This window comes from Acidovorax sp. GW821-FHT11A03, assembly GCF_058809075.1.
Genome location: NZ_JBXASG010000002.1, coordinates 1 through 53,971 on the forward strand (window position 1 = coordinate 1; position 53,971 = coordinate 53,971).

The 53,971-nt window shown below is 65.2% G+C and carries 58 protein-coding genes and 2 tRNA genes (1 of these 60 cut by a window edge); 12 read left to right on the forward strand and 48 right to left on the reverse strand.

Features of this window, described 5'->3' with window-relative positions; translation table 11 throughout:
* Positions 1-163: 163 nt before the first annotated feature.
* The 4 genes from proB to rplU form a co-directional block, all read right to left on the reverse strand.
* Entirely contained in the window at positions 164-1,306 is a 1,143-nt protein-coding gene (gene proB / locus AC1RVY_RS03740; protein ID WP_218293476.1) for a glutamate 5-kinase, read from the reverse strand.
* 92 nt (positions 1,307-1,398) lie between these two features.
* Positions 1,399-2,469 (reverse strand): Obg family GTPase CgtA, encoded by a 1,071-nt coding sequence (gene cgtA / locus AC1RVY_RS03745; protein WP_492805385.1) that lies wholly within the window; start codon positions 2,467-2,469, stop codon positions 1,399-1,401.
* A gap of 172 nt (positions 2,470-2,641) precedes the next feature.
* A complete protein-coding gene (gene rpmA, locus AC1RVY_RS03750) occupies positions 2,642-2,899 on the reverse strand; it encodes a 50S ribosomal protein L27 (protein WP_008905145.1) in 258 nt (85 codons plus the stop codon).
* A gap of 15 nt (positions 2,900-2,914) precedes the next feature.
* The gene (rplU, locus tag AC1RVY_RS03755) at positions 2,915-3,226 is read right to left on the reverse strand and encodes a 50S ribosomal protein L21 (RefSeq protein ID WP_010462012.1); all 312 of its coding nucleotides are present in this window, start codon (positions 3,224-3,226) and stop codon (positions 2,915-2,917) included.
* Between the two features lie 225 nt (positions 3,227-3,451).
* Between rplU and AC1RVY_RS03760 the strand changes: the two genes are divergently transcribed.
* From AC1RVY_RS03760 to AC1RVY_RS03795, 8 genes are all read left to right on the forward strand, one after another.
* Positions 3,452-4,381, forward strand: coding sequence for a polyprenyl synthetase family protein (locus tag AC1RVY_RS03760; RefSeq protein ID WP_218294407.1), 930 nt, complete (start codon positions 3,452-3,454; stop codon positions 4,379-4,381).
* Positions 4,382-4,422: 41 nt separating this feature from the next.
* Positions 4,423-4,499, forward strand: a tRNA-Pro gene (locus AC1RVY_RS03765).
* Positions 4,500-4,627: 128 nt separating this feature from the next.
* Positions 4,628-6,367 (forward strand): type IV-A pilus assembly ATPase PilB, encoded by a 1,740-nt coding sequence (gene pilB / locus AC1RVY_RS03770; RefSeq protein ID WP_492805388.1) that lies wholly within the window; start codon positions 4,628-4,630, stop codon positions 6,365-6,367.
* Between the two features lie 18 nt (positions 6,368-6,385).
* The gene (locus tag AC1RVY_RS03775) at positions 6,386-7,606 is read left to right on the forward strand and encodes a type II secretion system F family protein (protein WP_492805390.1); all 1,221 of its coding nucleotides are present in this window, start codon (positions 6,386-6,388) and stop codon (positions 7,604-7,606) included.
* Positions 7,606-8,484: a prepilin peptidase gene (locus AC1RVY_RS03780; protein ID WP_492805392.1), complete on the forward strand. Its 879-nt coding sequence runs from the start codon at positions 7,606-7,608 to the stop codon at positions 8,482-8,484. Before AC1RVY_RS03775 ends, AC1RVY_RS03780 begins: the two co-directional genes overlap by 1 nt.
* Before the next feature lie 3 nt (positions 8,485-8,487).
* Positions 8,488-9,108, forward strand: a complete 621-nt coding sequence (coaE, locus tag AC1RVY_RS03785; protein WP_492805394.1) for a dephospho-CoA kinase — start codon at positions 8,488-8,490, stop codon at positions 9,106-9,108.
* An 85-nt stretch (positions 9,109-9,193) separates the two neighbouring features.
* Positions 9,194-9,949 (forward strand): cell division protein ZapD, encoded by a 756-nt coding sequence (zapD, locus tag AC1RVY_RS03790; RefSeq protein ID WP_218340321.1) that lies wholly within the window; start codon positions 9,194-9,196, stop codon positions 9,947-9,949.
* 40 nt (positions 9,950-9,989) lie between these two features.
* Entirely contained in the window at positions 9,990-10,217 is a 228-nt protein-coding gene (locus AC1RVY_RS03795; protein WP_492805396.1) for a DNA gyrase inhibitor YacG, read from the forward strand.
* A 90-nt stretch (positions 10,218-10,307) separates the two neighbouring features.
* Here AC1RVY_RS03795 and AC1RVY_RS03800 read toward each other — a convergent pair whose 3' ends face one another.
* The 5 genes from AC1RVY_RS03800 to AC1RVY_RS03820 all read right to left on the reverse strand — a co-directional run bounded on the left by AC1RVY_RS03800 (position 10,308) and on the right by AC1RVY_RS03820 (position 16,945).
* On the reverse strand, positions 10,308-10,787 hold the full coding sequence (locus AC1RVY_RS03800; protein ID WP_255591193.1) for an NUDIX domain-containing protein: 480 nt from the start codon (positions 10,785-10,787) through the stop codon (positions 10,308-10,310).
* Positions 10,765-11,637, reverse strand: a complete 873-nt coding sequence (locus AC1RVY_RS03805) for an ATP-binding protein (RefSeq protein ID WP_492244179.1) — start codon at positions 11,635-11,637, stop codon at positions 10,765-10,767. The genes AC1RVY_RS03800 and AC1RVY_RS03805 overlap by 23 nt, the downstream gene beginning before the upstream one ends.
* Positions 11,638-11,692: 55 nt before the next feature.
* Positions 11,693-12,922, reverse strand: a complete 1,230-nt coding sequence (gene argJ / locus AC1RVY_RS03810; protein ID WP_218293467.1) for a bifunctional glutamate N-acetyltransferase/amino-acid acetyltransferase ArgJ — start codon at positions 12,920-12,922, stop codon at positions 11,693-11,695.
* 145 nt (positions 12,923-13,067) lie between these two features.
* Positions 13,068-15,824 (reverse strand): preprotein translocase subunit SecA, encoded by a 2,757-nt coding sequence (gene secA, locus AC1RVY_RS03815; protein ID WP_218340323.1) that lies wholly within the window; start codon positions 15,822-15,824, stop codon positions 13,068-13,070.
* A 137-nt stretch (positions 15,825-15,961) separates the two neighbouring features.
* On the reverse strand, positions 15,962-16,945 hold the full coding sequence (locus tag AC1RVY_RS03820) for a M23 family metallopeptidase (RefSeq protein WP_492805399.1): 984 nt from the start codon (positions 16,943-16,945) through the stop codon (positions 15,962-15,964).
* 31 nt (positions 16,946-16,976) lie between these two features.
* Here AC1RVY_RS03820 and AC1RVY_RS03825 point away from each other — a divergent pair, with 31 nt between their 5' ends.
* On the forward strand, positions 16,977-17,276 hold the full coding sequence (locus tag AC1RVY_RS03825; RefSeq protein WP_218293464.1) for a hypothetical protein: 300 nt from the start codon (positions 16,977-16,979) through the stop codon (positions 17,274-17,276).
* Positions 17,277-17,321: 45 nt separating this feature from the next.
* On the opposite strand, the gene AC1RVY_RS03830 is transcribed toward AC1RVY_RS03825, so the two are convergent.
* The 6 genes from AC1RVY_RS03830 to petA form a co-directional block, all read right to left on the reverse strand.
* Positions 17,322-17,397 (reverse strand) — tRNA-Thr (locus AC1RVY_RS03830).
* A 52-nt stretch (positions 17,398-17,449) separates the two neighbouring features.
* On the reverse strand, positions 17,450-17,998 hold the full coding sequence (locus AC1RVY_RS03835) for a ClpXP protease specificity-enhancing factor (RefSeq protein WP_218340325.1): 549 nt from the start codon (positions 17,996-17,998) through the stop codon (positions 17,450-17,452).
* A 51-nt stretch (positions 17,999-18,049) separates the two neighbouring features.
* On the reverse strand, positions 18,050-18,661 hold the full coding sequence (locus AC1RVY_RS03840) for a glutathione S-transferase N-terminal domain-containing protein (protein WP_007854512.1): 612 nt from the start codon (positions 18,659-18,661) through the stop codon (positions 18,050-18,052).
* 111 nt (positions 18,662-18,772) lie between these two features.
* Positions 18,773-19,534: a cytochrome c1 gene (locus tag AC1RVY_RS03845; RefSeq protein ID WP_218293462.1), complete on the reverse strand. Its 762-nt coding sequence runs from the start codon at positions 19,532-19,534 to the stop codon at positions 18,773-18,775.
* Between the two features lie 17 nt (positions 19,535-19,551).
* Complete coding sequence (locus AC1RVY_RS03850; RefSeq protein ID WP_218293461.1) at positions 19,552-20,964, reverse strand: cytochrome b; 1,413 nt, start codon at positions 20,962-20,964, stop codon at positions 19,552-19,554.
* 14 nt (positions 20,965-20,978) lie between these two features.
* The gene (gene petA / locus AC1RVY_RS03855; protein WP_218293460.1) at positions 20,979-21,578 is read right to left on the reverse strand and encodes a ubiquinol-cytochrome c reductase iron-sulfur subunit; all 600 of its coding nucleotides are present in this window, start codon (positions 21,576-21,578) and stop codon (positions 20,979-20,981) included.
* 145 nt (positions 21,579-21,723) lie between these two features.
* On the opposite strand from petA, the gene mscL reads away from it, so the two are divergent.
* Entirely contained in the window at positions 21,724-22,152 is a 429-nt protein-coding gene (gene mscL / locus AC1RVY_RS03860) for a large conductance mechanosensitive channel protein MscL (RefSeq protein ID WP_218293459.1), read from the forward strand.
* A 183-nt stretch (positions 22,153-22,335) separates the two neighbouring features.
* Here mscL and pdxA read toward each other — a convergent pair whose 3' ends face one another.
* Complete coding sequence (gene pdxA / locus AC1RVY_RS03865) at positions 22,336-23,364, reverse strand: 4-hydroxythreonine-4-phosphate dehydrogenase PdxA (RefSeq protein WP_218293458.1); 1,029 nt, start codon at positions 23,362-23,364, stop codon at positions 22,336-22,338.
* Between the two features lie 98 nt (positions 23,365-23,462).
* The gene (locus AC1RVY_RS03870) at positions 23,463-24,230 is read right to left on the reverse strand and encodes a Nif3-like dinuclear metal center hexameric protein (protein ID WP_369641655.1); all 768 of its coding nucleotides are present in this window, start codon (positions 24,228-24,230) and stop codon (positions 23,463-23,465) included.
* Positions 24,231-24,369: 139 nt separating this feature from the next.
* On the opposite strand from AC1RVY_RS03870, the gene AC1RVY_RS03875 reads away from it, so the two are divergent.
* Complete coding sequence (locus tag AC1RVY_RS03875; protein WP_218293456.1) at positions 24,370-25,512, forward strand: S1C family serine protease; 1,143 nt, start codon at positions 24,370-24,372, stop codon at positions 25,510-25,512.
* A 276-nt stretch (positions 25,513-25,788) separates the two neighbouring features.
* On the opposite strand, the gene tatC is transcribed toward AC1RVY_RS03875, so the two are convergent.
* The 16 genes from tatC to AC1RVY_RS03955 form a co-directional block, all read right to left on the reverse strand.
* A complete protein-coding gene (tatC, locus tag AC1RVY_RS03880; protein ID WP_218293455.1) occupies positions 25,789-26,586 on the reverse strand; it encodes a twin-arginine translocase subunit TatC in 798 nt (265 codons plus the stop codon).
* A gap of 68 nt (positions 26,587-26,654) precedes the next feature.
* A complete protein-coding gene (tatB, locus tag AC1RVY_RS03885) occupies positions 26,655-27,119 on the reverse strand; it encodes a Sec-independent protein translocase protein TatB (RefSeq protein ID WP_218293454.1) in 465 nt (154 codons plus the stop codon).
* Positions 27,120-27,163: 44 nt separating this feature from the next.
* A complete protein-coding gene (tatA, locus tag AC1RVY_RS03890; RefSeq protein ID WP_218293453.1) occupies positions 27,164-27,400 on the reverse strand; it encodes a Sec-independent protein translocase subunit TatA in 237 nt (78 codons plus the stop codon).
* 106 nt (positions 27,401-27,506) lie between these two features.
* A complete protein-coding gene (locus tag AC1RVY_RS03895) occupies positions 27,507-27,863 on the reverse strand; it encodes a histidine triad nucleotide-binding protein (RefSeq protein ID WP_218293452.1) in 357 nt (118 codons plus the stop codon).
* A 162-nt stretch (positions 27,864-28,025) separates the two neighbouring features.
* A complete protein-coding gene (locus AC1RVY_RS03900; RefSeq protein ID WP_492244184.1) occupies positions 28,026-29,072 on the reverse strand; it encodes a patatin-like phospholipase family protein in 1,047 nt (348 codons plus the stop codon).
* Positions 29,065-29,451 carry a DUF4870 family protein gene (locus AC1RVY_RS03905; protein ID WP_218293450.1) on the reverse strand — a complete coding sequence of 129 codons (387 nt, stop codon included), beginning with the start codon at positions 29,449-29,451 and terminating at the stop codon, positions 29,065-29,067. Before AC1RVY_RS03905 ends, AC1RVY_RS03900 begins: the two co-directional genes overlap by 8 nt.
* Positions 29,448-29,822: a phosphoribosyl-ATP diphosphatase gene (locus tag AC1RVY_RS03910; RefSeq protein WP_218293449.1), complete on the reverse strand. Its 375-nt coding sequence runs from the start codon at positions 29,820-29,822 to the stop codon at positions 29,448-29,450. The genes AC1RVY_RS03905 and AC1RVY_RS03910 overlap by 4 nt, the downstream gene beginning before the upstream one ends.
* Positions 29,823-29,827: 5 nt before the next feature.
* Positions 29,828-30,226, reverse strand: a complete 399-nt coding sequence (hisI, locus tag AC1RVY_RS03915) for a phosphoribosyl-AMP cyclohydrolase (protein ID WP_218294405.1) — start codon at positions 30,224-30,226, stop codon at positions 29,828-29,830.
* 113 nt (positions 30,227-30,339) lie between these two features.
* Positions 30,340-31,140 carry an imidazole glycerol phosphate synthase subunit HisF gene (gene hisF, locus AC1RVY_RS03920; RefSeq protein ID WP_492244185.1) on the reverse strand — a complete coding sequence of 267 codons (801 nt, stop codon included), beginning with the start codon at positions 31,138-31,140 and terminating at the stop codon, positions 30,340-30,342.
* A gap of 117 nt (positions 31,141-31,257) precedes the next feature.
* The gene (gene hisA, locus AC1RVY_RS03925) at positions 31,258-31,998 is read right to left on the reverse strand and encodes a 1-(5-phosphoribosyl)-5-[(5-phosphoribosylamino)methylideneamino]imidazole-4-carboxamide isomerase (RefSeq protein WP_218340329.1); all 741 of its coding nucleotides are present in this window, start codon (positions 31,996-31,998) and stop codon (positions 31,258-31,260) included.
* Positions 31,999-32,054: 56 nt separating this feature from the next.
* On the reverse strand, positions 32,055-32,732 hold the full coding sequence (hisH, locus tag AC1RVY_RS03930; protein ID WP_492805404.1) for an imidazole glycerol phosphate synthase subunit HisH: 678 nt from the start codon (positions 32,730-32,732) through the stop codon (positions 32,055-32,057).
* A gap of 52 nt (positions 32,733-32,784) precedes the next feature.
* On the reverse strand, positions 32,785-33,420 hold the full coding sequence (gene hisB / locus AC1RVY_RS03935; RefSeq protein WP_218293446.1) for an imidazoleglycerol-phosphate dehydratase HisB: 636 nt from the start codon (positions 33,418-33,420) through the stop codon (positions 32,785-32,787).
* A complete protein-coding gene (locus tag AC1RVY_RS03940) occupies positions 33,417-34,538 on the reverse strand; it encodes a pyridoxal phosphate-dependent aminotransferase (RefSeq protein ID WP_218340331.1) in 1,122 nt (373 codons plus the stop codon). The genes hisB and AC1RVY_RS03940 overlap by 4 nt, the downstream gene beginning before the upstream one ends.
* Positions 34,535-34,987 (reverse strand): PIN domain-containing protein, encoded by a 453-nt coding sequence (locus AC1RVY_RS03945; protein ID WP_124510373.1) that lies wholly within the window; start codon positions 34,985-34,987, stop codon positions 34,535-34,537. Before AC1RVY_RS03945 ends, AC1RVY_RS03940 begins: the two co-directional genes overlap by 4 nt.
* A gap of 14 nt (positions 34,988-35,001) precedes the next feature.
* Entirely contained in the window at positions 35,002-35,226 is a 225-nt protein-coding gene (locus tag AC1RVY_RS03950) for a hypothetical protein (protein WP_008905190.1), read from the reverse strand.
* Positions 35,227-35,283: 57 nt separating this feature from the next.
* Positions 35,284-36,738, reverse strand: coding sequence for an aminotransferase-like domain-containing protein (locus tag AC1RVY_RS03955; RefSeq protein ID WP_492805407.1), 1,455 nt, complete (start codon positions 36,736-36,738; stop codon positions 35,284-35,286).
* Between the two features lie 151 nt (positions 36,739-36,889).
* On the opposite strand from AC1RVY_RS03955, the gene AC1RVY_RS03960 reads away from it, so the two are divergent.
* Positions 36,890-37,303, forward strand: coding sequence for a DUF2917 domain-containing protein (locus AC1RVY_RS03960; RefSeq protein ID WP_492805409.1), 414 nt, complete (start codon positions 36,890-36,892; stop codon positions 37,301-37,303).
* Here AC1RVY_RS03960 and hisD read toward each other — a convergent pair.
* The 15 genes from hisD to AC1RVY_RS04035 form a co-directional block, all read right to left on the reverse strand.
* Positions 37,290-38,675 carry a histidinol dehydrogenase gene (hisD, locus tag AC1RVY_RS03965; RefSeq protein WP_218293440.1) on the reverse strand — a complete coding sequence of 462 codons (1,386 nt, stop codon included), beginning with the start codon at positions 38,673-38,675 and terminating at the stop codon, positions 37,290-37,292. The genes AC1RVY_RS03960 and hisD overlap by 14 nt on opposite strands.
* A 22-nt stretch (positions 38,676-38,697) precedes the next feature.
* Complete coding sequence (hisG, locus tag AC1RVY_RS03970; protein ID WP_370627805.1) at positions 38,698-39,357, reverse strand: ATP phosphoribosyltransferase; 660 nt, start codon at positions 39,355-39,357, stop codon at positions 38,698-38,700.
* Positions 39,354-40,628, reverse strand: coding sequence for a UDP-N-acetylglucosamine 1-carboxyvinyltransferase (gene murA, locus AC1RVY_RS03975; RefSeq protein ID WP_492805411.1), 1,275 nt, complete (start codon positions 40,626-40,628; stop codon positions 39,354-39,356). Before murA ends, hisG begins: the two co-directional genes overlap by 4 nt.
* 86 nt (positions 40,629-40,714) lie before the next feature.
* Complete coding sequence (locus AC1RVY_RS03980; protein WP_218293438.1) at positions 40,715-40,957, reverse strand: BolA family protein; 243 nt, start codon at positions 40,955-40,957, stop codon at positions 40,715-40,717.
* Position 40,958: 1 nt separating this feature from the next.
* On the reverse strand, positions 40,959-41,714 hold the full coding sequence (locus tag AC1RVY_RS03985; RefSeq protein ID WP_218293437.1) for an ABC transporter permease: 756 nt from the start codon (positions 41,712-41,714) through the stop codon (positions 40,959-40,961).
* Positions 41,711-42,736, reverse strand: a complete 1,026-nt coding sequence (locus AC1RVY_RS03990) for an ABC transporter ATP-binding protein (RefSeq protein ID WP_218293436.1) — start codon at positions 42,734-42,736, stop codon at positions 41,711-41,713. Before AC1RVY_RS03990 ends, AC1RVY_RS03985 begins: the two co-directional genes overlap by 4 nt.
* A gap of 92 nt (positions 42,737-42,828) precedes the next feature.
* Positions 42,829-43,140, reverse strand: a complete 312-nt coding sequence (locus tag AC1RVY_RS03995; RefSeq protein WP_492805413.1) for an STAS domain-containing protein — start codon at positions 43,138-43,140, stop codon at positions 42,829-42,831.
* A 17-nt stretch (positions 43,141-43,157) separates the two neighbouring features.
* Positions 43,158-43,808 (reverse strand): MlaC/ttg2D family ABC transporter substrate-binding protein, encoded by a 651-nt coding sequence (locus tag AC1RVY_RS04000; RefSeq protein WP_218340335.1) that lies wholly within the window; start codon positions 43,806-43,808, stop codon positions 43,158-43,160.
* A gap of 161 nt (positions 43,809-43,969) precedes the next feature.
* Positions 43,970-44,740 carry an MlaA family lipoprotein gene (locus AC1RVY_RS04005; RefSeq protein ID WP_370627806.1) on the reverse strand — a complete coding sequence of 257 codons (771 nt, stop codon included), beginning with the start codon at positions 44,738-44,740 and terminating at the stop codon, positions 43,970-43,972.
* A 5-nt stretch (positions 44,741-44,745) separates the two neighbouring features.
* Positions 44,746-45,240, reverse strand: coding sequence for an outer membrane lipid asymmetry maintenance protein MlaD (gene mlaD / locus AC1RVY_RS04010; protein ID WP_218293432.1), 495 nt, complete (start codon positions 45,238-45,240; stop codon positions 44,746-44,748).
* Positions 45,241-45,279: 39 nt separating this feature from the next.
* Positions 45,280-46,062 (reverse strand): lipid asymmetry maintenance ABC transporter permease subunit MlaE, encoded by a 783-nt coding sequence (mlaE, locus tag AC1RVY_RS04015; protein WP_492244425.1) that lies wholly within the window; start codon positions 46,060-46,062, stop codon positions 45,280-45,282.
* The gene (locus AC1RVY_RS04020; RefSeq protein ID WP_492805415.1) at positions 46,059-46,877 is read right to left on the reverse strand and encodes an ABC transporter ATP-binding protein; all 819 of its coding nucleotides are present in this window, start codon (positions 46,875-46,877) and stop codon (positions 46,059-46,061) included. The genes mlaE and AC1RVY_RS04020 overlap by 4 nt, the downstream gene beginning before the upstream one ends.
* Positions 46,878-47,206: 329 nt before the next feature.
* Entirely contained in the window at positions 47,207-48,700 is a 1,494-nt protein-coding gene (locus AC1RVY_RS04025; RefSeq protein ID WP_218293429.1) for a glutamate synthase subunit beta, read from the reverse strand.
* A 48-nt stretch (positions 48,701-48,748) separates the two neighbouring features.
* Positions 48,749-53,479 carry a glutamate synthase-related protein gene (locus AC1RVY_RS04030; RefSeq protein WP_492805416.1) on the reverse strand — a complete coding sequence of 1,577 codons (4,731 nt, stop codon included), beginning with the start codon at positions 53,477-53,479 and terminating at the stop codon, positions 48,749-48,751.
* A gap of 181 nt (positions 53,480-53,660) precedes the next feature.
* A protein-coding gene (locus AC1RVY_RS04035; RefSeq protein WP_492805418.1) for a transposase crosses the window boundary here: on the reverse strand, positions 53,661-53,971 show its end. Its footprint extends 388 nt past the window's final position; 311 of the gene's 699 nt are visible here — the last part of the coding sequence; its start codon lies beyond the right edge, outside the window — the gene reads right to left on this strand; its stop codon occupies positions 53,661-53,663.

Below are 53,971 nucleotides of genomic sequence, written 5' to 3' on the forward strand. Positions count from 1 at the left end.
TCGACCACACTCCGCTCTCAACCATCAGCCGCCCATGAGCCGCATTCCGGCCATGAACAACCTCCTGAGAATCAACAGCTAGCCCTTCAGTGGCCAGCCACCATGAAAAACGCCTGCACAGAGCAGGCGTTTGACTGCGTGCGAGTGGCCTGGGACTTGGCCATCAGCTGGTGGCAGCCAGCACCAGATTGTCGCGGTGCACCATCTCCGGCTCCGCAACATACCCCAGCAGCCTTTCGAACTCCGTCGAGGGCTTGCGGCACAGCATCCGCGCCTCGGCCGCCGCATAGTTGGCCAGGCCGCGGGCAATTTCAGCGCCGGAGGCGTCGCGCACGGCAATCACGTCACCACGGGAGAAGTCGCCCTCCACCGCCGTCATCCCGATGGGAAGCAGGCTCTTGCCTTCATCCCGCACCTTGGCGGCCGCCCCGGCGTCCACCACCACCGAACCCCGCAGTTGCAGGTGGTCGGCCATCCACTGCTTGCGGGCCTGCTTCTTCTGCGTCTGGGCCACGAGCAAGGTGCCCAGCGCCTCGCCCCGCACGAGGCGGACCAGTACGTCGGATTCACGCCCCCAGGCAATCACGGTGGACGCCCCCGAGCCGGCAGCCCGTTTGGCCGCCAGGATCTTGGTGATCATGCCGCCCTTGCCGATGCTGGAACCCGCGCCGCCGGCCATGGCCTCCAGTGCCGGGTCGCCCGCCTTGGCTTCGTGGACAAACTGCGCCGATGCATCACGGCGCGGATCGGCCGTGTACAGCCCCTTCTGGTCGGTCAGGATAATCAGCGCATCGGCCTCCACCAGATTGGCCACCAGGGCACCCAGCGTGTCGTTGTCGCCGAACTTGATCTCGTCGTTCACGACGGTGTCGTTCTCATTGATCACCGGCACCACGCCAAGGCGCAGCAGCGTGAGCAAGGTCGAGCGCGCGTTCAGGTAGCGCTCGCGGTCAGCCAGGTCCGCATGGGTGAGCAACACCTGCGCGCTGCCCATGCCCTGCTCGCGCAGTTTGGTTTCGTACATCTGCGCCAGTCCCATCTGTCCGACGGCGGCAGCGGCCTGCAACTCGTGGACTTCGTGCGGCCGCGTGGTCCAGCCCAGGCGCTTCATGCCTTCGGCAATGGCACCACTGGACACCATCACGACCTCGCGGGGTACGCCGCCGTCGCCACGCACCAGGGCCGCCAGCTGGCGGCTCCATTCACCAATGGCGGTTTCGTCGAGGCCACGCCCCTCATTGGTCACAAGACTGGAACCCACCTTGACCACGATGCGGCGGGCATCACGCAATACGCTGGAAACCATTTTTTTAGTGTTTTTGGCCACTAGCGCCTGTCCATCAAGCGCCGATAGCTATTAAAAATATAGCACTCAAACCAGAAAGGCTTTGCGGCGGATCAGGCCGGAGCATCTCCGGCAAAGCGGGGATCCACCTCCACCGGCTCGTTCTCCACCCGCTGCTCGGACTGCACGCGGCGGAAGATGGCATGGATCAGCGGCTCGCAGCCTTCGCGCGTGAGTGCAGAAATCTCGAAGACGGGCCCTTTCCACTTGAAGCGCTTGACGAAGTCCTTCACCCGCGTTTCCCTCTCTTCGGTGGGCACCATGTCCAGCTTGTTCAACACCAGCCAGCGCGGCTTGTTGTACAGCTGCTGGTCGTATTTCTTGAGCTCGTTCACGATGGCCTTGGCCTGGGCCACCGGATCCACCGCATCATCGAAGGGCGCCAGATCGACAATGTGCAGCAGCAGGCGGGTGCGCTGCAGGTGGCGCAGGAACTGGTGCCCGAGGCCTGCACCTTCCGAAGCGCCTTCGATCAGCCCGGGAATATCGGCCACCACAAAACTCTGCTCAGGGCCCACGCGCACGACGCCCAGGTTGGGGTGCAGCGTGGTGAACGGGTAGTCCGCGATCTTGGGGCGGGCGTTGGACACCGCCGTGATGAAGGTCGATTTGCCCGCATTGGGCATACCCAGCAGGCCCACGTCGGCCAGCACCTTCAGTTCCAGTTTCAGGTTCTTCTTCTCGCCGGGCCAGCCCGGTGTCTTCTGGCGGGGCGCGCGGTTGATGGCGCTCTTGAAGCGCATGTTGCCAAAACCACCATCCCCGCCCTTGGCGATGGTGATGACCTCGCCCGGGTTGAGCAGCTCGTACAGCACTTCGCCTGTTTCAGCGTCGGTGATGATGGTGCCCACGGGCATCTTGAGGGTGATGTCGGTGCCAGCGGCACCGAACATGTCCGATCCCATGCCATGCTCCCCGCGCTTGGCCTCATGGCGCCGAGAGTAGCGAAAATCCACCAGGGTGTTCAGATTCGGATCCGCCACCGCGAACACATGCCCGCCGCGCCCACCGTCGCCCCCGTTGGGACCGCCGAACTCCTTGTACTTTTCATGCCGGAAAGACACGCAGCCATTGCCACCATCGCCTGCGGCAATGTCAATAAAGGCTTCATCGACGAACTTCATGGGATATCCAGTTTACAAAAGGGCGCGGCACCGACGGCAGGTTACCCGGCAGGTCGGAGCAGCGGAACGCCTCGGAGGCGCTGTCTGCGAATGGCTTGAACGCGCCATCGTACAGACCAAACAACAAAGCCCCGGCAAAGCGGGGCTTCGATGGCTACCGGAGGAATGAACCTCAGGCAGGAGTCACATTGACCGTGGACTTGGACAACGCACCCTTGGTGCCGAACGACACGTGGCCGTCCACCAGGGCGAACAAGGTGTGATCCTTGCCCACGCCGACATTGTTGCCGGGGTGGAAACGCGTGCCGCGTTGGCGCACGATGATCGAGCCAGCGCTGATCAGTTCACCACCGAACGCCTTGACACCCAGCATCTTTGGCTTGGAGTCGCGCCCGTTTCGCGTAGAGCCGCCGCCTTTTTTCTGTGCCATGACTAGCTCCTTCGATTAAGCAGCAATCGCACCGATTTGCAGCTCAGTGAACTGCTGGCGATGGCCTTGGCGTTTTTGATAGTGCTTGCGACGGCGCATCTTGAAGATGTGCACCTTGTCGTGCTTGCCGTGGGCCACGACAGTGGCTTTCACGGTTGCGCCGGACACCAGGGGCGTACCGATCTTGAGTTCAGCGCCGTTGCCGACTGCCAAAACCTGATCGATCACAATTTCCTGGCCTACGTCCGCAGCAATCTGTTCTACTTTAATTTTTTCGCCGGAAGCAACGCGATACTGCTTGCCGCCGGTTTTTATGACCGCGTACATGTTGACCTCTTGATATGAGTTCTGCAGACGAATTTCCGCAGAGCCCAAGAGTATAGCGCATCGCTCCGAGCAGCGCCAGCCCCCGCATGCCGGCCGAGCGGCAGCCTCGCGCAACGCGCCGGGGCGCCTTCAGGGCTTCCTATAATCCGGTCTCTTTCTGCGACCACCATCTTGACTGACCACACCGCCCCCGCCGCATCGCCCCTCCTGCTCGTTGCACAAGACATGCACGAGGTCGACAAGGTCATCGGTCAGCGCCTGACTTCCAGCGTTCCCCTGGTCGCGCAGATATCCCAATACATCATTGCCGCCGGCGGCAAGCGCCTGCGGCCCGCGCTTTTGCTCATGGTGTGCGGAGCCCTGGACTACCGAGGCGCGCAGCGCCACAGTCTCGCGGCCGTCGTGGAGCTGATCCACACCGCCACCCTGCTGCACGACGATGTGGTGGATGCCTCCACCCTGCGCCGCGGCCGCCCCACTGCCAACGAAACTTTTGGCAATCCTGCCAGCGTGCTCGTCGGCGATTTCCTGCACACCCGCTCCTTCCAGATGATGGTCGAGGCGGGCAGCATGCGCATCATGGAAATACTCTCGGAAGCCACCAATGTGATCGCCGAGGGGGAAGTGCTGCAGCTCATGAATATGCACGATGCATCGCTGGACGAAGCGGGCTACCTGCGTGTCATCCGGTCCAAGACCGCCAAGCTGTTTGAAGCCAGTGCCCGCCTCGGCGCGGTGCTGGCGGGCAGCCCGCCCGATGTCGAAGAGGCCTGCGCAACCTACGGGCAGGCACTGGGAACCGCCTTCCAGATCATTGACGACGTTCTCGACTACGACGGCGACGCAGTGGAAATGGGTAAAAATCTGGGAGACGATCTTCGGGAAGGCAAGTCCACCCTGCCCCTGATCGCCGCCATGGAACGCGGAACGCAAAGCCAGGCGCAAACCGTGCGCCACGCCATTGAACAGGGCTCCACCGACCAACTGGCCGAGATCGTGCAGATTGTCCGCGACACCGGGGCACTGGACATCACCCGGGCAGCGGCCTTCGGCGAGGCCCGCCGCGCCATGGCCGCGGCCGAGCAATTACCCGCCAATGCCTATTCAGCAGGTTTGCTAGAATTGGCCGCGCAATTGCTTGCACGACGCAACTGAGATGCCCCATTGCATCCACTTTCGAGTGCAATCGCACACAACGGGGTGTAGCTTAGCCTGGTAGAGCGCTACGTTCGGGACGTAGAGGCCGGAGGTTCGAATCCTCTCACCCCGACCACAAGACCGCATTTTCAACAAAAGCGCCGGTTCTGTGGTGCTGTTGCCAATATCGACGGCTGTACAGCTTGTGGCTGATCGGTGATGATAGGATGGATTCTTTTCCACACCTAACACATTACCGGTTACATGGCCGCTGTTGATACTGCCCCCAAAGAAGCCTCTGCAGTGGCCCTTCCCGGATTGGGCAGGGCGTTGATGTCCGCCGGCAAGTTGACCCAAAAGTCGGCAGAGGACATTTACAAAAAATCACAAATCAGCCGCACCAGTTTTATTGCGGAATTGACGGGATCTGGTGCCGTGTCGGCTGCCGATTTGGCGCACACCGTTTCAGCCGTGTTTGGTGCGCCCTTGCTGGATCTGGAAGCGATTGATCCGCTTCGACTGCCCAAAGAGCTTCTCGATCCCAAAATATGCCAGGCGTACCGGGTCGTTGTCCTCAGCAAACGCAATAATCGCCTTATCGTCGCGACTGCCGACCCCACTGATCAAGAGGCCGCCGAGAAAATCAAATTCACGACCCAGATGGGGGTGGATTGGATTATCGCCGAATATGACAAGCTCAGCCGGCTGGTAGAGTCCACCACGAAATCCACCAGCGAGTCGATGGACACCTTGGTGAGTGGTGGGGGCGACTTTGATTTCGACGATGTAGCCATCGAAGAAGCACCCGACAACAACGATACCGGTGCCGGCGATGTGGAAGATGCACCCATCGTCAAGTTCCTGCACAAGATGCTGCTTGACGCATTCAATATGCGGGCCTCGGACCTGCATTTTGAACCCTACGAACACCAGTATCGGGTGAGATTCCGGATCGATGGAGAACTCCGGGAAATCGCATCCCCGCCCATTGCTATCAAGGACAAACTCGCATCCCGCATCAAGGTGATCTCCCGGCTGGATATTTCTGAAAAGCGAGTCCCGCAAGACGGACGCATGAAATTGAAGGTGGGCCCGGACAGGGTGATCGATTTTCGTGTAAGTACCCTCCCCACCCTGTTTGGGGAAAAAATCGTTATCCGTATCCTGGACCCGAGCAGCGCCAAGCTTGGGATCGATGCGTTGGGCTACGAACCTCAGGAAAAAGAGCGGCTGCTGGAGGCCATAGGGCGCCCCTATGGGATGATTCTGGTCACGGGCCCGACGGGGTCCGGCAAAACCGTGTCGCTATATACCTGCCTGAACCTGCTGAACAAGCCAGGCGTGAACATTGCCACCGCGGAAGACCCTTCGGAAATCAACCTGCCCGGGGTCAATCAGGTCAACGTCAATGAAAAAGCGGGGTTGACTTTTGCCGTGGCCCTGAAATCCTTTCTGCGGCAGGATCCCGACATCATCATGGTTGGTGAAATTCGCGATCTGGAGACCGCAGATATTTCCATCAAGGCAGCGCAGACGGGTCACCTGGTTTTGTCGACCCTGCACACCAACGATGCCCCCACGACCCTGACCCGGATGCGCAATATGGGGATTGCCCCATTCAATATCGCGTCCAGCGTGATTCTTATTACCGCGCAACGCCTTGCGCGCAGGCTGTGCCCCGTGTGCAAGGTGCCGGCCGATATACCGCACGAATCCCTTCTCGAAGCGGGATACAGGGAGGAGGACATCGACGGAAGCTGGGTGACCTACCGCCCTGTAGGCTGCTCGGCCTGCAACAACGGCTACAAGGGCCGGGTCGGCATATACCAAGTATTGCCAATCTCGGAAGACATCCAGCGCATCATATTGCGAGATGGAAGCGCGCTTGAGATCGCCGAGCAGGCACGCGCGGAAGGTGTTCGCTCACTGCGCGAATCTGGCCTGCACAAAGCAAGATTGGGTTTCACTTCGCTGGAAGAAGTGCTTGCCGTCACCAACGAATAACGAGCTAGAGGGACCAGCATGGCAACTGCTGCATCATCACGGGATATCAAGGAATTTGTTTTCGAATGGGAAGGCAAGGACCGACACGGGAAAATCGTGCGCGGCGAGGTGCGCGCTTCCGGGGAAAACCAAGTGCAAGCCACCCTGCGCCGCCAGGGCGTTTTCCCGACGAGGATCAAGAAAAGGCGCATGCGGTCGGGCAAGAAGATCAAGCCCAAGGACATTGCTCTGTTCACACGGCAGCTTGCAACCATGATGAAAGCTGGGGTGCCTCTCCTCCAATCATTTGACATTGTGGGGCGAGGCAATACCAATGCAAGCGTTACCAAGCTGCTGAATGACATCCGCTCTGATGTGGAAACAGGCACATCGCTGAATGCGGCGTTCCGCAAACATCCAATGTATTTCGACAGCCTTTATTGCAATTTGGTAGAGGCAGGGGAGGCGGCAGGCATTCTGGAGGCCTTACTCGACCGATTGGCGACTTACATGGAAAAGACTGAAGCCATCAAATCAAAAATTAAGTCAGCTTTAATGTATCCCGCATCGGTGGTCATAGTAGCTTTTGTGGTTGTCACTGTAATCATGATTTTTGTTATTCCTGCATTCAAAGAAGTTTTTACTTCCTTTGGCGCAGATTTGCCTGCCCCTACCTTGTTTGTGATGGCTATCAGCGAGATTTTTGTGAAATGGTGGTGGTTGATTTTTGGCGTAATAGGCGGAGGATTTTTCTTCTTCATGCAAGCTTGGAGAAGAAATGAAAAAATGCAAATGTTCATGGATAGGATATTATTAAAAATACCAATTTTTGGCGTTCTGATAGAAAAATCCTGTGTTGCACGCTGGACACGCACATTAGCTACCATGTTTGCCGCTGGAGTACCCTTGGTGGAAGCACTGGACTCTGTTGGCGGCGCATCCGGTAATTCCGTCTATCTTCTTGCGACCGAAAAAATCCAACAGGAAGTCTCCACCGGCACGAGCCTTACCGCAGCCATGGGCAATGCCAATATTTTCCCGTCCATGGTGCTTCAGATGTGTGCCATTGGTGAGGAATCCGGCTCCATCGACCATATGCTGGGCAAGGCTGCCGATTTTTACGAGGCAGAAGTGGATGAAATGGTGGCAGGCCTGTCGAGCCTCATGGAACCCATCATCATTGTCTTCCTGGGAACGTTGATTGGCGGGATCGTGGTCTCGATGTACCTCCCCATCTTCAAGCTTGGCCAAGTCGTGTGATGGAGATGGAGACTTGGTGGAATGCGAGTTGGGGTGCGGTATTGGGACTTCTGATCGGCAGTTTTCTCAATGTGGTCATTTACCGGCTGCCCAAGATGATGGAGCGCCGGTGGACTGAAGAGGTTCAGGCGATGCAGGCACCGGCCGCACAAGCTGATACCAGCCCGGCGCATCCCGAGCCAGAACGGTTCAATCTCATGGTCCCCCGCTCTCGCTGCCCGTCTTGCGGGCACTTGGTGCAGTGGTACGAGAACATTCCTGTCGTCAGCTATCTCTTTCTACGGGGCCGCTGCTCGGCCTGCAAGGCGCGGATCTCGGTCCGATACCCTCTGATCGAGATGGCGACCGGTGCCCTGTTCTTCTTTTGCATCCAGCGCTGGGGTGTCACGGCCACGGGGATTGCATGGTGTGGTTTCTCGGCGGCCCTGGTGGCACTGGCATTCATCGACTGGGACACCACCCTCCTGCCCGACGACATCACCCTGCCGCTGCTGTGGGCCGGCCTTTTGTCGTCTGCCCTGCAGTGGATCGCAGTACCGCTGCACGCCTCGGTGTTCGGCGCCGTGGCGGGCTATCTTTCGCTTTGGCTGGTCTACTGGGGGTTCAAGCTCGCCACCGGCAAGGAAGGCATGGGGTATGGGGATTTCAAGCTGTTTGCCGCGCTGGGGGCCTGGTTCGGCTGGCAGGCCCTCGTACCCATCATTCTGATGTCCTCGGTGATCGGCGCCGTCATCGGCATCGCGATGAAAATCTTCAGCAGCCTGCGTGAAGGCGGCTACATCCCCTTCGGCCCCTTTCTTGTCGGGGCGGGATTCACGGCGATGGTGTTCGGGCCCCACGCCATTCTGGACACGGTGCTGAAACTCCTGGGCCTTTGAACGATGAATCCACGCAAGCATCCCTTGCGTCTGGGCCTGACTGGTGGCATTGGCAGCGGCAAGAGCACGGTGGGCCATGTGCTGGCCTCTCTGGGCGCCAGCCTGATCGACGCGGACCAGATCGCCCGCGAGGTCACAGGCCCGCACGGAGCGGCCATGGAGGCCATCCGCGCGACTTTCGGCAGCGACTTCGTGGATACCACCGGGGCGCTGGACCGGGGCCGCATGCGTGCATTGGCCTTCAGCCGGCCGGAGGCACGGACCCAGCTCGAAGGGATCGTGCACCCGCTCGTCACCCTTCACGGCAATTTGAAGGCCGAGCAGGCGGCGCACGAGGGCCATGTGCTGATCGTGTTCGATATTCCGCTGCTGGCGGAATCCGGTCGTTGGGCCCGCAGGCTGGACGCGGTGCTGGTGGTCGATTGCTCTGCTGAAACGCAGATCGAACGCGTCATGCAGCGCAACGGCCTGACGCGGGAGGTGGTGCTGGGCATCATTGCGTCCCAAGCCAGCCGCCCGGCCCGGCGGGCCGTCGCAGATGCCGTGATTGCCAACGACAGGGATTGCACGCTGGAGAACCTGCACGCGCAAACCCGGCAGGCAGCGGCGCTGTTCGGGCTATGATGCGAACGAAACCGTTTGTGCTTTCACTCCATGCCGTGCGCCACCGGCGTCAGAATACCCCCTGAGCCCCCAGGAACCCGCCAGCGTGATCCTTTACGAATATCCCTTTAACGAGCGTCTCAGAACCTATCTGCGGCTTGAGCAGTTGTTTCGCCGGTTGGGGGAATTGATACCCCGCTCCCACGCGCTCGATCATCACTTCGCGCTGGTCACGATCTTCGAGATCATGGACGTCGCAGCGCGGGCCGACCTGAAGTCGGACGTGCTCAAGGACATCGAGAAGCACAAGCACCAGCTCGACAGCTACCGGGGCAACCCCTCGATCTCCGAAGCGGCGCTGGATGCGATCATCGCCCAGTTGGACCGTTGTTTCACCGCGCTGAATACCCAGTCCGGCAAGTCGGGCCACTCGCTCACGGAAAACGACTGGCTGATGAGCATCCGCAGCCGGGTCGGCATTCCAGGGGGTACCTGCGGCTTTGACCTGCCCGCGTACTACGCATGGCAGCACCATGCGCCCGCCGTGCGGCAGCAAGCGCTCGAGGAATGGGCGTCCACACTGGCCCCCCTCGCTGAATCCATCTACGTGCTGCTCAAGCTGCTGCGCGATTCCGGCGTGCCCCAGAAGGTGGCTGCCGAGCGCGGCCAGTTCCAGCAGAATCTGCCGCAGGGCCGCACGTTCCAGTTGCTGCGCCTGCGCATCGATCCTGCCCTGGACCTGATTCCCGAAATCAGCGGCAACCGCCTCATCGTCTCGGTGCGGCTCATGCGGCTGGAGGGCGATGGACGCCTGCACGCCTGCAGCGAGGACGCTGCGTTTGAACTGACCCTGTGCGCCTGAGGCTCGGCGCTGGATCGTGATTTGAGGACGACGACGAGACATGGCCGCTCCCGCCCCCCGCCCCGATGCGGCAACCGCCGCCCGCACCGTGACCTGCCCCACCTGCGGTGGAGACAGCGTCTACAGCCCTGCCAATGCTTACCGCCCGTTCTGCAGCGAGCGCTGCAAGCAGGTCGACCTCGGTGCCTGGGCAAGCGAGGATTTCCGGATGCCCGCAGAGGCCCCGCCCGCCGATGCGCAGTACGGCGATCCACGCCTGCAACACTGACCCCGGCTGGCAGGCCAGCCCGCATCTTCAGGGAAATCGCCGCCCAGCGCCCGATCTGCAAGCGCAAATAGCTATTAATTCAATAGCAGTCTACGGAGGTGGCGGCGAAAACTCCACGCCCCGCTCCTGCGCAAGCCACTGCAGAACCGGGTAGGCACCTGGCAAGACAGGCGATACCGTCAGCGGAATCTGCTGCCATTGCATGGCCTGCCCTTCACGCATCTCGAACTGTCCCGACCATTCCCACACCTTGCACCAGTGCAGGCGCACCAGGGCATGCGGGTAGTCGTGCTCCGTGACTTTCCATACGCTGGCCGCCCCAATGGTCACGCCCAGCTCCTCGATCAATTCGCGGCGCAGTGCCTGCTCCACGGTTTCGCCCGCCTCCAGCTTGCCGCCCGGAAACTCCCAGTACCCGGCATAGGGCTTGCCCGGCGGACGGGTGGACAACAGCATGGCGCCATCAGCGCGCAGCAGGATGCCCACTGCGACCTCCGTGTGCTTTCGGCTGGCTTGCGGGGCGGGAACCAGGGGCGTGGTTGCGGAATCAGCCACTGTGCCGTCCCGCATAGTCGCGCGCGAACTGGTAGGCCACGCGGCCGCTGCGCGAGCCGCGCTCCAGCGCCCAGACGAGTGCCTCGGGCCGCGCGGCCGTGATCGCGGCCCCGGACACCCCCAGGGAGGACAGCCATTGGGCCACGATGGTCAGGTACTCCTCCTGGCTGAAGGGGTAGAAGCTCACCCACAGGCCGAACCGCTCCGACAGCGAAATCTTCTCTTCCACCACTTCGCCGGGGTGCACTTCGCCATCCTCGGTGTGGGTGTAGGTGAGGTTTTCCGCCATGTACTCAGGCAGCAGGTGGCGCCGGTTGCTCGTCGCGTAGATCAGCACATTCGGCGTGGCCGCCGCCACCGAACCGTCGAGGATCGACTTCAGGGCCTTGTAGCCCGGCTCGCCCTCCTCAAAGCTCAGGTCGTCGCAGAACACGACGAATTTCTCTGGCCGGTCGGACACCACGTCCACGATGTCGGGCAGGTCGACAAGGTCGGCCTTGTCCACTTCGATCAGGCGCAGGCCCCGCCCCGCATAGGCATTGAGGCAGGCCTTGATGAGCGAGGACTTGCCGGTGCCGCGGGCTCCGGTCAGCAGCACGTTGTTGGCGGGCTTGCCCTGCACGAACTGCTCCGTGTTGCGCGCGATCTTCTCCTTCTGCCCGTCGATTTCCTTGAGGTCCGACAGCTGCATGCCGGCGACATGGCGCACGGGTTCCAGGGTGCCGTGGCCACTGCTGCGCTTGCGGTAGCGCCAGGCAATCGAGCCCGACCAGTCGGGCGCGCCCAGCGGCTGGGGCAGCACGGATTCAATGCGGGCGATCAGTTGCTCGGCCCGCTCGATCAGGTGTTCAAATTTTTCGTTCATTTTCGCATTCAGCGCTTGTGAATAAAGCGCTAGCAGCTATCAAATCAGGAGTTACTCACGAACGGTAGTCCGCATTGATGGTCACGTACTCGTGGCTGAAATCACAGGTCCAGACCGTGTCGGACACGCTGCCCCGGCCCAGCAGGACACGCACGGTGATCTCGCTTTGCTTCATCACGCGCTGCCCATCCTCCTCGCGGTAGGCCGGATTGCGGCCGCCCTTGACCGCCACATGCACATCGTCCAGGTACAGGTCGATGCCGGTCTGGTCCAGATCATCGATGCCGGCATACCCCACGGCCGCGAGGATACGGCCCAGGTTCGGGTCGCTGGCATAGAACGCTGTCTTGACCAGGGGCGAGTGGGCGATGGCGTACGCCACCTTGCGGCATTCGTCCCCCGTCTTGCCACCTTCCACCCGGACGGTGATGAACTTGGTGGCTCCCTCGCCGTCGCGCACGATGGCCTGGGCGAGCTTTTGCGACACCGCCAGCATGGCTGCCTTCAGGGCCTGGCCCTCGGCGCTGGCCAGGGAAGCGATGGGCGCATGCGCGGCCTTGTTGGTGGCCACCACCACGAACGAGTCGTTGGTCGATGTGTCGCCGTCGATCGTGACCCGGTTGAAAGAGCCATCGGCCAGTTCGCGGGCCAGCTGCTGCATCACGGCCGGGGCCACACAGGCGTCCGTGGCCATGAAGCCGAGCATGGTGGCCATATTGGGCCGGATCATGCCGGCGCCCTTGCTGATGCCGGTGATGGACACCGTGGCGCCGCCAATCTGCACCTGCGCGGAGAACGCCTTGGGCAGCGTGTCGGTGGTCATGATGCCTTCCGCCGCACGGGCCCAATGGCCGGGCTGCGCGTCGGCAATCGCGGCGGGCAGGCCGGCCTCGATGCGGTCGCTGGGCAGGGGTTCCATGATCACGCCGGTGGAGAACGGCAGGATCTGCTCGGGCGCCACGCCGAGCTGGCGCGCGAGCGCGCCGCAAGTGGCCCGAGCACGCGCCAGGCCATCGGCTCCCGTGCCCGCATTGGCATTGCCGGTGTTGACCACCATCGCACGGATCGCCTGGCCGGCGGCAAGGTGGTCGCGGCTGATCTGCACCGGTGCGGCGCAAAAACGGTTCTGCGTGAACACGCCCGCCACGCTGGCGCCCTCGTCCAGCAGGAACACGGTGAGGTCCTTGCGATGGGCCTTGCGAACACCGGCTTCGGCAACACCAATGCGGACGCCGGCGATCGGGTGCAGATCGGCGGCCACGGGGGCGACAAGATTGACAGGCATGGGAGACAGGGCCTTTCTGATAAAAACTGCGGCCGATTATCCGGAAAACCGTGGCCTGCCAATGAAAACACGGGCCGAAGCCCGTGTCATGTAAATCCACAGGCGTGGTTTCAACGCCTGCACGCGGGGGCGGTGCCCCGGGGCCTCAGGCCAGCTTGCCGTGGCACTGCTTGTACTTCTTGCCGCTGCCACAAGGGCAGGGGTCGTTGCGGCCCACGCGCATGCCTTCGGGCAGGTTCAGGCCGTCGCCGGGCTGCGCGCCCGCGGTGGTCTCCACCTCCCCCGTTTCGGTGGGGGCGGTATAGGTTACGTTGGCAATGCTCTCGCCGCGGCTTTCCATGTCCTGCGCAGCCTGGTCGAGCTGGGCCTGCGACTGCACCTGCACGGTCATGAGGATCTTGGTGACCTCGTTCTTGACCTGGTCGATCAGCTGGCGGAACAGCTCGAACGCCTCCCGCTTGTACTCCTGCTTGGGCTGCTTTTGCGCGTACCCGCGCAGGTGGATGCCCTGGCGCAGGTAGTCCAGCGCGCTCAGATGGTCGCGCCAGTTGGAGTCAAAGCTCTGCAGCAGCACCATGCGCTCGAACTGGGTGAAGTTCTCGCGCCCGACCTGCTCCACCTTGCCGTCAAAGGAGGCATGGGCGGCCGCCAGAACCTTGTCCAGGATCTCGTCGTCGGTGATGGCGCTGGCACCCTGCACCTGCTGCTGCAGGGCAATGGACACCTGCCATTCGTCCACCAGCGCCTTCTCCAGCGCCGCGAGGTCCCATTGTTCTTCCACCGACTCGGCCGGCACGTACTGGCGCACCAGGTCGGTCATGCAGTCTTCGCGCATCGCGGCGATCACGTCCGACAGGTCGGATGCGTCCAGGATGTCATTGCGCTGCTGGTAGATCACCTTGCGCTGGTCATTGGCCACGTCGTCGTATTCCAGCAATTGCTTGCGGATGTCGAAGTTGCGGGCCTCGACCTTGCGCTGGGCCGATTCGATGCTGCGCGTCACGATGCCGGCCTCGATGGCCTCGCCATCGGGCATCTTCAGACGGTCCATGATCGCCTTGACGCGGTCGCCCGCGAAGATGCGCATCAGCGAATCGTCCAGGCTCAGGTAAAAGCGCGAGGAACCAGGGTCGCCCTGGCGGCCCGAGCGGCCACGCAGCTGGTTGTCGATGCGGCGTGATTCGTGGCGCTCGGTGGCGATGATGCGCAGGCCGCCCAGTGCCTTGACCTTCTCGTGGTCGATCTTCCACTGCTCGCGCAAGGCGCTGACCTTGGCGGCGCGGTCGGCTTCGGACAGGCTTTCATCGGCTTCGATGGCCGCCACGTCCTTTTCGATGTTGCCGCCCAGCACGATGTCGGTACCACGGCCCGCCATGTTGGTGGCGATGGTGATCATGCCCTCGCGGCCGGCCTGGGCCACGATATCGGCCTCACGGGCGTGCTGCTTGGCGTTGAGCACCTGGTGCGGCAGGCCTTCCTTGTTCAGGAGCTGGTCGATGATCTCGGAGTTCTCGATCGACGTGGTGCCCACCAGCACCGGCTGGCCGCGCTCATGGCATTCGCGGATGTCCTTGATGGCCGCTTCGTACTTCTCGCGCGTGGTCTTGTACACGCGGTCGAGCTGGTCGTCCCGGCGGCTCGGGCGGTTCGGCGGGATCACGGTCGTTTCCAGGCCGTAGATCTCCTGGAACTCGTAGGCCTCGGTGTCGGCCGTGCCGGTCATGCCCGCGAGCTTGTTGTACAGGCGGAAGTAGTTCTGGAACGTGATGGAGGCCAGCGTCTGGTTCTCGGCCTGGATGTTCACGCCTTCCTTGGCCTCGACGGCCTGGTGCAGGCCTTCGCTCCAGCGGCGGCCCGACATCAGGCGGCCGGTGAACTCATCCACGATCACGATCTCGCCGTTCTGCACCACGTAGTGCTGGTCGCGGTGGTACAGGTGGTTGGCCCGGAGCGCCGCATACAGGTGGTGCATCAGCGTGATGTTGGCCGGGTCGTACACCGAGGCGCCCTCGGCGATCAGGCCGTGGCTGGCCAGGATGCGCTCGGCGCTCTCGTGACCCTGCTCGGTCAGGAACACCTGGTGGGTCTTTTCGTCCAGCGTGAAGTCGCCCGGCTTGGTCACGCCCTCGCCCGTGCGCGGATCGGCTTCGCCTTCCTGGCGCACCAGCAGCGGCACCACCTTGTTCATGGCGATATACATGGCCGTGTGGTCTTCGGCCTGGCCACTGATGATCAGGGGCGTGCGCGCCTCGTCGATCAGGATCGAGTCCACCTCGTCGACGATGGCGAAGTTCAGGCCCTGCTGCACGCGGTCCTGTGCTTCATAGACCATGTTGTCGCGCAGGTAGTCAAAGCCGTATTCGTTGTTCGTGCCGTAGGTGATGTCGGCGCGGTAGGCTTCCTGCTTTTGCTCGCGCGGCATGTTGGGCAGGTTGATGCCCACCGTGAGGCCCAGGAAGTTGTACAGCCGGCCCATCCATTGCGCGTCGCGGTTGGCCAGGTAGTCGTTCACGGTCACCACATGCACGCCCTTGCCCGACAAGGCATTGAGGTACACCGGCAAGGTCGCGGTGAGGGTCTTGCCCTCACCCGTGCGCATTTCGGAAATCTTGCCAAAGTGCAGCGCCATGCCGCCCAGCAATTGCACATCGAAGTGGCGCATCTTCATGATGCGCTTGGAGCCCTCGCGGACCACCGCGAAAGCCTCCGGGAGGATATCGTCCAGCGACTCGCCCTTGGCTACACGGTCCTTGAACTCCTGCGTCTTGGCGCGAAGCTGCTCGTCCGACAGCTTTTCGTAGTCGGGCTCCATCGCATTGATGCGGGTCACCGTCTTGCGGTACTGCTTGAGGAGCCGGTCATTGCGGCTGCCGAATAGTTTGGTGAGGAAGTTGGTGGCCATGCGAACAGGACCGCTTGCCCGCTGCAATCAGCGCGCCAAGCGACCGAAATCCCTAAGATGAATTGAGTTCAGGTGGGTCCATCGCCATGGATTGCAAGCTGCTTGCAATCCCGGGCCTGAACACCGGACCCGCGATTTTACCTGCCCGCTGCGGGCACGGCCGGCTGGCCGGGCGATGCGCGGGGCTGGACCGCCGCAACCTGCGCCGCGGGGCCCGCGCCGCCCGCGCTCAGAAACTTCTGCGGGTCCTGGAAAACACCCTGCACCAGCACCTCGAAATGCAGATGGGGGCCCGTGGAACGCCCCGTGGTCCCCACCTCCGCAATCTTCTGGCCACGGCGCACGATGTCCCCCTGCTTGACCAAGGTGCGCGATGCGTGGGCGTAGCGCGTGACCAGCTGGTTGCCGTGGTCCACCTCGATCATGTTGCCGTAGGCGGGGTGGTATTCCTGGGTCACCACCACGCCACCGGCAGCGGCCAGGATGGGCGTACCCGTATCGGCCTGGAAGTCGAGCCCCGTGTGCAGCGCCGACTGGCCCGTGATCGGGTCCACCCGCCAGCCAAAGGACGAGCCGGGCACGCGGCCGGTCACCGGCGCATGGGTGGGAATCATCTTCTTTCGGATGTGCTGGTCGAATAGGCGCGATTCGAGCACCGTCATCAGGTCCACCCGCTGGTTGGTCAGGCGCTCCAGCTCATCGAGCGTGGACTGCAGCTCCTCCATCGACAGATTGCGCGCGCTCACGAGCACGCCCCCCCGGACATCCGATTTCTGGATATCGGAGGGCGCCATGCCCGCCAGGCCCAGCACGCGGTCGCCCAGCGATTCCAGCTGCACCATGCGGGCCTGCATCTCGCCGACACGGCGGGCCATCGCATCCAGGTTGGCGCGCATGAACCGGTCCCGCTCGGCAAACTCGTCCTTCACGACCAGCCGGACCAGCGAGCCCACGATCGGCCAGCCTTCGCGCGCGCCCTTGAGGAAAACCCAGTGGTAGAGCGTCGCAGCCACCAGCATGAGGCACAGCGACACCGCCAGCCCGGCCAGGAGCAGGCGCGTGCCAGACAGGTGAATGGCCCGGCTGCGCGCCAGCCTGGCGTCCGTGATAATCAGATGCACTACGAATTCTCCACGCCCGAAGACGCACACCATGAACCGCCGCCACTACGCCGTCAGCCTGCAGCAGGCCAGCGAGGACTCTCCCACGCTGGCCAAGCTCACAGCGTTGACACGCGATTCCAGTGATCGGCTCAAGGCCATTGAAATGCTGATTCCTGCGGCGCTGCGTCCCACGGTCCAGGCGGGGCCCATCGATGGGGACTCCTGGTGCCTGCTCGTCAAGAGCAATGCCGCAGCGGCAAAAATACGCCAGCTGCTGCCTGCTCTGCAGGCGCATTTGCGCAGCCGGGGGTGGGAGGTTAACGCGATTCGCCTGAAAGTTCAAACCTGACGGCCTGCGCCAGGATCGGGGAATGCGTGGGAGACACCAGGGACATGGTGCCGGTTGTCGGAATCGAACTGACGACCTACCGCTTACAAGGCGGGTGCTCTACCAACTGAGCTAAACCGGCGAAGGCTGCATTTTATAGTGGAAAAAGCAGCCTCAAAAAAATGCTGGGGCCGTTATTTGACCCGCTTGAGAGAAGGCCGGGCACCACCCGCTGCCGGGGGAGGCCGCGGCGCGTCACCGCCGTCGCCGTCCTTCTTGCCATCGTCGGAGGGCACCAGTTGGACCACGCGGTCCTCGGGAGCAGGCACAGCCCCGGCCGCCACCACATCCTGCGCCGATGGCAATGCCTCCGGCAGCGCTGGCGCCGCCGGGCCCGCACCGCTGCTACCAGCGAGCACATCCACCGGGGGAGGAAACGCCATGCCCTGGCCGTTTTCACGGGCATAGATGGCGATGACCCGGCCCACGGGCACCAGGATCTCGCGCGGCTTGCCGCCGAAGCGGGCCTTGAACTCGATGAAATCGTTGCCCAGCTGCAAGGCGCTCGTCGCGTCAAAGCTGATGTTCAGGACGATCTCGCCATCCTTCACGTACTCGCGCGGCACTTGCACGGAATCGTCCACGCGCACGGCCACATAGGGCGTGAGCCCGTTGTCGGTGCACCACTCGTACAGGGCACGAATGAGGTACGGGCGCGTGGAGGTGGATTCCTGTGCGGTCATGAAGATGGGTGGCTGCTGCGGTAGATGAAGAGAAATTGGGCAGGCCGCAGATTACTTGCGCATGACCTTTTCGGACGGCGTCAGCGCTTCGATGTAGGCAGGGCGCGAGAAGATGCGCTCGGCGTACTTGAGCAGCGGCGCCGCGTTCTTGGACAGGTCGATGCCGTAGTAGTCCAGGCGCCACAGCAACGGGGCAATCGCCACGTCCAGCATGGAGAAGTTGTCGCCCAGCATGTACTTGTTCTTGAGGAACACGGGGGCCAGCTGCGTGAGACGGTCGCGGATGTGGGCGCGCGCCTTTTCCAGCGCCTTTTCGTTGCCCTTGGTGGCGCGCGACTCCAGGATGTTCACGTGCACGAACAGTTCCTTCTCGAAGTTGAGCAGGAACAGGCGCACGCGGGCGCGGTCGACCGGGTCGCCGGGCATCAGCTGGGGGTGTGGGAAGCGCTCGTCGATGTACTCATTGATGATGTTCGACTCGTACAGGATCAGGTCGCGCTCGACCAGGATGGGCACCTGGCCGTACGGGTTCATCACGCTGATGTCTTCGGGCTTGTTGTACAGGTCCACATCGCGGATTTCAAAGTCCATGCCTTTTTCGAACAGGACGAAGCGGCAGCGGTGGGAGAAGGGACAGGTCGTACCCGAATAAAGCACCATCATGGTGGGAGGCTCCTAAAAATCAAAAGAGTGGGACGCCAAAAGCGCCCACTCTGCAAACAATCCGGCGGCACCCCGAAGGGCGCCTTCTCATGGATCTACGGCTCGTGCTGCTTACTTCACATCCTTCCAGAAGGCTGCGTTCAGCCTCCAGGCGATGATGGTGAAGAAACCGAGGAAGATCAGCACCCACACCCCCACGCGCACGCGGGTGTTCTGGGCGGGCTCACCCATCCACTGCAGGTAGTTCACGAGGTCGCCCACGGTCTGGTCGAACTGCAGCGGGGTCATCGTGCCTGGCTTGACCTGCTCCCAGCCCTTGAACACCTGGGTCTTGTGGCCATGGCTCTCGTGCTCTTCGAACACGGGGCGGCGGTCGCCCTGCATTTCCCACAACACATGGGGCATGCCCACGCTCGGGAAAGCCAGGTTGTTCCAGCCGGTGGCCTTGGTGTCGTCGCGGTAGAACGTGCGCAGGAAGGTGTAGAGGTAGTCGGCACCCGTGCCGCCGTGGCCGGCGCGCGAACGCGCGATCACGGTCAGGTCCGGCGGGTTGGCGCCGAACCATTCCTTGGCCTGCTTGGGATCGATGGACGCCTTCATGGTCTCGCCGACCTTGTCGGTCGTGAACAGCAGGTTGTCCTTGATCTGCTGCTCGGTCAGGCCGATGTCGCGCAGGCGGTTGAAGCGCATGAAGGCAGCCGAATGGCAGCTCAGGCAGTAGTTGACGAATACCTTGGCGCCGTTTTGCAGGGAGGCCAGGTCGTTGGTCTTGTTGGGCGCCTTGTCCCAGGCGATGGTGTCACCACCCGAGGCGTGGGCGGCACCGGCCGCTAGGCCCACCGCGGCGATCAGCGTGAGGATGAGTTTCTTCATTGTTGTTGTCTCCAGGCTCAGTGCGCCACAAAGGTCACGCGGTCGGGCACTGCCTTGGCCTCGCCAATGCGGCTCCACCAGGGCATCAGCAGGAAGAAGCCGAAGTAGAACAGCGTGCCCACTTGCGATACGCGTTCGCCGATGGGAGACGGGGGCTGCACGCCCAGGTAGCCCAGGATCAGGAAGATGATCACGAAGACGCCATACAGGTACTTGTGCCAGTCCGGACGGTAGCGGATCGACTTGACCGGGCTGTGGTCCAGCCAGGGCAGGAAGAACAGGATGACCACGGCACCGCCCATCACCACCACGCCCCAGAACTTGGCGTCGATGGACAGCATCATCGCGATCACGACCACAGCCGCACCCGCGATGCCCACCTTGATGAAGCTGGGCAGCTTCGCCTTGAGCACGCCAAAGCCCGCACCGGCCACCACGCACAGGACCAGCACGTACATCATTTCGGTGGTGATCGCACGCAGCATCGAATAGAACGGCGTGAAGTACCAGACCGGCGCGATGTGCGCGGGCGTCTTGAGCGGATCCGCGGGGATGAAGTTGTTGTACTCGAGGAAGTAGCCGCCGAACTCGGGCGCGAAGAACACCACCGCCGTGAAGGCCATCAGGAACATGGACAAGGCAAAGATGTCATGCACCGTGTAGTAGGGATGGAAAGGCACGCCGTCGAGCGGCTTGCCATTGGCATCCTTGGGCGCCTTGGGGCCCTTGATTTCCACGCCGTCGGGATTGTTGGAACCCACATCGTGCAGCGCCAGCAAGTGCGCCACCACCAGGCCGAGCAGCACCAGCGGCACGGCGATCACGTGGAAGCTGAAGAAGCGGTTCAGCGTGGCGTCGCCCACCACGTAGTCGCCACGAATCAGCAGCGCGAGGTCAGGACCGATGAAAGGGATGGCCGCGAACAGGTTCACGATCACCTGGGCGCCCCAGTACGACATCTGGCCCCAGGGCAGCAGGTAGCCCATGAAGGCTTCCGCCATCAGGCACAGGAAGATGGCGCAGCCGAAGATCCAGACCAGCTCGCGCGGCTTGCGGTAGCTGCCGTAGATGAGGCCACGGAACATGTGCAGGTACACCACCACGAAGAACGCCGACGCGCCCGTGGAGTGCATGTAACGGATCAGCCAGCCCCAGGGCACGTCGCGCATGATGTACTCGACCGACGCGAACGCCAGGCTGGCATCGGGCTTGTAGTGCATGACCAGGAAGATGCCGGTCACGATCTGGATCACCAGCACGACCAGCGCCAGCGAGCCGAAGATGTACCAAAAGTTGAAGTTCTTCGGAGCGTAGTACTCCGACATGTGCACCTTGTAGGCGTCGAAAGCGGTCGGGAAGCGGTTCTCGAACCAGTTCGTGACCTTGGCGCCCGCCGAGGCGTTGGGAGAGATTTCCTTGAATTCAGCCATGTCGTCGTGCTCCTTCAAGCCTTCTTGTCTTCACCGATCAGCAGGCGCGTCTCGGTAAGGTACATGTGGGGGGGCACTTCGAGGTTGTCGGGTGCGGGCTTGTTCTTGAAGACGCGGCCGGCCATGTCGAACGTGGAGCCGTGGCAGGGGCACAGGAAACCGCCCTTCCAGTCGTCGGGCAGCGACGGCTGGGCGCCAGGCTGGAACTTGTCGGAGGGCGAGCAGCCCAGGTGCGAGCAGATGCCCACGCCCACGAAGATTTCCGGCTTGATGGAGCGGGCTTCGTTGCGCGCGTACTCGGGCGTGAGTTCGGAAGGCTTGCGTTCAGACTTGGGATCCGCGAGCTGGCCATCGAGCTTGGGCAGCTCGGCGAGCTGCTCGGGCGTGCGCTTGATGATCCAGACGGGCTTGCCGCGCCACTCCACAGTGACTTTTTCTCCGGGCTTGAGGGCGGAAATATCCACCTCGACGGCAGCACCGGCGGCTTTGGCGCGCTCGGAGGGCTGAAAAGTACTCACGAAAGGTACGGCGGTTGCCACGCCGCCCACCGCACCAGCACAGCCGGACGCGATCAGCCACGTCCGTTTGCTGGAGTCGATTGGAGTGTCACTCATGGGGATCCTCGATGAACATCGCTAGATTGGGGTCAACCGCGAATTGTAGCGGAGTGAAAATGGTTATTTCAAAGTGAGGGACTGTCTTGACAGGCCACCGCTCCGGGCAATACTCCGGGATCGCCATTCACACAAGGAGCACAACATGGGGATGATGCAGGAGTTCAGGGAGTTCGCGGTCAAGGGCAATGTGATTGACCTCGCCGTGGGCGTCATCATTGGGGGGGCCTTCGGCAAGATCGTGGACTCTGTCGTGTCGGACCTGATCATGCCGGTGGTCGGGCTGGTGTTCGGCAAGCTCGATTTTTCCAACCTGTTCGTGGTGCTGGGCACGGTGCCGCCGGGCACCGCCATGACGCTGGACGCCCTCAAGAAGGCAGGCGTGCCGGTGTTTGCCTACGGCAACTTCCTGACCGTGGCCGTCAATTTCATCATTCTGGCGTTCATCATCTTCATGATGATCAAGCAGATCAACCGCCTCAAGCGCGAAGCCCCCGCTGCCCCCGAAGCCCCGGCCGCGCCACCGGAAGACATCGTGCTGCTGCGCGAGATCCGGGACAGCCTGAAGAGATAGCCCCCTGAGGCGCTGCGCGCTTCCCCACGGGGGACGCGCCCGGTGGCCTGGCAAAGCCGGCTCCACGGGTGCGCTGCCGTGAGGTGCGCCGGTTTCGCGGGTGGCGCTGGTTTGGTGCCACTCTCTCGATTGCTATATAAACAGTAGCATTCAGCGCTTTACCATCAAGCGCCAGCGTGCAATTCACTCACACAGCGCCCGCGCCATGCGCACCGCCTCGATGAGGCTCGCGGCGTCGGCCACGCCCTGCCCCGCGATGTCGAACGCCGTGCCATGGTCGGGGCTGGTACGCACCAGCGGCAGGCCCAGGGTCACGTTCACGCCCTTGTCCACGCCCAGGTACTTCACCGGGATGAGGCCCTGGTCGTGGTACATCGCGACAACCACGTCGAACTCGCCAGCGCGTGCGGGTGTGCTGCGCGCACGCATGAACACCGTGTCCGGCGCGAACGGGCCGTGCACGTCCAGGCCCTGCGCCCGCGCCGCGGCAATGGCCGGTGCAATCACCTCCACTTCCTCGCGCCCGAACAGCCCGCCCTCGCCCGCGTGGGGATTGAGCCCCGCCACCGCCATGCGCGGCGCGCGGCCCAGGCTGCGCGCCAATGCGGCGTGCGTGATCTGCAGGGTCTGCAGCACATTGCCTGGCGTGACCGCGTCGATGGCGTCGCGCAGCGACACGTGGATGCTGACCAGCACCGTGCGCAGCTCGTCGCTGGCGAGCATCATGCGCACGGGCATCTGCGCCAGTGCCACGCCCTGGTGCGCAGCGGCCTCGGCCTGCAGCAGCTCGGTATGGCCCGGGAAAGCGACGCCGGCGGCCGACAGCGCCTCCTTGTGCAGCGGCGCCGTCACCAGGCCCGCCACCTCGCCCCGGAGCGCTGCCCGCGCGGCCCAGACCACGCTGTCGGCCGCCGCCCGCCCCGCCTCGGCGCTGATCCGCCCCCAGGGCTGCGGTCCCGGGATGCCGGGCAGGGCCAGCACCGGAATGCAGCGGGGAGGCATCGCCAGGGCCTGCGCCGCCGCCGCGATCTGCGCCACCGGCACGGCCGGAACGCCGGGGCGCACGATGGCCTGCGCCGCACGGCGCAGCGTGGCGACGTCGCCCACCACGAAACAGCCCTGCAGGTCCTGGGGCGCATCGCGGAAGGCCTTGGCGACGATCTCGGGGCCGATGCCTGCGGGATCGCCTTGGGTGATGGCCAGTGGTGTCATGGGGATGGAATGGAAATGGAATCAGCGTCCAGCGCCGGAGGGAAAAGCGCCAAATGCTATTGATTAAATAGCAATATCACCAAAAGGCTTCGCGGCCCTCAGGCCGGGTTGGGGATTTCGATGAACACATGCTCCAGGCCCAGCAGCCCGGACACGTGCGCGGCGACGGCCGGCGCTCCGTAGCGCTCGGTGGCGTGGTGCCCCGCCGCGATGAAACACACGCCCATCTCGCGTGCCAGATGGGCCTGGGGCTCCGAAATCTCCCCGGTGATGAAGGCATCCGCCCCCGCGGCAATCGCTGATTCGAAGTAGCCCTGGGCGCCGCCCGTGCACCAGGCCACGCGGCCCAGAGGCTGCTGCCGCTGCGCGCCCGCCGCCTCGGGCTGCACGAGGGTCACGGCCCGTCCCAGTGCCCGGGCCACGTGGTCGGCCAGCGCCTGGCCGTCGGCGAAGGCCGCCGGCGCGGAGAATCCCAGGTCCTGCTCCCCGAACCGCGCATCGGCGGCAAGGCCCAGCACGCGCCCCAGCTGGGCGTTGTTGCCCAGTTCGGCGTGCGCATCCAGCGGCAGGTGGTACGCGAACAGGTTGATGTCGTGCGCCAGCAGCAGCTGCAGCCGCTGCTTCATCCAGCCCGTCACCCGGCCGTCCTGGCCACGCCAGAACAGGCCATGGTGCACGAAGATGGCATCGGCCCGCTCGCGGATGGCCGCCTCGATCAGGGCGCGGCTGGCCGTCACGCCACTCACGATGCGGCGGACTTCGGCCTTGCCCTCGACCTGCAGGCCGTTGGGACCGTAGTCCTTGAAACGCTCGGGCTGCAGCAGGCTGTCGAAGGCCTGCAGAAGGTGGGTGCGTGAAATGCTCATGCGGCTATTGTCGCGCGCGCCGGCGGTCCCAGTTGGGGGACAATGTGCCCGCAGAGGCGGCCAGGGCCTGCCGTGCAGGCCGAAAGCCCCCAGCCCCACACCCCCTTCCGCCCCTTCCTCATCGGTACAGAAGAATTTCATGAAGCGCATCTGGTTGCTGTTTTCCCAGGCCGTGACGGTGTTCGTTGCCGCCTATTTCGTCGTCGCCACGCTGCAGCCGAGCTGGCTGGGCCGGGGTGCCACCACGCGCTCGGGCGCGGGCATCGCGCTGCTGGAGGCTCCCGCGACCACCGCCAGCCCGCAGCCAGCGGCGGGAAGCTTCAGCGCTGCCGCGCGCCAGGCCGCGCCCGCCGTGGTCAGCATCAATACCAGCAAGGCCGTGCGCCATCCGCGCAGCAACGACCCCTGGTTCCAGTTCTTCTTTGGCGACCAGGGCGCGCAGGCGCAGGCCGGGCTGGGCAGCGGCGTGATCGTGAGCCCCGACGGCTACATCCTCACCAACAACCACGTGGTGGAGGGCGCCGACGAGATCGAGGTGACGCTGACCGACAGCCGCCGCGCCCGCGCCCGCGTGATCGGCACCGACCCCGACACCGACCTGGCCATCCTCAAGATCGAACTCGACAAGCTGCCCGTCATCGTGCTGGGCAACTCGGACGTGCTCGCCGTGGGCGATCAGGTGCTGGCCATCGGCAACCCGTTCGGCGTGGGCCAGACGGTGACCAGCGGCATCGTGAGCGCGCTGGGCCGCACGCAGCTGGGCATCAACACCTTCGAGAACTTCATCCAGACCGACGCGGCCATCAACCCCGGCAACTCGGGCGGCGCGCTGGTGGACGTGAACGGCAACCTCATGGGCATCAACACCGCGATCTACTCGCGCTCGGGCGGCAGCATGGGCATCGGCTTTGCGATCCCCGTGTCCACCGCGCGGCTGGTGCTGGACGGCATCGTGAAGGACGGCCAGGTCACGCGCGGCTGGATCGGCGTGGAGCCCAACGAGCTCTCCCCCGAGCTGGCCGAGACCTTCGGCGTGAAGGCCACCGAGGGCGTGATCATCACCGGCGTGCTGCAGGACGGCCCTGCGGCCCAGGCCGGCATGCGGCCCGGCGACGTGATCGTGCGCGTGGATGGAAAAAACGTGGGCAATGTGTCCGAACTGCTGACCGCCGTGGCGGGGCTCAAGCCTGGAACCGTGGCCCCGTTCAACGTGCAGCGCGGCGACAAGCTGGTGGAGCTGAGCATCAACCCTGGCGTGCGCCCAAAGCCGAGAAAGAGGTAACAAGCCCCGCGCCGCCGCGCGGCGCCCTCAACGGGGGCGCCGCGGACGGCCCGGCGAAACCCGCGTTCCATGGCCCCTGGCTGGCTGCGCGCCAGTTCCCACCGATGGCCACGCAGCTGCGGCCGCGCTGCGGCGCACTATCAAAAAAATAGCTGCCAACGCTTGACGGACAAGCGCTGGCAGCTATTTTTATCTGGATATTCCTTGCGGAGCAGGAGGCCCGGGGCTCCCAGTGCAACCCCGCCTTCCAGCGCGCCACGGCGGCGCGCCGATCGATCAGGACGACGCGGAGGCGGATTCCTCGGTGTCCTCAGGCGCCTTGGTGTGCTTGATGAAGATCTGCGCGGCCCAGATGCCCACTTCGTACAGCAGGCACATGGGCACGGCCAGCGACAGCTGCGAGACCACGTCCGGCGGCGTGACGACGGCGGCGATCACGAACGCCAGCACGATGAAGTAGCCGCGGAACTCGCGCAGCTTCTGCACGCTCACGATGCCCATGCGGGCCAGCACCACCACGGCGATGGGCACCTCGAACGCCAGGCCGAACGCGAGGAACATCGACAGCACGAAGCTCAGGTAGGCCTCGATGTCTGGCGCGGCCGTGATGCTCTTGGGCGCGAAGCTCTGGATGAACGCAAACACCTGCCCGAACACGAGGTAGTAGCAGAACGCCACCCCGATGAAGAACAGCAGCGTGCTGGAGACCACCAGCGGCAGCACCAGCTTCTTCTCGTGCGAGTACAGGCCCGGCGCCACGAAGGCCCACACCTGCCACAGCACGAAGGGCAATGCCAGCAGGAAGGCCGACATCAGCAAAATCTTGAGCGGCACCATGAACGGCGAGATCACCGAGGTGGCGATCAGCGTGGCGCCCTTGGGCAGGTGGGCCACCAGCGGCGCCGCCAGGAAGTCGTACAGCGCGCCAGGGCCGGGAAAGAAGAACAGGATCGCCGCCGCGATGGCGATGGCAATGAGCGCCTTGACCAGCCGGTCGCGCAGCTCCATCAGGTGCTGCACGAAGGGCTGCTCGGTACCGGCCAGCTCGTCTTCTTTGGAGGGGGTTTCGGACATATTGGGTTTTCAGGGGCGTGGAGGCCGCCCATGCAGCGCGCACGGCACGCCGCGCCGCATCGTCGTCATCAATGGAATTTCTGGGGGCGGTAGCGCGCGACGCGCGCCGCGCCGGACTGCGCCTTCGTGCGCACGCCACTGCGGGACTTGTACCACTGAGGCACCGCGCCCCGCTTGAGGCGCCAGTTCTTGCCAGGGTGCTTGTAGGCCGGCACCACGGGCGCCTGCGGCTCGTGCAGGTCGGCGTTGCTGGTCTCCGTGGCCGAGGCCCAATCCTTCTCGAACTCGCTGGCGCTGGTCTGGATGGAGTTGTGCACGTCGCGTGCGGCGGTCTCCACCGTGTCCTTCATTTTCTTGAGCTCATCGAGCTCCATGGACCGGTTGACCTCGGCCTTGACGTCGGACACGTAGCGCTGGGCCTTGCCCAGCAGCGTACCCACCGTGCGGGCCACGCGCGGGAGCTTCTCCGGCCCGATGACGATGAGTGCCACCGCGCCGATCAGCGCCATCTTGGACAGGCCAATATCAATCATGGGTCAGGCGAAAAGGCATGCGGGGGCCGGTGCGGACGGCGCGCTCAGCTCTTTTGCTTGGCTTCGACATCGATGGTGGTCTTGTCGGCCGCCGGGTTGTTGGCAACCTGGCCTGCGGGAGGGGTGGCGGGGGCATCGGCCGAACCGTCCTTCATGCCGTCCTTGAAGCCCTTGACGGCGCCCCCGAGGTCGGAGCCCATGTTCTTGAGCTTCTTGGTGCCGAACACCATGACGACGATCAGCAGCACGATCAGCCAGTGCCAGATGGAAAAAGAGCCCATGGAATATCTCCTAACGAATTGCAGTCATTTTAGACGGGGGCCGCGACCGAAGTCCGACGCCCTTGCCCGCCAGCGGGAAACTATCGGCACGCGCCGTCAGCCTGGTTCAGCCTTTGAGCCACGGGCGGGGGCCGCCCATCACGTGAACATGCAGGTGGTGGATTTCCTGCCCGCCTTCAAGCCCCGTGTTTACCACGACGCGAAAGCCACCCTCGGGGTACGGGTTGCAGCCCTGCTCCAGGGCCAGCCGGGGCGCCAGCGCCATCATGCGCCCCAGAACTCCCGCATCGTCTGCGGTGACCTGCGCCATCGAAGGGACATGCCGCTTGGGCACCATCAGAAAGTGCACCGGCGCCCAGGGGTGGATGTCGTGGAAGGCGAAGATCTCCTCGTCCTCATAGACCTTCTTCGAAGGAATCTGGCCCGCGATGATCTTGCAGAAAAGGCAGTTCGGATCGTGCATGAGAAAAATGTCGGTACGAAGTTAACAGTTCACCGGGCGCTGCTCAACCCCAAGCCATTGCCACCGGCGCGCCCCAGGCCAGCGCCACCGTGGAACTGGCTCCGCCAGGCCACAGGTGGCGTCCCCCTGAGGGGGAAGGCGCCACAGGCGACACAGGAGGCTTCACGCATTGTCAGCGATCTTGATGGTCGGGCGCACGCCCACATCCTTGCGGTGCGCATGCAGCCATTCCTGTCCGGCCGTGCGGCCCAGGGCGAACAGCTTGCGCACGAAGGCCAGGTCCGCGCGCATCTTGCTGTCGGCGCCGAACGGGGCCAGCACCGAGCCGCCGTCGATGCGGTGCATGCGCACGCTCTTGTAGCGGCGCGGGTCGAGCTTGCCCTCGGCGAGCAGGCGGCGCACGAACTCGATGGCGCGCATCTCGGCCAGCAGGCTGGCGTTGAAGGTGACCTCGTTCATGCGTTCCATGATCTCGGCGCCGGAATGCGGCAGCTCCAGGTGCTCGATGGGGTTGATCTGCACGAGCAGGATGTCCGAGGCCTCGGTCTGATAGATCAGCGGGTGCAACGCGGGGTTGCCCGAGTAGCCGCCATCCCAGTAGTGCTGGCCGTCGATCTCCACGGCCTTGAACATCAGCGGCAGGCAGGCCGAGGCCATCACGGCATCGGCGCTGAGCCTGGAGCCCGAGAAGATCTCGCCCCGCCCCGTGCGCACGTTGGTGGCGCAGACGAACACCTTGGGCCCGCCCGCCGCGCTGCTGGCGCGCCGCGCGGTGCACAGCAGGTCGAAATCCACCTCGCGCTCCAGCAGGCGGCGCAGCGGGTTGATGTCCAGCGGGTTGGTCTGGTAGGGCGACAGCCACTGCCGCATCAGCCCCATCATGGGGTTGGCGGCCGACAGCGGCGAACCCCACATCAGGCTGCCCAGCGTGCCCACGCCTTCCCACAGGCGGGTGAGCGTCTCGCGCGCCTGCTGGCAGCCCGCCAGGTGGGCTTCGTGCGGGTCCTTGTGTTCGTGTGCGGCCTTGGCAAAGCCGTGTGCCAGGGCCACGGCGTTCATGGCTCCGGCGCTGGTGCCACTCACGCCCTCGAAGTGCCACTGCCCGTCCTCGAGCAGCGCATCCAGCACGCCCCAGGTCAGCGCGCCGTGCGAGCCGCCGCCCTGCAGGGCCAGGTTCAGGCGGGGGAGCGGCGCGCCAGGCTCAGGCATCCACGGCCTGGTTCTTGCTCATGGCCAGCATGCCGCGCACGATGCGGTACAGGAACCACAGCGAAATGACGCCCCAGGCGATCCAGCCCGGCGCGATCAGCAGCAACCACAGCGGCGACGTGACCGCGTACAGCACGCCGGCCCACAGCACGGACCGGATGCGCCAGGAAAAATGGTTGGCCTGCCAGGTGCCTTCGGCATCTCCGCGCTTGACCAAATCCAGCACCAGCGCAATCAAGAGCAGCACCAGGCTGCCCTGCGCCCCCGGAAGGACGGCGCCCACCGCCACGATCAGGTGCAGCACATAGCTGACCCAGCCGATGTTCTTGAGGCCCTGCGCCTTCTGGCTGGTGGTCTGCACGTCGACGATATCGTTCATGGGGAACCCTCCTGGGTGGCGCGCGCAACGGCCTTGCGCAAGGCTTTTTCCTCGATGCCGCTGGTGCCCTCGCGGCGCTCCAGCTCGGCCAGCACGTCGGCGGGCGTGAGGCCATAGTGGGCCAGCGCCACCAGGGAGTGGAACCACAGGTCCGCCACCTCGTAGACGAGCTTGGACTTGTCGGCGCCGTGGTCCACGTCCTTGGCGGCCATGACGACCTCGGTGGCTTCCTCGCCGATCTTCTTCAGGAACGCGTCCGGCCCCTTGTGCAGCAGGCGCGAGACGTAGCTCTTCTCGGGATCGCCGCCGTTGGCCGGCTTGCGGCTTTCAATCACATCGGCCAGGCGTGCGAGGGAATCGTTGGAACTCATGGCTCTTACTTGTAGATGGATTCAGGGTCTTTCAAGACCGGATCGACCGCCTGCCAGGCGCCATCCTTGAGCACGCTGAAAAAGCAGCTGTGGCGGCCCGTGTGGCAGGCGATGCCGGGCTCGTGGCCCAGCTGGGTCACCTTGAGCAGCACCACGTCGTTGTCGCAGTCCAGGCGGATTTCATGCACCGTCTGCACGTGGCCGGACTCCTCGCCCTTGAACCACAGCTTGCCGCGCGAGCGGCTGAAATACACGGCGCGGCCGAGCTCCGCGGTTTTCTCCAGCGCCTCGCGGTTCATCCACGCAAACATCAGCACGTCGCCCGTGCCCTGCTCTTGCGCGATCACGGGCACCAGGCCCTGCGCATCCCATTTCACTTCGTTGAGCCAGTTCATGGGCGGGATTGTCGGCGATTTGGATCGCTGGGAACGTGCGTGCCCCCGGATTTACTCAGTCTTTTGGGCATCTGGCGCTTTTCCATCAAGCGCCGACAGCTATTCTTTTAATAGCAATTGCTTCACAGCCGCACGGGAATGCCGCGTTCGGCCATGCGCGCCTTGGCCTGGCCCACGGTGTATTCGCCGTAATGGAAGATGCTGGCCGCCAGCACCGCGTCGGCTCCACCGGTCTGGATGCCGTCGGCCAGGTGGTCGAGGTTGCCCACGCCGCCCGAGGCGATCACGGGCACGCCCACGGCGTCGCTCACGGCACGCGTGAGGGCGAGGTCGAAGCCGGACTTGGTGCCATCGCGGTCCATGCTGGTGAGCAGGATCTCGCCGGCGCCCCGGCGCGCCATCTCGGCGGCCCAGGCCACGGCATCCAGGCCCGTGTTCTTGCGCCCGCCGTGGCTGTACACGTCCCAGCCCTCTCCCACGGCCCGGCCGTTGGCGCCGGTGCGCTGGGCGTCTTCTGGCGAGCGGCGCTTGGCATCGATGGCCACCACGATGCACTGCGCGCCGTACTTGGCCGAGACGGCGTCGATCACCTCGGGGTTGGCGATGGCGGCCGAGTTGAAGCTGGTTTTGTCGGCGCCCGCGTTGAGCAGGCGGCGCACGTCCTCGACCGTGCGCACGCCGCCGCCCACGGTGAGCGGGATGAACACCTGGCTGGCCACGGCCTCGATGATGGGCAGGATCAGGTCGCGGCCATCGCTGGTGGCGGTGATGTCCAGGAAGGTGAGTTCGTCGGCGCCCTGCGCGTTGTAGCGCGCGGCGATCTCGACGGGGTCGCCCGCATCGCGCAGTTCGACGAAGTTGACGCCCTTGACCACGCGGCCTCCGGTGACGTCGAGGCAGGGGATGATGCGTTTGGCAAGCATGTCAGTCAGCGATTCGTGGATGGGGCGTTGCCGAGGCCAGCGGACGCCGTGGAACTGGCTTCGCCAGGCCACTGGCGTCGTCCCCCTTGGGGGAAGCGGCGCAGCCGCTCAGGGGGGTTATCCATTCAACTCGTCGGCGCGCGCCTGCGCTGCCGCGAAATCAAGGTCGCCGCTGTAGATGGCGCGGCCGCAGATCACGCCTTCGACACCCTCTTCCTCGACGGCGCACAGCTGTTCGATGTCGGCCATGTTGGACAGGCCGCCCGAGGCGATCACCGGGATGGAGAGCGACTGCGCGAGCTTCACCGTCGCGTCGATGTTGATGCCCGAGAGCATGCCGTCGCGGCCGATGTCGGTGTAGATGATGGACTCGACGCCCCAGTCCTCGAACTTCCTGGCCAGGTCCACGACCTCGTGGCCCGTGAGCTTGCTCCAGCCGTCGGTGGCCACCTTGCCGTCCTTGGCATCCAGGCCCACGATGATGTGGCCGCCAAAGGCGCTGCACGCGTCCTTCAGGAAGCCGGGGTTCTTGACCGCCGCCGTGCCGATGATCACGTAGCGCAGGCCGCCGTCGATGTATTTCTCGATGGTGTCCAGGTCACGGATGCCGCCGCCGAGCTGCACCGGGATGTCGTCGCCCACCTCCTGGAGGATGGACTTGATGGCGGTGTAGTTCTTGGGCACGCCCGCGAAGGCGCCGTTCAGGTCCACCAGGTGCAGGCGGCGCGCACCGGCATCCACCCACTTGCGCGCCATGGCGGCAGGGTCTTCTCCGAAGGTGGTGGATTGGTCCATATCGCCTTGCTTGAGGCGTACGCAGTGGCCGTCCTTGAGGTCGATGGCGGGGATGAGCAGCATGGTGGTGAAGTTCGGGAGGAAAAGGGCGAGGCAGGGCTCGGCCCGAACGGGTTGGATTAGGGATTCCAGTGCAGAAAATTGCGGTACAGGGCCAGGCCGTGCTCCGCGCTCTTTTCAGGGTGAAATTGCGTGGCGAAAATATTATCGCGCGCAACGGCGGCGGCGAACACACTGCCGTAGTCCGCCTGCCCCGCGCAGTGGGCCGCGTCTCGCGGCACCGCATAGAAACTGTGCACGAAGTAGAAGTAGCTGTGGTCGGGCACGCCGGCCCACACCGGGTGCACCTTGCCCGCGTGCGGCACCTGGCGCACCTGGTTCCAGCCCATCTGGGGCACCTTGTAGCGGCTGCCGTCGGGCTGGGTGCGGCCCGCCAGGTCGAACTTGCGCACATCGCCGTGGATCAGCGACAGGCCGGGCGTTCCTCCATGGGGGCCCTCGGCACTGTGGTCCAGCAGCATCTGCATGCCCACGCACACGCCGAACATCGGCTTGGAGGCGGCCGCTTCGAGCACGGATTCCTGCAGGCCGGATTCGCGCAGCTCGCGCATGCAGTCGGGCATGGCGCCCTGCCCCGGCAGCACGATGCGCTGCGCCGCGCGCACGTCCTCGGGACGCTGCGTGACGACCACGGTCCAGCCGGTGCCCTCTGCGGCGGCCTGCACGGCCTGCGACACCGAGCGCAGGTTGCCCATGCCGTAGTCCACGACCGCAACGGTTTTTGCTTCCATATTCATAGCTATTGGCGCTTATTCATCAAGCGTTAGCGCTTGATCTGGCTCAAAAATTTCACAAGGAGCCCTTGGTGGACGGAATGACGCCCACCGAGCGCGGATCGCGCTCCAGCGCCGCGCGCAGCGTGCGCCCGAAGGCCTTGAAGATGGTCTCGCACTGGTGGTGGGCGTTGATGCCCTTGAGATTGTCGATGTGCAGCGTGACGCCCGCGTGGTTCACGAAGCCCTGGAAGAACTCGTACACCAGCTGCGTATCGAGCTGGCCGATGCTGCCGGCCGTGAACTTCACGTCGATGTGCAGCCCCGGGCGGCCCGAAAAATCGACCACCACGCGCGACAGCGCTTCGTCGAGCGGCACGTAGGCGTGGCCGTAGCGGCGGATGCCCTTCTTGTCGCCCACGGCGCGCGCAAAGGCCTGGCCCAGCGTGATGCCCACATCTTCGACCGTGTGGTGGCCGTCGATGTGCAGGTCGCCTTCGCAGTCGATGTCGAGGTCGATCAGCCCGTGGCGAGCGATCTGGTCGAGCATGTGGTCGAAGAAGCCGATGCCGGTGGAAAGCTTGGCCTGGCCCGTGCCGTCGAGGTTGATGCGCACGCGGATGCGCGTCTCGGCGGTGTTGCGGCTGACCTCGGCGATGCGGTCGGCCAGGGGATCGGGCGTTGCGGAAGTGACGAGTGCGGAGGAAGTCATAGGGAGGCTTGCAGGGCGGCGAGCATCTGCGCGTTGTCGGAGGCGGCGCCCACCGTGAGGCGCAGGCAGTTGGCCAGCAATGGGTGCATTGTAGAAACGTTCTTGACCAGGACCTTGCGGTTTTTCATGCCCTCGTACGCCCGGGCGGAATCCGCCACACGGACGAGGATCATGTTGGCCTCGCTGTCCCAGCATTTTTCGATGCCGGGCATCTGCCGCAGGGCCGCCAGGAGCTTCGTGCGCTCGGCGCGGATCTCGGCGGCCTGCCCGGCGAACACGTCGGCGTGCTCCAGCGCGAACAGCGCGGCCTCGCAGTTGAGCACGCTCACGTTGTAGGGCGGGCGCACCTTGTCGATCTCGCTCACGAACGCGGCGGGGCCGATGAGGTAGCCCAGGCGCACGCCCGCCAGGCCGAACTTGCTGAGCGTGCGCATGAGCAGCACGTGGGCGTTGCGGGCTGGCTCGGCCCGCATGCGGTCGATGAAGGTGCGGCTGGCAAAGGGCTGGTAGGCCTCGTCCATGACCACGATGCCGCCCTGCGCGCCCGCGGCGTCGACGATGCGCTGCACCGCGCCCTCGTCCCACAGCGTGGCCGTGGGATTGTTCGGGTAGGCGATGTAGGTGATGGCGGGGTTGTGCTGCGCGATGGCGGCCAGCATGGCGGGCTCATCCAGCTCGAAATCGGGCGTGAGCGGCACGCCGACAAAATCCAAGCCCTGCAGTTGCGCGGACAGCGGGTACATCACGAAGCCCGGCATGGGCGCCAGCATGGTGGCGCGCTGGCCCGTGCCGGGTTGCGCGCAGGCCAGGGCCAGCAGGGTGATGAGCTCGTCCGAGCCGTTGCCCAGCACGATGCCGTAGCCCTCGGGCAGGCCGGCGTATTGGGCCAGCGCGGCCTTCAGGTCCAGCAGGCGGTCACCGGGGTAGCGGTTGAGCGCGACCGCGCCCAGGCGCTGGCCCAGCGCGGCCTGCAGGTGCGCGGGCAGGCGGAACGGGTTCTCCATCGCGTCCATCTTGAGCATGCCGGCGGAAGGCTGCACGCCGTAGGCATGCATGGCGCGCACGTCGGGGCGGATGCGGGCCAGGGCTTGGAGAGGAGACGACGCAGGAGTAGTCATTCGGTAGTGTCCAGTTCGTTGGGGGTGACAAGAAAAGGGTTGATGGGCCGCACCGCGTCCATCGGCTCACCATGCGGCAGCGCCTCGGTCAGCAGGTAGCGGCAGCCCTGCTGGTGGGCGGACGAAAGGATGAGCGCATCCCAGTAGCCCAGGCGGTAGCGGTCCTGCAAGTCCCAGGCGCCGTCCACGGTGTAGGAATCGAGGTGCGGCGGCAGCCACACGCGCAGGCGGCGCACCTGGGCGCGCACCTGCTGCAGCACCTGCGGGCCATCAAAACGCTGGATGGCCTGGTTGTACAGCTCGTTGAGCACCTGCGAGCTGATGCGGCCGCTGCGCGTCTGCCAGCAAAAGCTGATCCATTCGCGGGCCCGCGCCTGGCGCTCGGCGTCGCGGTCGTCCACGCTGGCCAGCAGGATTTCGGTATCGACAAAGATGGGGACGGTGCTCATGGGTATTGCACCGCTCAGCGCAGAAACAGGGTTTCGCGGGGCACATACGGGCCGCTGGACGCACCCCAGGATTCAAACCCCAGCGCCTCGCGCATGGCCTGGGCGTAAGCGTCTTCCTGGCGCATCTTTTCGGCCAGCCATTCCCCCAGCAGGCGCGAGACGCTGCTGCCGCGCCTGGCGGCTTCCACGCGCACCCATTCGGCGACGGTGTCGTCCATGGTCACGGTGATGTTTTTCATGGCTGAAATATTACACGAACTTCGTGCACCACGAACTTCGTGTTGTTTTCTGGGCGGTTACGCGGCCTTGAGCTGTGTCCCTGCCCGCAGCATCTGGCACGCCATGTCGCCCACGGTGCGCAGGGCCGCCAGATGGGCAGGCGACCAGTCACCGCCCACGCCAATGCGCAGGCAGTTGCGAAACCGCCCGCTGGCGCTGAACACCGTGCCGGGCGCGATCAGGATCTGCTGCGCCAGGCAGGCCTCGTGCAGCTGCACCGAATCGAGCGCGCGCGGCAGCTCCAGCCACAGCAGCAGCCCGCCGGGCGGGTCGCTCACCCGGGTGCCCTGCGGAAAGTGCGCGGCGATGATGCGGCGCACCTCGTCCATGCGCGCGGCCACGGCCGCGCGCAGCTGGCGCATCGCGGCGGCATGGCCGGCCTGGGTGATGAGGTCGGCCAGCGCCAGCTCCAGCACGGCCGACTGCCCGCCCGCCTGCAGGTCCTTGATGGCGCGCAGCTTGTCGGCCCAGCGCCCGGCCTCCAGCCAGCCCAGGCGCAGGCCCGGCGCCAGCGTCTTGGAAAACGAATCGCACAGCATCACGTGGCCCGTGGTGTCGTACGACTTGACGGTGCGGCGCATCTCGTCCACCTCCACGAGGTCGTTGTAGATCGCGTCCTCGATCACCGCCATGCCATGGCGCGCCGCCATCTGCGCCAGGCGCTTGCGCTCGGCCTGCGGCATGCAGCTGCCCAGCGGGTTGCTGAGCGTGGGGACGATCATCACGGCCTTGACCGGCTGGGTTTCCAGCGCCAGCTGCAGCGCATCCAGCGACAGGCCGTTGCGCGGGTGGGTGGGAATTTCCAGCGCCTTGAGGTGCAGGCCCTGCAGCACCTCCAGAAAGGAGAAATGCGTGGGCGACTCCAGCGCCACCACGTCGCCCGGCTGGGTGACGGCGCGCAGGCACAGCGCAATGGAGTCCATGCAGCCGCCGGTGACCACGATGTTCTCGGGGTCGAGGCTGCAGCCCAGGCCCACGGCGTAGCGCGCGATGGCGCGGCGGGCGTCTTCGTGGCCCGAGGAGCTGGGGTAGGTGCACAGCAGGTTGCGGTGGCGCTGCGCGGCGCGCACGACGGCGCGGCGCACGCGGTCGGGGTTGAACAGCTCGGGGCCGGGCGTGCCGCTGCTGTACGAGATCATGTCCACCGGCTGGTTGCGGCCCAGGATGCGCTGGCCCAGCCAGTCCACAGACACCTCGCGCGGGCGGCGCAGGGGGCGCGGTGTGCTGGGCTCGGGCAGGCTCACCGGCCGCGCAGCGACGAAGAAGCCCGAGCGCGGGCGCGTGGTGATCAGGCGCGCATCCTCGAGCCAGTGGTAGGCCTGCACCACCGTGGTCTGCGCCACGGCATGCTGGCGCGCCAGCTCGCGCACCGACGGCAGCTTTTCGCCGCGCGCCAGGGTGCCATTGCGGATCAGCTGCGCGAGCTGCTCGGCGATCTGCAGGTACAGCGGGGGTGCGTCATCGGTGGCCATGCTGCATTCTGTACTGGCACCCTGGCCGGAAGACAGTACAGAGGCGGGCCAGTACAACCAGTACAGATGGGCTGGTACATGGTTCTGTACTGGCCCAGATGGTCCATGCCTGTGGCTGGCGGCGCACGGCGGGTGGCCGCACAGTGAAGGCATGAACTCGCTGCACACCCCCACCCTCCCGTCGCCCGCTCTGCCGACCCCGCCAGCGGTCCCGCTCACCCTGCAATGGAAGCGCCAGCCGCTGCCGCCGCTGCAGGCCGTCCAGGTGCTGGACTTCCGTGCGGGCGACATGGCCCTGCTCGAAGTGGAACAAGGCCGCGTGTGGGTGACCTGCGACGGCCTGCTGGAAGACTATTTCCTGGAGGCCGGCCAGCGCCTGTCGTTCACCGGGCCCGTGCGGCTGCGCGTGAGCGCCGAAGGCCACCGGCCCGCCCGCCTGAACTGGGCGAAGCACCGGTCCGTGGCAGGGGCCGCCTGCCCGCCCGCCCCCGCTGCAGCCTCTCAGCCCAAGGCGACGGCACCCGCGCCAGGCACCCTGCCACGGGGTGCGATCAGCGCGGCTTGAGGGGCGTCGTCAGCCGCATCTCTGCCGCCTGCGCGTGGGCCTGCAGGCCCTCGCCATAGGCCAGCTCGGCGGCGATGGTGCCCAGCACCTGGGCACCGGCCTCGCTCACCTCGATGAGGCTGCTGCGCTTCTGGAAGTCGTACACGCCCAGGGGCGACGAGAAGCGTGCGGTGCCGCTGGTGGGCAGCACGTGGTTGGGGCCCGCGCAGTAGTCGCCCAGGCTCTCGGAGGTATACGCCCCCAGGAAGATCGCGCCGGCGTGGCGCAGCAGCGGCTCCCAGCGGTGTGGGTCGGTGCTGCTCACTTCCAGGTGTTCCGGTGCGATGCGGTTGCTGATGGCGCAGGCTTCTTCCATGTCCTTGGTGAGGATCAGCGCGCCCCGGCCGGTGAGGCTCTTGGCGATGATCTCGGCGCGCGGCATGGTGGGCAGCAGGCGGTCGATCTCGCGCTGCACGGCGTCGAGGTAGGCGGCGTCGGGGCACAGCAGGATGCTCTGGGCCAGCTCGTCGTGTTCGGCCTGTGAAAACAGGTCCATCGCCACCCAGTCGGGCGGCGTGCTGCCGTCGGCCAGCACCAGGATTTCGCTGGGGCCCGCGATCATGTCGATGCCCACCGTGCCGAACACGCGCTTCTTGGCGCTGGCCACGTAGGCGTTGCCGGGGCCGGTGATCTTGTCCACCTTGGGCACGGTTTCGGTGCCGTACGCCAGCGCGGCCACGGCCTGCGCGCCGCCGATGGTGAAGGCGCGCGTGACGCCCGCCACGTAGGCAGCCGCCAGCACCAGGTCGTTGCGCTCGCCCTTGTCGGATGCAAGCTGCGCGCCCGAGCCACCCGTGGCCACGCTGCCGCGCACGGGCGTGGGCACGACCATGATGATTTCCTGCACGCCGGCCACGTGGGCCGGGATGGCGTTCATCAGCAGGCTGGACGGGTACGCGGCCTTGCCGCCGGGCACGTAGATGCCCACGCGGTCCAGCGGCGTGACCTTCTGGCCCAGCAGCGTGCCGTCCTCGTCGCGGTAGCTCCAGCTCTCGCCCGAGGCTTTTTTCTGCGCCTCGTGGTAGCTGCGCACGCGTTTGGCGGCGGCCTGCAGCGCGTCGCGCTGGGCCTCTGGAATGGCGTCGAACGCGGCCTTGAAGTCGGCCTGGGTCAGCTCCAGCGCCGCCATATCGGGGGCCGAGAGGCCATCGAAACGGGCGGTGTACTCCAGCACCGCGGCGTCACCGCGCTTTTGCACGTCGGCCAGGATGTCGGCCACGCGCTGCTCGATGGCCGCGTCGGTGTCGGCCGACCAGTGCAGTCGGGCTGCGAAATCAGCCTCGAAAGTGGCCGCAGCGGTGGACAGACGGGCGGGAGCAGCTACCAGAGTCATAGTGTCAGTCAGTGGGTGGGGGTCAATTCTTTTCCGCAGGAATGGCCGAGGCGAACGCATCGATGATGCGGCGCAGCGGCGCCTGCTTGAGCTTGAGCGCGGCCTGGTTGACCACGAGGTGCGAGCTGATGTCCATGATGCGCTCGACCTCCACCAGGTGGTTGGCCTTGAGCGTGTTGCCGGTGGAGACCAGGTCCACGATGGCATCGGCCAGCCCGGTGAGCGGTGCGAGTTCCATGCTGCCGTAGAGCTTGATCATGTCCACATGCACGCCCTTGGTCGCGAAGAAGTCGCGCGCGATGCTGGTGTACTTGGTGGCGACCTTCAGGCGCGAACCCTGCTTGACGGCACGGGCGTAGTCGAAATCGTTGCGCACGGCCACGCTCACGCGGCACTTGGCGATCTGCAGGTCCAGCGGCTGGTACAGGCCCTGGCCGCCGTGTTCGATGAGCGTGTCCTTGCCGGTCACGCCGATGTCGGCGCCGCCGTACTGCACGTAGGTGGGCACATCGGTCGCGCGCACCAGCACCACGCGCACGTTGGGCTGGTTGGTGGGCAGGATCAGCTTGCGCGACTTTTCGGGGTCTTCCAGCACCTCGATGCCGGCGGCGGCGAGCAAAGGCAGGGTTTCGTCGAAGATGCGGCCTTTGGAAAGCGCCAGGGTAATCATGCTGCTGCTCATGCTGTGATCCGTTCAATGTCCGCGCCGATGCCGCGCAATTTCGCTTCCATGCAGTCGTAGCCGCGGTCCAGATGGTAGATGCGGTCCACCATGGTTTCGCCGTCGGCCACCAGGCCCGCGATGACCAGACTGGCCGAGGCGCGCAGGTCGGTGGCCATCACGGTGGCGCCCGACAGGCGGGGCACGCCCTCAATGATGGCGACCTTGCCGTCGGTCTGGATCTTGGCGCCCAGGCGCACCAGCTCGTCGACGTGCATGAAGCGGTTTTCAAAAATCGTCTCGGTCACCGTGGCCGTGCCCTGCGCGATGCAGTCGAGCGCCATGAACTGCGCCTGCATGTCGGTGGGAAAGCCGGGGTACTCGGTGGTGCGAAAGCCCTGCGCCTTGAGCGTGGCGCCGCCCGCGCTCTGCACGCGGATGCCGCCGTCGACGGCCTGCACCTGCACACCGGCCTCGCGCAGCTTCTCGATCACGGCGTCCAGGTGGTCGGCGCGCCCATGGCGCAGCACCACGTCGCCGCCCGTGGCGGCCACGGCGCACAGGAAGGTGCCCGCCTCGATGCGGTCGGCCACCACGCGGTGGGTGCAGCCGTGCAGCTTCTCGACGCCCTGGATGCGGATGCGGCTGGTGCCGTGGCCTTCGATCTTCGCGCCCATGGCAATCAGCATCTCGGCCAGGTCGGAGATCTCGGGCTCCTGCGCGGCGTTCTCCAGCACGGTCTCGCCCTCGGCCAGCGCGGCGGCCATGAGGAAGTTCTCGGTGCCCGTCACCGTGACCATGTCGGTGGTGATGCGCGCGCCCTTCAGTCGCGTCCAGCCTGCGGGCAGCTTGGCGATCATGTAGCCGTGCTCGACCACGATGTCGGCGCCCATGGCGGCCAGGCCCTTGATGTGCTGGTCCACCGGGCGCGAGCCGATGGCGCAGCCGCCGGGCAGCGACACCGTGGCCTCGCCGAAGCGCGCCAGCAGCGGGCCCAGGGCGAGCACCGAGGCGCGCATGGTCTTGACCAGCTCGTACGGCGCCTCGGGCGTGTTCAGGTCGCTGGCATCGATGCGCACCGTGCCATCGTCGGCACGCGCGGCCGCCACGCCCATGTTGCGGATCAGCGTGAGCATGGTGCTCACGTCCTGCAACTGCGGCACGTTCAGCAGCGTGACCGGCTCGGCCGTGAGCAGCGCGGCGCACAACTCCGGCAGGGCGGCGTTCTTGGCGCCGGATACCAGCACCTCGCCATGCAGGCGGCGGCCGCCGCGGATCAGGAGTTTGTCCATCTCGAAACCAGAAATATGAATAAAAAGTGCCGCCAGCGCTTTTCCATCAAGCGCAGGCAGCTATTAAAAGAGGAGCATTCCAGCAATCACCGGGGCTGCGCGGCCCATTCAGCGGGCGTGAAGGTCTTCATCGACAGCGCATGCACCTCGTCGGTGTGCATTTTGGCGCCCAGCGTGGCGTACACGCGCTGGTGCCGCTGGATGGCGCGCCGGCCCTCGAACTCGGCCGAGACGATGGTGGCGTACCAGTGGCGGCCGTCACCCTCGAGCGCGATGTGCTCGCAGGCCAGGCCGGCGGCGATGATGTCTTTGAGTTGGTCTGCGGTCATGTCAATTCCGAATTTTGTAGCCGGTGCGCAGCAGGTGGACCGCCAGGGCACTCACGGCCAGCCAGGCCACGCCCACGATGGAGAGACTGAGCCACGGCGAGGTATCGCTCTGGCCAAAGAAGCCGTAGCGGAAACCGTCGATCATGTAGAAGAACGGGTTGAGGTGGCTCACGGTCTGCCAGAAGGGCGGCAGCGACTGGATGGAATAGAACACGCCCGAGAGGAACGTCATCGGCACCACCACGAAGTTCTGGAACGCCGCGAGCTGGTCGAACTTGTCGGCCCACAGCCCGGCAATCAGCCCCAGCGTGGCCAGCAAGGCCGCCCCCAGGAAGGCGAACGCAAGAATCCACAGCGGCGCGGCGAACTCGGGCCGGGCGAACGCCAGCGTGACGATGAACACCCCCAGCCCCACCACCAGCCCGCGCACGATGGACGAGCCCACATAGGCCAGGAACCAGGCCCAGTGCGACAGCGGCGTGAGCAGCACGAACACCAGGCTGCCCATGATCTTGCTCTGGATCAGGCTCGACGAGCTGTTGGCGAAGGCGTTCTGCAGCACGCTCATCATCACGAGGCCCGGCACCAGGAAGGCGGTGTAGCTGATGCGGTCGTAGACCTTCACATGGTCTTCGAGCACGTGGCCAAAGATCAGCAGGTACAGCACGGCCGTGAGCACGGGCGCGGCCACGGTCTGGAAGCTCACCTTCCAGAAGCGCAGCACCTCCTTGTAGAACAGGGTCTGCCAGCCGGTCATCGTTGTGCTCCCACGCTCGGCACTGCGGTCTCCGCGCCGCCCCCCAAGGGGACTGCGCCCTGCCTGGGGCGGCCCGGCGCTGCGGCAGCCTCCACCCCCGCCAGAGGAATATTGGATGCCGAGGTGCCCGACATCACCTGCAGGAAAACGTCTTCCAGGTCGGGCCGGCGGATCTCCATGTCATGCACGTCCACGCCCGCCACCCGCAGCGCGGCCAGATGGCTTTCGATCTCGGCCGCGTCGTGCGCGGGCAACTGCACGATGCGGCCCGTGACGCGGGCGAGCGCGTTGAGCGAAGGCGGCAGGACCGCATCGGTCTTGAACTGCAGGATACTGCCGGAGGCCGCCTGCAACAGCTCGCTCGTGCGGTTCAGGGCCACGATGCGGCCCGACTTGAGCATGGCGATGCGGCCACACAGGGCCTCGGCTTCTTCCAGATAGTGCGTGGTCAGCAGCACGGTGTGGCCTTCCTTGTTCAGGCGCGCCACGAAATGCCAGAGCGTCTGGCGCAACTCCACGTCCACGCCCGCAGTGGGCTCGTCGAGCACGATGATGGGTGGCTTGTGCACCAGCGCCTGCGCCACGAGCACGCGGCGCTTCATGCCGCCCGACAGCTGGCGCATGTTGGCCGTGGCCTTGTCGGCCAGGCCCAGGTTTTCCAGCAGTTCGTCGATCCAGGCTTCGTTGTTCTTCACGCCGAAGTAGCCGGACTGGATGCGCAGCGACTCGCGCACGTTGAAGAAAGGGTCGAACACCAGCTCCTGCGGCACAACGCCCAGCTTGCGGCGCGCCTGGGCAAAGTCGGCCTGCACGTCGCTGCCCTGCACCAGCACACGGCCGCTGCTGGCACGGGCCAGGCCCGCGAGAATGCTGATGAGGGTGGTCTTGCCGGCACCGTTGGGGCCCAGGAGCCCGAAGAACTCGCCCTCCTCGATGTCCAGGCTGACCTGGTTCAGTGCCTGGAAAGGGCCTTTGGGCGTGGCAAAGGTCTTGGAGATGGCTTGGAATGAGACTGCGGGCATGAAGCCCCTGATTTTACGGCCTTGCACCAAAGAGCGCCGACCGGGGTCTGGCACGGCCCCTGGGCCGTCGCCGGCCCGGCCTGCCGCCGCTGTCAGGACGCGGGCGCGAGCAGCGTGCCCACGCCATACAGCCCCGCCAGGCTGCGCAGGGCGGCGGGCAGGCCTTGGACGGCAAAGGTCTTGCCATCGTCGATCGCTTCGCGCCGGCATTCGAGCAGCACCGCCAGCACCGACGTGTCAAACACCGCCAGTGCATGGGCATCCACCATGACGCAGGGCTCGCGGTGCGCCTTCAGGCCCTGCAGCAGCATGTGCAGGCACACCGTGGCCTGGCGGTGGGTCAGTTCGGCGGGCAATACCAGCATGTCAGTGCCCCGTGGTGCCGCACGCCGGCCGCGGCGCATGAAACCGGTGTGCCATTTCAGCCCTTGGCGCCGGCATTGCTCTTGTTGCGGGCCACCAGGGTCTCGATCAGGCCGTCGATTCCCTTGGCGTTGATCTCCTGCGCGAACTGGCCGCGGTAGGTTTCCACCAGCCACACGCCCAGCACGTTCAGGTTGTAGATTTTCCATCCCGCACCGTCGCCGGGGGTTTTTTCCAGCCGGTAGTCCAGCTGGATCGGATCGCCACGGCCGACGATTTCGGTACGCACCAGCACGTCCTTGTCCTCCGGGGCGGCCCGCAGGGGCTTGACCTGGATGGTCTGGTCGTTCACCTGCGCCAGCGCCCCCGCGTAGGTGCGCACCAGCAGGATCTTGAACTCGTCCTGCAGGCGCTTTTGCTGCTCGGGGGTGGCCTGGCGCCAGCCGGGGCCCACCGCCGCGGCGGTCATGCGGCGGAAGTTCACGTTGGGCATCACGGTCTTGTCCACCAGCGCGATGATCTTTGCCAGGTCGCCGCTCTGGATGGCCTTGTCCGCCTTCACGGTGCTGAGCACATCGGCCGACAGGCGCTTGATCAGCGCATCGGGAGCTTCATCCGCGGCCAGGGCGGCCAGGGGCGCGGCGCCCAGCGCGGCCACGGCCGTCAGGCACAGGGCCATGTGGCCCAGGGTACGTCGGTTCATCGTCATGATGTCTTCTACTTTCTCGGGAGCTGCGGGCGCCGGTGGCACCCGGCGTTCATTCATTGTGGGCGGCCAGCGCAGGCCCCGTGCGTCGCGCGGGTTGCGGATTGCAAGCAAGTGCAACACGCCTGCCCCGGACACGGCCCGCCACGGATTGCGCCGCCGCCTCAGCGCGGAGGCTCTTCGGGCAGCACGCCATCATTGGCGTTGCGCTCGTCCTTGTCGTCGCCATTTTGCGCCGTGCCCGCCTGCTGCTGGCTGCGCACCTGCAGGAACACGTCGCGGGTGAAGCTGTACTTGTCCAGGGCGGCGCTGTCGAGCACGGACCCCGCGCGCAGCAGGTTGGCGCGCACGTCCACGGCACGCAGTGCATACAGCGCATTGCGGGCCGATACCGGGTCCACATAGCTCACCGCGTTGCCCTTCCAGTCGACGGGCAGGGCCAGCGTGTCGCGCACGGTGGAGGGGCCCAGGATCGGCAGCACCAGGTACGGGCCCGTGCCCATGCCCCAGTACCCCAGCGTGAGGCCGAAATCCTGCTTGTAGCGGTCGATGCCCAGTTCGCTGGCGATATCGAGCACGCCGCCCAGGCCCATGAAGGTGTTCACGTTGACGCGCATGAAGGTGGACGCGGCGGCTTCCGCCCGCAATTGCAGCACGTTGTTCACGAACGACCACACATCTCCCACGTTGGCGAAGAAGTTGCTGACGCCCGTGCGCACCGGTGCGGGCGTGGCTTCCTTGTAGGCAATCGCCACCGGCTTGAGCACCATCGCATCGACCTGCTCGTTGAAGTTGGTCATGCTGCGGTTGTAGGACTCCAGCGGGTCGCGCGGGTCCGGGTTGGCCACCGTGGCGCAGCCCGTGAGCAGTGCCGCTCCCAGCAGAAAGGCCAGCCACGCGGCGGCGCGGGCGGCGGGTTGGGAAAGCTTGGTCATCGTCGTCATTTCTTGTCACCTGCCCCTGCGGGCTTGCTGTTGCTGCCGTCTTCGGCCTTGTTGTAGAGGAATTGTCCGATCAGGTTCTCGAGGACTACGGCCGACTGCGTGGCGGTGACCATGTCGCCCGCCACCAGGTTCTTCTCGTCGGCACCGGCCTCGATGCCGATGTACTGTTCACCCAGCAGGCCGCTGGTGAGGATCTTGAGGGAGCTGTCCTTGGGGAAAGCGTAGCGGTTTTCCATCGCCAGCGTCACCCGCGCCTGGTAGGTCTTGTCGTCGAACGTGATGGACTCCACACGGCCCACCACCACGCCGGCACCGCGCACCGCGGCCTGGGGCTTGAGGCCGCCAATGTTGTCAAAGCGCGCGGTGATGCGGTAGCCGGGCTGGAAGTTCAGGCTCAGCAGGTTGGCCGACTGCAGCGCCAGGAAGACCAGCGCCACCGTGCCGAGCATGACGAACAGCCCTACCCAGAGATCGTTTTTGGATGGTTGCATTGTTTGATTTCTCCACTCCGGCGGCTTTTCGGGCCCGCCTCAGATACTGAACATCAGGGCCGTGAGCACGAAGTCCAGCGCCAGCACGGCCAGGGACGCCATGACCACCGTGCGGGTAGTGGCGCGCGCCACGCCTTCGGGCGTGGGCTTGGCGGCATACCCCTGCAGCAGCGCCACGAACGTGACGGTGAAGCCGAAGACCACGCTCTTGATCACGCCGTTGCCCAGATCGCGCCAGACGTCCACGCCGCCCTGCATCTGGCTCCAGAACGCCCCGTGGTCGACGCCGATCATGAGCACGCCCACGATCCACCCGCCAGCCACCCCCACGGCGCTGAACACCGCCGCCAGCAGGGGCATGGTGATCACACCGGCCCAGAACCGCGGCGCGAGGATGCGGCGCACCGGGTCCACGGCCATCATCTCCATGGCGGAAAGCTGCTCACCCGCGCGCATGAGGCCGATCTCGGCCGTGAGCGAGGTGCCCGCGCGGCCGGCGAACAGCAGGGCCGTCACCACGGGCCCGAGCTCACGCACCAGCGACAGCGCCACCAGCATCCCCAGGGCTTCGGAAGCCCCGTACCGCTGCAGCGTGTAGTAGCCCTGCAGGCCCAGGACAAAACCCACGAACAGGCCCGACACCGCGATGATGGCCAGCGAGTAGTTGCCCAGAAAATGGATCTGGTCGCGCACCAGCGACGGCCGCATGAAGGCCGCGCCCGCCAGCTGCAGCAGCCGCGCGAACAGGCGGGCGGCCATGCCGATATCGGACAGTTTCTGGCGCACGGCGAAGCCCACGTCGGACGGCTTGTACCAGCTCATAGCACCCGCCCCCCGAACGGACCGAAGTCCTGCTCCACGGTCGGGCCCGCGTAGTGAAACGGCACGGGCCCGGTCGGCAGCGCGTTCACGAACTGGTGGACCAGCGGGTCGGTGCTCGCCCGCACCTCATCGGGCGTGCCCTGCGCGGCCACCACGCCCGCGCCCAGAATGATCACATGGTCCGCAAGCCGGAAGGTCTCTTCCAGGTCGTGCGAGACCACGATGCTCGTGAGGCCCAGGGCATCGTTGAGCTGACGGATCAGCTGCGCCGCCGTCCCCAGGGAAATGGGGTCCAGCCCCGCAAACGGCTCGTCATACATCACCAGTTCGGGGTCCAGCGCAATGGCACGCGCCAGCGCCACGCGCCGCGCCATGCCCCCGGAAATCTGGCTGGGCATCAGGTCGCGCGCGCCGCGCAGGCCCACGGCATGGAGCTTCATCAGCACCACGTCCCGGATCAGCGCCTCGGACAGGTCGGTGTGCTCGCGCAGCGGGAACGCCACGTTCTCGAACACGCTCAGATCCGTGAACAGCGCCCCGAACTGGAACAGCATGCCCATGCGGCGGCGCGCTGCATAGAGCTGGTGGGTGTCCATGCGCCCCACGTCGTCGCCATTCAGGAGCACCTGGCCAGCCTGCGCGCGCTGCTGGCCGCCGATCAGGCGCAGCACCGTGGTCTTGCCCCCTCCGGAGGCACCCATCAGCGCCGTCACCTTGCCCCTGGGCACCGCCAATGTCACGTCGCGCAGGATGACGCGGTCACCGTAGGAGAACGTGACATTGCGCAATTCGGCAAGGCAGGAAGACTCAGGCATGCAATGGAAGGGGTTCGGAAATCCGGAGAACGGGCGGCCGCGACGCATGGGAACATGCTGCGCTCACACAGCGGCGATGGTAGCTGAAGAAACATACATTCATGTATGTTTGCGTTTCAACGCCGCCGCCGGCGGGGCCACGGAAGCTATCCCGCGTGCGGCAACCCCGGATTGACAGGCACCGATTGTGCCAATAAAGGCCGCCATCCGCTGCGCTCTGCTCCAAGGCCCTGACCGACGGGCGTCCTGGCCGCGCCGGTGGCGCTGCCGCTCCCTCGGGCAAAAAAAAACGGCGCCCCAGGGCGCCGTTGTTGCAGTGCGACACTGCCTCAGCGCGGCAGGTCGGAATATCCCATCAGGAACTCATCCACGGCACGGGCGGCCTGGCGGCCTTCACGAATGGCCCACACCACCAGCGACTGGCCCCGGCGGATGTCGCCGGCGGCAAACACCTTGGGCGCGTTGGTCGCGTAGCCGCCATCGAAGTCCGTGGTGGCGCGGGCGTTGCCGCGGGCATCCTTGTCCACGCCAAACGCCTCCAGCACGGCAGCCACGGGGCTCACGAAGCCCATGGCCAGCAGCACGAGGTCCGCCTTGAGGATCTGCTCGGAGCCGGCCACCTCAACCATCTTGCCGTCCTTCCACTCGACGCGCACGGTCTTGAGGCCGGTGACCTTGCCGGACTTTCCGTCTTTCCCGTCGCCGATGAACTCCTTGGTGGAGATCGCGAACTCGCGCTCGCAGCCCTCTTCATGGCTGGAGCTGGTGCGCAGCTTGATCGGCCAGTAGGGCCAGGTCATGGGGCGGTTTTCTTCTTCGGGGGGCTGGGGCATCAGCTCGAACTGCGTGACGCTCGCCGCACCGTGACGGTTGCTCGTGCCCACGCAGTCGCTGCCGGTGTCGCCGCCGCCGATCACGATGACGTGCTTGCCGTCGGCGCGCAGCTGTCCCTTGAGCTTGTCGCCCGCGTTGACCTTGTTCTGCTGGGGCAGGAATTCCATGGCGAAGTGGATGCCGTCGAGGTCGCGGCCCGGCACGGGCAGGTCGCGCGACTGCTCGGCGCCGCCGGTCAGCAGCACGGCGTCGAACTCCTTGTGGAGTTGCTCGGGCGTGACGGTTTCCTTGGCCCAGTTGGTGACCTTGGAGCCCTTGCCCAGGCCGTCCTTGGGCGCGCCCACGAACACGCTGGTGCGAATGACCACGCCTTCGGCTTCGAGCTGCTTGACGCGGCGGTCGATGTGCGACTTCTCCATCTTGAAGTCCGGGATGCCGTAGCGCAGCAAGCCGCCCACGCGGTCATTCTTCTCGAACAGCGTGACGCTGTGTCCGGCGCGCGCCAGTTGCTGCGCGGCCGCCATGCCGGCTGGGCCCGAGCCCACCACGGCCACTTTCTTGCCGGTCTGGTGCTTGGCAGGACGCGCCTGCACCCAGCCTTCGTCCCAGGCCCGGTCGATGATGGCGTGCTCGATGGACTTGATGCCCACGGCGTCGTCGTTCACGTTGAGCACGCAGGCCGCCTCGCAAGGCGCCGGGCAGATGCGACCGGTGAACTCGGGGAAGTTGTTGGTGCTGTGCAGCACCTCGATCGCGCTCTTCCAGTCCTGGTGGTACACCAGGTCGTTGAAGTCCGGAATGATGTTGTTGACCGGACAGCCGTTGTTGCAGAACGGCGTGCCGCAGTCCATGCAGCGCGCGCCCTGCACCTTAGCCTGGCTCTCGTCGAGGCCGATGACGAATTCCTTGTAGTGCTTCAAGCGCTCGGGCACGGGCTTGTAGCCCTCTTCGATGCGCTCGTATTCCATGAAGCCGGTAGTTTTTCCCATGACGATGTCCTTGTCTATGAATGCTGTGCTGGTCTCTGCGGCATCGCCTTACTTGGCGGAGACCGCTTCTTTTTTGGTAGCAGCTACCGCTGGCGTAGCGGACTCCTCCAGCACTTTTCGTTCATAAATTTCAGCCAACGCACGCTTGTACTCGGTCGGGAAGACCTTGACGAACTTGCTGCGCGATGCCGCCCAGTTGTCCAGGAGCTCGCGCGCACGCTTGCTGCCCGTCCAGCGGTTGTGGTCCTCCAGCAGCTTCTTGAGCTGCGCCTCGTCGGTCTGGCCGTTGTGCCAGATGGCGCGGGGCACGCTGGCCTTCTGCTCTTCAGCCGGAAGGATGCGCTCCAGGCTGACCATGGCCATGTTGCAGCGCGTGTCGAACTGGCCGTCCTCGTCATAGACATAGGCCACGCCGCCGCTCATGCCCGCGGCGAAGTTGCGGCCCGTCTTGCCCAGCACCACCACCGTGCCGCCGGTCATGTACTCGCAGCCGTGGTCGCCCGTGCCTTCGACCACCGCCGTGGCACCCGACAGGCGCACCGCGAAGCGCTCGCCCGCCACGCCGCTGAAGAAGGCTTCACCCGTGGTGGCACCGTACATCACGGTGTTCCCCACGATGGTGTTGCGCACCGCGTCGCCGCGGAAGTCGATGCTGGGGCGCACGATCACGCGGCCGCCCGACAGGCCCTTGCCCGTGTAGTCGTTGGCGTCGCCGATCAGGTACAGCGTGATGCCGCGCGTGAGGAACGCGCCGAACGACTGCCCGCCCGTGCCTTCGAGCTGGATGCGGATGGTGTCGTCCGGCAGGCCCTCAGGGTGCACGCGTGTCACGGCACCGGAGAGCATGGCGCCCACGGAGCGGTTCACGTTGCGCGCCACCTCGATGAACTGCACGCGCTCGCCCTTTTCAATGGCGGGCTTGCTGCGCTCGATGAGCTTGCGGTCCAGCGTGTGCTCGATGTTGTGGTCCTGCACATCCACGTGGAAGCGCGGCACATCGGCGGGCACGTTGGGCTGGGCGAACAGGCGGCTGAAGTCCAGGCCACGTGCCTTCCAGTGTTCCAGTCCCTGGCGCATGTCGAGCAGATCGGTGCGGCCGATCAGGTCGTCGAACTTGCGGATGCCCAGCTGGGCCATGATCTGGCGCACTTCCTCGGCGATGAAGAAGAAGTAGTTGACCACGTGCTCGGGCTTGCCCGAGAACTTGGCGCGCAGCGCGGGGTCCTGCGTGGCCACACCCACCGGGCAGGTGTTCAGGTGGCACTTGCGCATCATGATGCAGCCCTCGACCACCAGGGGTGCCGTGGCGAAACCGAACTCGTCGGCACCGAGCAACGCGCCGATGGCGACGTCGCGGCCAGTCTTCATCTGGCCGTCGGCCTGCACGCGCACGCGGCCGCGCAGACGGTTGAGCACCAGGGTCTGCTGGGTTTCGGCCAGGCCGATCTCCCAGGGGCCGCCAGCATGCTTGATGGACGACCAGGGCGATGCGCCCGTGCCGCCGTCATGGCCGGCGATCACGAGGTGGTCGCTCTTGCACTTGGTCACACCTGCGGCGATGGTGCCCACGCCGACTTCGGACACCAGCTTGGTGCTGATGCTGGCGTGCGGCGCCACGTTCTTCAGGTCGTGGATGAGCTGGGCCAGATCTTCGATGGAGTAGATGTCATGGTGCGGCGGGGGCGAGATCAGGCCCACGCCGGGCACGCTGTGGCGCAGCTTGCCGATGTAGTTGGAGACCTTGCCGCCAGGCAGCTGGCCGCCTTCGCCGGGCTTGGCGCCCTGGGCCATCTTGATCTGGATCTGGTCGGCCGACGACAGGTATTCGGCCGTGACCCCGAAGCGGCCCGAAGCCACCTGCTTGATGCGGCTGCGCAGGGAGTCGCCATCCTGCAGGGGCAGGTCGACTTCGACGTTCTCGGCGCCGATCACGCTCTTGAGCGTATCGCCCTGCTTGATCGGGATGCCCTTGAGTTCGTTGCGGTAGCGCGCGGCGTCCTCGCCGCCCTCGCCGGTGTTGCTCTTGCCGCCGATGCGGTTCATGGCCACGGCCAGCGTGGCATGCGCCTCGGTGGAGATGGAGCCCAGGGACATGGCGCCCGTGGCGAAGCGCTTGACGATTTCCTTGGCGGGCTCGACCTCGTCCACGGGGATGGCCTTGGCAGGGTCGATCTTGAACTCGAACAGGCCGCGCAGCGTCATGTGGCGCTTGCTCTGGTCGTTGATGATCTGTGCGTATTCCTTGTACGTGTTCCAGTTGTTGGCGCGCGTGCTGTGCTGCAGCTTGGCGATCGCATCGGGGCTCCACATGTGCTCTTCGCCACGGGCGCGCCAGGCATATTCGCCACCGGCGTCCAGCATGGTCTCGAGCACCGGGTCGTCACCGAAGGCGGCCTTGTGCATGCGGATGGCTTCCTCGGCGATCTCGAAGACGCCGATGCCTTCCACGCGGCTGGCGGTGCCGGTGAAGTACTTGCCCACGGTTTCCGTGTTCAGGCCGATGGCCTCGAACAGCTGGGCACCGCAGTAGCTCATGTACGTGCTCACGCCCATCTTGGACATGATCTTGGACAGGCCCTTGCCGATGGCCTTGACGTAGTTGTAGATGGCCTTGTCGGCCGACAGGTCGCCCGCGAGGTCCTTGTGCATGTCGGCCAGGGTTTCCATGGCCAGGTAGGGGTGCACGGCCTCGGCGCCGTAGCCGCCCAGCACGGCGAAGTGGTGCACTTCGCGCGCGGTGCCGGTCTCGACCACCAGGCCGGCCGTGGTGCGCAGGCCTGCGCCCACCAGATGCTGGTGGATGGCCGACAGGGCCAGCAGCGCGGGGATGGCCACCTGGGTGGCGCTCACGGCACGGTCGCTGACGATCAGGATGTTGGCGCCGCCCTTGATGGCGTCCACGGCCTGCGCGCACAGCGAGGCGAGCTTGGCTTCCACGCCCTCACGGCCCCAGTCCAGCGGGTAGGTGATGTCGATGGTGGCGCTCTTGAACTTGCCCTGCGTGTACTTCTCGATGTTGCGCAGCTTGGCCATGTCGGCGAAGTCCAGCACGGGCTGGCTCACTTCGAGCCGCATCGGTGGGTTGACCTGGTTGATGTCCAGCAGGTTCGGCTTGGGGCCGATGAAGCTGTTGAGCGACATCACGATGGCCTCGCGGATCGGGTCGATCGGCGGGTTCGTCACCTGCGCGAACAGCTGCTTGAAGTAGTTGTACAGCGGCTTGTTCTTGCCCGAGAGCACGGCCAGCGGGCTGTCGTTGCCCATGGAGCCGATGCCTTCTTCGCCGTTCCTGGCCATGGGGGCCATCAGGAACTTGATGTCTTCCTGCGTGTAGCCGAAGGCCTGCTGGCGGTCGAGCAGCGGCAAGGGTGCGGCCTCAGGGGTGGACGCGGTGTCGGTGCCCACGCTGTCGAGCTTGATGCGCAGGTTCTCGATCCACTGCTTGTAGGGCTTGGTGTTGACGATGTTGGCTTTCAGCTCGTCGTCGTCGATCATGCGGCCCTGTTCCAGGTCGATCAGGAACATCTTGCCGGGCTGCAGGCGCCATTTGCGCACGATCTTGTTCTCGGGGATGGGCAGCACGCCGGATTCCGAGCCCATGATGACCAGATCGTCATCGGTGATGCAGTAGCGCGAAGGGCGCAGGCCGTTGCGGTCCAGCGTGGCGCCGATCTGGCGGCCGTCGGTGAACACGATGGACGCCGGGCCGTCCCAGGGCTCGAGCATGGCGGCGTGGTATTCATAGAAGGCGCGGCGGCGCTCGTCCATGGTGGTGTGCTGTTCCCAGGGCTCGGGGATCATCATCATCACGGCCTGGCTGATGGGGTAGCCGGCCATGGTCAGCAGTTCGAGGCAGTTGTCGAACGTGGCGGTGTCGGACTGGTCAGCGAAGCTGATGGGATAGAGCTTTTGCAGGTCGGCCGCGAGCACGGGCGAGGCCATCACGCCTTCGCGCGCCTTCATCCAGTTGTAGTTGCCCTTGACGGTGTTGATTTCACCGTTGTGCGCCACGTAGCGGTACGGGTGGGCCAGGGGCCACTCGGGGAATGTGTTGGTGGAAAAACGCTGGTGCACCAGGCCCACGGCCGAGATGCAGCGCTCGTCCTGCAGGTCCAGGTAGTAGGTGCCCACCTGGTCGGCCAGCAGCAGGCCCTTGTAGACCACGGTGCGGCTGGACATGCTCGGCACGTAGTACTCTTTGCTGTGCTTGAGCTTCAGCGCCTGGATGTTGGCGCTGGCGGTCTTGCGGATCACGTACAGCTTGCGCTCCAGCGCGTCCTGCACGATCACATCGTTGCCACGGCCGATGAACACCTGGCGCAGGATGGGCTCCTTCTTGCGCACGGTGGGCGACATGGGCATGTCGCGGTTCACCGGCACATCGCGCCAGCCGAGCAGCACCTGGCCTTCGGCCCTGATGGCGCGCTCCATCTCCTGCTCGCAAGCCAGGCGCGAGGCATGCTCCTTGGGCAGGAAGATCATGCCCACGCCGTATTCACCGGCGGCGGGCAGCGTGACGCCCAGCTTCGCCATTTCCTCGCGGTACAGCGCGTCGGGAATCTGGATCAGGATGCCGGCACCGTCACCCATGAGCTTGTCGGCACCCACCGCCCCGCGGTGGTCGATGTTCTCCAGGATCTTCAGGGCCTGCGTCACGATGTCGTGGCGCTTTTCACCCTTGATGTGGGCCACGAAGCCGAGCCCGCAGGCGTCGTGCTCGTTACCCGATGAATACAAACCGTGTTGTTGCAGATGCTGGATCTCGGCAGCCGTGGTCATGGCGCACTCCTCATATTTTTCGCAGGGAGTGGAAGATTAGTGCATTGCAACATCTTTTGGCAAGCACATTAATCAGGGTCAGATTCTTAATCAATAGCCGCAGATCAGCTCATCATTTTTATTGGGGACATATCATTTTTGGTAGCCATAGACCCGATGCGGCCTTATGCATGGCCACGAATCATTCAGATTTATTGTGAAGCGCCGGCCGTCCCGCCTGTCCCCGGGTCACCCGACGCGGCGTGTTTTTTTGCAACTCTTGCACAAAGCCGGGGTCGCCCAGCGCCCAGCCGCTGAGCACGGATGACGTCAGCGCGGCCTGCTCTTGCGATCCGATGCCCGCCTGAACCAGTGCGGCGTACGCCGCCTCGCGCGCGAACGGCGTATTGCCGAGCGCCCAGTACAGGGCATGGGGCGTGAGCAAGCGGTCATGGCGCAAGCCCAGCCAATGGGCGTGGCTCGACCACGCATAGTCGGAAGCCTGCACCACCT

What these genes read in the sequence shown, in the direction of transcription:
- proB (WP_218293476.1), bottom strand. Translation starts at nt 1,306, where the DNA reads ATGGTTTCCAGCGTATTGCGTGATGCCCGCCGCATCGTGGTCAAGGTG.
- cgtA (WP_492805385.1), bottom strand. Translation starts at nt 2,469, where the DNA reads ATGAAGTTCGTCGATGAAGCCTTTATTGACATTGCCGCAGGCGATGGT.
- rpmA (WP_008905145.1), bottom strand. Translation starts at nt 2,899, where the DNA reads ATGGCACAGAAAAAAGGCGGCGGCTCTACGCGAAACGGGCGCGACTCC.
- rplU (WP_010462012.1), bottom strand. Translation starts at nt 3,226, where the DNA reads ATGTACGCGGTCATAAAAACCGGCGGCAAGCAGTATCGCGTTGCTTCC.
- AC1RVY_RS03760 (WP_218294407.1), top strand. Translation starts at nt 3,452, where the DNA reads ATGCACGAGGTCGACAAGGTCATCGGTCAGCGCCTGACTTCCAGCGTT.
- pilB (WP_492805388.1), top strand. Translation starts at nt 4,628, where the DNA reads ATGGCCGCTGTTGATACTGCCCCCAAAGAAGCCTCTGCAGTGGCCCTT.
- AC1RVY_RS03775 (WP_492805390.1), top strand. Translation starts at nt 6,386, where the DNA reads ATGGCAACTGCTGCATCATCACGGGATATCAAGGAATTTGTTTTCGAA.
- AC1RVY_RS03780 (WP_492805392.1), top strand. Translation starts at nt 7,606, where the DNA reads ATGGAGATGGAGACTTGGTGGAATGCGAGTTGGGGTGCGGTATTGGGA.
- coaE (WP_492805394.1), top strand. Translation starts at nt 8,488, where the DNA reads ATGAATCCACGCAAGCATCCCTTGCGTCTGGGCCTGACTGGTGGCATT.
- AC1RVY_RS03795 (WP_492805396.1), top strand. Translation starts at nt 9,990, where the DNA reads ATGGCCGCTCCCGCCCCCCGCCCCGATGCGGCAACCGCCGCCCGCACC.
- AC1RVY_RS03800 (WP_255591193.1), bottom strand. Translation starts at nt 10,787, where the DNA reads ATGCGGGACGGCACAGTGGCTGATTCCGCAACCACGCCCCTGGTTCCC.
- AC1RVY_RS03805 (WP_492244179.1), bottom strand. Translation starts at nt 11,637, where the DNA reads ATGAACGAAAAATTTGAACACCTGATCGAGCGGGCCGAGCAACTGATC.
- argJ (WP_218293467.1), bottom strand. Translation starts at nt 12,922, where the DNA reads ATGCCTGTCAATCTTGTCGCCCCCGTGGCCGCCGATCTGCACCCGATC.
- secA (WP_218340323.1), bottom strand. Translation starts at nt 15,824, where the DNA reads ATGGCCACCAACTTCCTCACCAAACTATTCGGCAGCCGCAATGACCGG.
- AC1RVY_RS03825 (WP_218293464.1), top strand. Translation starts at nt 16,977, where the DNA reads ATGAACCGCCGCCACTACGCCGTCAGCCTGCAGCAGGCCAGCGAGGAC.
- AC1RVY_RS03835 (WP_218340325.1), bottom strand. Translation starts at nt 17,998, where the DNA reads ATGACCGCACAGGAATCCACCTCCACGCGCCCGTACCTCATTCGTGCC.
- AC1RVY_RS03840 (WP_007854512.1), bottom strand. Translation starts at nt 18,661, where the DNA reads ATGATGGTGCTTTATTCGGGTACGACCTGTCCCTTCTCCCACCGCTGC.
- AC1RVY_RS03845 (WP_218293462.1), bottom strand. Translation starts at nt 19,534, where the DNA reads ATGAAGAAACTCATCCTCACGCTGATCGCCGCGGTGGGCCTAGCGGCC.
- AC1RVY_RS03850 (WP_218293461.1), bottom strand. Translation starts at nt 20,964, where the DNA reads ATGGCTGAATTCAAGGAAATCTCTCCCAACGCCTCGGCGGGCGCCAAG.
- petA (WP_218293460.1), bottom strand. Translation starts at nt 21,578, where the DNA reads ATGAGTGACACTCCAATCGACTCCAGCAAACGGACGTGGCTGATCGCG.
- mscL (WP_218293459.1), top strand. Translation starts at nt 21,724, where the DNA reads ATGGGGATGATGCAGGAGTTCAGGGAGTTCGCGGTCAAGGGCAATGTG.
- pdxA (WP_218293458.1), bottom strand. Translation starts at nt 23,364, where the DNA reads ATGACACCACTGGCCATCACCCAAGGCGATCCCGCAGGCATCGGCCCC.
- AC1RVY_RS03870 (WP_369641655.1), bottom strand. Translation starts at nt 24,230, where the DNA reads ATGAGCATTTCACGCACCCACCTTCTGCAGGCCTTCGACAGCCTGCTG.
- AC1RVY_RS03875 (WP_218293456.1), top strand. Translation starts at nt 24,370, where the DNA reads ATGAAGCGCATCTGGTTGCTGTTTTCCCAGGCCGTGACGGTGTTCGTT.
- tatC (WP_218293455.1), bottom strand. Translation starts at nt 26,586, where the DNA reads ATGTCCGAAACCCCCTCCAAAGAAGACGAGCTGGCCGGTACCGAGCAG.
- tatB (WP_218293454.1), bottom strand. Translation starts at nt 27,119, where the DNA reads ATGATTGATATTGGCCTGTCCAAGATGGCGCTGATCGGCGCGGTGGCA.
- tatA (WP_218293453.1), bottom strand. Translation starts at nt 27,400, where the DNA reads ATGGGCTCTTTTTCCATCTGGCACTGGCTGATCGTGCTGCTGATCGTC.
- AC1RVY_RS03895 (WP_218293452.1), bottom strand. Translation starts at nt 27,863, where the DNA reads ATGCACGATCCGAACTGCCTTTTCTGCAAGATCATCGCGGGCCAGATT.
- AC1RVY_RS03900 (WP_492244184.1), bottom strand. Translation starts at nt 29,072, where the DNA reads ATGCCTGAGCCTGGCGCGCCGCTCCCCCGCCTGAACCTGGCCCTGCAG.
- AC1RVY_RS03905 (WP_218293450.1), bottom strand. Translation starts at nt 29,451, where the DNA reads ATGAACGATATCGTCGACGTGCAGACCACCAGCCAGAAGGCGCAGGGC.
- AC1RVY_RS03910 (WP_218293449.1), bottom strand. Translation starts at nt 29,822, where the DNA reads ATGAGTTCCAACGATTCCCTCGCACGCCTGGCCGATGTGATTGAAAGC.
- hisF (WP_492244185.1), bottom strand. Translation starts at nt 31,140, where the DNA reads ATGCTTGCCAAACGCATCATCCCCTGCCTCGACGTCACCGGAGGCCGC.
- hisA (WP_218340329.1), bottom strand. Translation starts at nt 31,998, where the DNA reads ATGCTGCTCATCCCCGCCATCGACCTCAAGGACGGCCACTGCGTACGC.
- hisH (WP_492805404.1), bottom strand. Translation starts at nt 32,732, where the DNA reads ATGAATATGGAAGCAAAAACCGTTGCGGTCGTGGACTACGGCATGGGC.
- hisB (WP_218293446.1), bottom strand. Translation starts at nt 33,420, where the DNA reads ATGACTTCCTCCGCACTCGTCACTTCCGCAACGCCCGATCCCCTGGCC.
- AC1RVY_RS03940 (WP_218340331.1), bottom strand. Translation starts at nt 34,538, where the DNA reads ATGACTACTCCTGCGTCGTCTCCTCTCCAAGCCCTGGCCCGCATCCGC.
- AC1RVY_RS03945 (WP_124510373.1), bottom strand. Translation starts at nt 34,987, where the DNA reads ATGAGCACCGTCCCCATCTTTGTCGATACCGAAATCCTGCTGGCCAGC.
- AC1RVY_RS03950 (WP_008905190.1), bottom strand. Translation starts at nt 35,226, where the DNA reads ATGAAAAACATCACCGTGACCATGGACGACACCGTCGCCGAATGGGTG.
- AC1RVY_RS03955 (WP_492805407.1), bottom strand. Translation starts at nt 36,738, where the DNA reads ATGGCCACCGATGACGCACCCCCGCTGTACCTGCAGATCGCCGAGCAG.
- AC1RVY_RS03960 (WP_492805409.1), top strand. Translation starts at nt 36,890, where the DNA reads ATGAACTCGCTGCACACCCCCACCCTCCCGTCGCCCGCTCTGCCGACC.
- hisD (WP_218293440.1), bottom strand. Translation starts at nt 38,675, where the DNA reads ATGACTCTGGTAGCTGCTCCCGCCCGTCTGTCCACCGCTGCGGCCACT.
- hisG (WP_370627805.1), bottom strand. Translation starts at nt 39,357, where the DNA reads ATGAGCAGCAGCATGATTACCCTGGCGCTTTCCAAAGGCCGCATCTTC.
- murA (WP_492805411.1), bottom strand. Translation starts at nt 40,628, where the DNA reads ATGGACAAACTCCTGATCCGCGGCGGCCGCCGCCTGCATGGCGAGGTG.
- AC1RVY_RS03980 (WP_218293438.1), bottom strand. Translation starts at nt 40,957, where the DNA reads ATGACCGCAGACCAACTCAAAGACATCATCGCCGCCGGCCTGGCCTGC.
- AC1RVY_RS03985 (WP_218293437.1), bottom strand. Translation starts at nt 41,714, where the DNA reads ATGACCGGCTGGCAGACCCTGTTCTACAAGGAGGTGCTGCGCTTCTGG.
- AC1RVY_RS03990 (WP_218293436.1), bottom strand. Translation starts at nt 42,736, where the DNA reads ATGCCCGCAGTCTCATTCCAAGCCATCTCCAAGACCTTTGCCACGCCC.
- AC1RVY_RS03995 (WP_492805413.1), bottom strand. Translation starts at nt 43,140, where the DNA reads ATGCGCCGCGGCCGGCGTGCGGCACCACGGGGCACTGACATGCTGGTA.
- AC1RVY_RS04000 (WP_218340335.1), bottom strand. Translation starts at nt 43,808, where the DNA reads ATGACGATGAACCGACGTACCCTGGGCCACATGGCCCTGTGCCTGACG.
- AC1RVY_RS04005 (WP_370627806.1), bottom strand. Translation starts at nt 44,740, where the DNA reads ATGACCAAGCTTTCCCAACCCGCCGCCCGCGCCGCCGCGTGGCTGGCC.
- mlaD (WP_218293432.1), bottom strand. Translation starts at nt 45,240, where the DNA reads ATGCAACCATCCAAAAACGATCTCTGGGTAGGGCTGTTCGTCATGCTC.
- mlaE (WP_492244425.1), bottom strand. Translation starts at nt 46,062, where the DNA reads ATGAGCTGGTACAAGCCGTCCGACGTGGGCTTCGCCGTGCGCCAGAAA.
- AC1RVY_RS04020 (WP_492805415.1), bottom strand. Translation starts at nt 46,877, where the DNA reads ATGCCTGAGTCTTCCTGCCTTGCCGAATTGCGCAATGTCACGTTCTCC.
- AC1RVY_RS04025 (WP_218293429.1), bottom strand. Translation starts at nt 48,700, where the DNA reads ATGGGAAAAACTACCGGCTTCATGGAATACGAGCGCATCGAAGAGGGC.
- AC1RVY_RS04030 (WP_492805416.1), bottom strand. Translation starts at nt 53,479, where the DNA reads ATGACCACGGCTGCCGAGATCCAGCATCTGCAACAACACGGTTTGTAT.